Here is a 57,250-nt window from a genome sequence, read left to right on the forward strand (position 1 = left end):
TGCTGCGTTTGTATCTGTCCACTCCCCAGCCTGTACGGATGATATTACAGGCACTGCGAATGGTACCAAGGGAATAGGCTTAAGGACTGTATCATCTTTAGGGTTATCCCCTGTCCCATATAAAAGCCATTCAGGTGTAGTAGATAAAACAATAGCCAATTGGTGAAGATTCTCACCATCCGGTTTAGTTACACCAGTTTCCCATTTGGTAACGGAGACGCGACTAACCCCAAGCATTTTAGCTAACCCTGCTTGAGTCATGTCTAGCTGTAACCGCCGAGAACGAATTCTCTCATTCATTTCACTTTTCATGTAACCAATGTTACATGAGTTCGATGTGAAAAGTGTTTGCTCTTGCATGTACCTTTTGTTACCTTTGTTTTGTAACCAACTACAGGAGTGAGCATGAAAAAGATATTAGTTACTGATTATTTTGGAGGCGTAGCGAAAACAGCATCAGCTCTAAATATCAGCCATCCCGCAGTATGTCGCTGGGGTGAAATCATCCCTGAGAAACAGGCGCTAAAAGTGGAAAAGATAACTAAAGGTGATTTGAAATACGACCCTGCACTTTACAAAAAGACTACGGCACCTGCGGCCTAAGTTAAACCACCAAAGAGAGAGAAACATTGTGGATAACAAAGACTTTCCAACTCAGCCAGACATCAGCGATGCAATACATCAACTAATTACTCAAACGCCCGGTAAGTATGAAGCGATGGCAAAACAGCTATGTCCTTTGTCCGGTACAGAGAATGCGCTTCGTAACCGGGTGCGCCAGTTAGGTGGGCAGGTAGTGCCATTTGGCATGGCGGTAGAAATGGAGTCAATTTCAGGCCGTTCCGATATTACCGAAGCCATGTGTAAGCGTGCTGGTGGGGTGTTCGTGAAACTGCCGGAAGTGAATGACATTGGTAACGAAGAACTACTTATCAAGTTTAACGATCTGCTAATGGCGCTGGGTGATTTTGGTCGTGCACATAACGAATTTACGTCAGATGGCGTTTTAGACCGTGATGAAACGAAGAGGCTGAAAGCTAAGGGGTATAAAGCACAGTCGATTATTGCAGAGATTGTTGCTGTCACGGTGATGCTGTGGGGTGACGCCACAGATTCGCGGTCTGTGGCGTCGGGTGCATTAACTAAACGTGTGGAGTAATTAACGCATGAACATTGTAGCGGCTAAACGTTCTATTCCGCAACTGCGTTGCGTTGGTGTCAGTCCGTTCCGGTATGAACGAATGATAAAGGGCCGGTGGGTACCGTGCAACCACAGCCGGGCGCGGGGAATTGTGGGTGCGGTTTGCCGCAAGTGGGGCCGCGTATGATTAACCCCGGCTCAACCACAACCAACCCTGTCCAATTACTTGATCGGTACTACAACGATAAGCGCGGTATTCGCGTTCACGTTATTGGTTACGACAGCGCTACTGGTCAGGTGATTTTTCGCCGTGAGGATTATGAGCATGACTGCTCAGTCCCTATTCGGCGGTTCAGAAAAGAATATAAGGCGGTTGTATGAGCGTAAAGCTATCCAGTTATGTATGGGACGGCTGTGCGGCTGCGGGTATGAAAATATCGAAAGTGGCAATCATGGCTCGTCTTGCTGACTTTTCCAATGATGAGGGCGTTTGCTGGCCGTCAGTGACGACGATTTCCCGCCAGATTGGGGCAGGTGAAAGCACCGTCCGCACTGCACTGGCAGAGCTGGAAACAGACGGCTGGCTCAGTAAGAAACAGCGCCGCGCCGGTAACAGGAATGCCAGCAACGTATACCAGTTGAATGTTTCTAAACTTCGGGCTGTCGCTCATGCGTCAGAATCCGACACCTCAAATTCTGACGGGTCAAAATCTGACGCCTCAAAATTTGATGGGTCAGAATCTGGCAATAATGGCACTTTTGACCCGCCAGAATCTGGGGGCGATCCGTCAGTAAAATCAACACCTGATCCATCAAGTATAAAACCTACCTGTCAGCCGCCGATGGCGACCGACCCTGAAGTCGAAATTACTGATCAGGCCAAAGACATTTTAAAACACTTGAACCTGATTACCGGATCTCGGTACCAGACCAGCAAATCATCACTGGAGAACATCCGCGCCCGGCTGAAAGAGCAATTCACCGTTGAAGAGCTGAAACTCACGGTTGATTACCTCCACGCGAAGTGGGCTGCAGATCTGGATATGGCTGAGTATCTACGTCCGACAACACTTTTCCAGCCAACTAAATTCCCCGGCTACCTTGAAGGTGCCAGCCGCTGGCATGCACACGGACGCCCAGTCCGCAAGGATGGTAAATGGGTTAAGGCTAACGGGGAATTACTCACTGGCGATACTACTCTGCGCGATAAAGCCTATATGCGTTTCATTGGCTCAGGCTTACCTGTTCGTAACCCAACCCCACTTGAAACTATGGTCAGCAACGAAGCCAGTAAACTTGGTTTGCGCGGTATGGGTAATGGTTTTGGCGTCAATAAGTGGAATGCCCTATGGAAAGAATGCAGCCAGCGCATTGGTGGGGAGGTTGCAGTATGACTTATCAAATTATTTACGCTGATCCGCCGTGGTCCTATCGGGATAAAGCCCAGAGCGGAAACCGTGGCGTTGACTTTAAATATCAGACCATGAACCTTGCTGACATTTGCCGTTTGCCCGTGTGGGAGCTGGCTGGTGAATCCTGTTTACTGGCGATGTGGTGGGTACCAACTCAACCTATCGAAGCGTTAAAAGTTGTTGAGTCTTGGGGCTTTAGGTTGATGACCATGAAAGGGTTTACCTGGCACAAGACCAACAAGAGAAAGGGCAACAGTGCGATCGGTATGGGACACATGACCCGCGCCAACAGTGAAGATGTGTTGTTTGCTGTGAAAGGCCGGTTACCTGAACGCCTGAATGCCGCTATTTGCCAGCACCAGACAGCCCCACGGGGAGAGCATAGTGCGAAGCCTGATATTTTCCGTGATCTGTTGGTTCAGCTGCTGGGTGACATTCCCCGCATAGAACTGTTTGCCAGAACACAGGCCGATGGCTGGGATAGTTGGGGCAACGAGTGCATTAATAGTCTGGAATTAATCCCCGCCAATATCCGGTGTGCGCCACAAAACCTGCAACAAAATATTCCTGAAATTATTCCGGTACCGGAAACCGGCAACACCGTCTGGCCCGTCGAAGTAAATCTGTATTTCAGTAAGGTACCAGGTGCCATCGAATTACCAGCCGACCTGCAACATAAAATCTTAGGCAATATCAATCGCATGAAATTAGACGGTATTCCGTCCGATGCCATTATTGCCGCCGCCGCAACACTTACTGCCGCTATGGGAGCAACAGCATGAAAGAAATCATCGTAGATAATTTTGCGGGCGGCGGTGGTGCTTCCACTGGTATTGAAATGGCTATCGGTCGCAGTGTTGATATTGCAATTAACCATGACCCAAATGCCATTGCCATGCATACCACCAACCACCCCGATACGCTGCATTATTGCGAATCGGTATTCGATATTGACCCGGTAGCAGCGACAGCCGGCAGACCTGTTGGGCTTGCATGGTTTAGCCCAGATTGCCGCCATTTCAGTAAGGCCAAAGGCAGTAAGCCAGTTAAAAAAGAGATCCGTGGGCTGGCGTGGATTGTTATTCGTTGGGGTTTGGCGAAAAAGCCTCGAGTAGTCATGCTGGAAAATGTCGAAGAGTTTAAAACGTGGGGGCCGCTGATTACTGCGGAAGACGGTACAGAGCATCCTGATCCAACCCGCGCAGGTGAGACATTCGCGGCGTTCGTTGGCATGTTAACCACTGGCATTGATGCCGAACACCCAGCACTACAGGAATGCTGTGAAGTCTTGGGGCTTGATATCAATGGAGCTGACGCTAAACGTTTAGTTTCTGGCTTGGGTTATGTTGTGGAATTCAAAGAGCTAAGAGCTTGCGACTATGGTGCTCCTACGATAAGAAAGCGTTTCTTTATGGTCATGCGTTGTGACGGGAAACCTGTGGTATGGCCGGAAGCTACTCACGGCGATCCGAAATCACTAGATGTTCAAAGTGGACACCGTGAACCGTGGCGCACCGCAGCTGAATGTATTGATTGGTCAATTCCATGCCCGAGTATTTTCGAGCGCAAGAAACCGCTGGCAGAGAACACACTGAAACGTATTGCGCGCGGCATTCAGCGTTTTGTTATGGATAACCCCACGCCATTTATCGTGAAGTGTAACCACACCAGCACTAAAACGTCTTACGACTGTTTCCGAGGTCAGGCTCTGGATCAACCATTACAGACCATTACCAAAACTCACGGCTATGCAGTTGTTACCCCGCACATTACAAAATTTCGCTCTGGCGCCACAGGGCAGGAATGCGATGAACCATTACCGACAATCACCGCCGGTAGTTCTACTCGTCCGGGCGGTAATGGTCATGCGTTGGGAATGGTTGAAGCAACACTTACCCCGTTTATTGCCGGTGCAGGCGGTTCTGAATATCAGGGTAAGCCGCGCACAGTTGATTCTCCGCTTCATACAGTGATGAAAGAATCTCACTCTGCGTTAATTACCCCCCTTATTGCACGTATCGGTCAAACAGGTTTTGGTGGTGACCGTATGGCATATGAAGCTGGCAAGCCGCTGACCACAGTCACAAGCAAGGCTGAACACCTTCTTGTAGCCCCGATTATTGCCCGTGAGTTTGGCAATAGCGTGGGGCATGTGGTTGATGAGCCAAGCGGTACTATTACGGCGGGCGGCGGTGGCAAGTCTCGGCTTGTTTCTGCGTTCTTAGCTAAACACTTCGGTGGCAACTATACCGGCCCCGGTGCTGATTTGGGCCAGCCAGCACATACAGTAACTACCGTTGATCATCATGCACTGGTCACATCAAATCTTATTAAGATGCGCGGTACAAATACAGGGCAAAAAGTTACAGATCCGCTCCAAACCGTTACCGCAGGCGGGAATCATTTTGGAGAGGTCCGTGCTTTCCTGCTCAAGTATTACGGCAATGAGAAAGAGGGCGTTAGCCTGAATGATCCCCTGCACACCGTGACAACCAATGACCGGTTTGGGCTGGTTACGGTAGAGGGCATTGATTATCGAATCGTTGATATCGGCATGCGTATGCTGCAACCCCATGAGCTATACGCGGCTCAGGGGTTCCCGAGCTGGTACATCATTGATCGGGATTATACCGGTACTAAATACGCGAAAGATAAGCAGGTTGCCCGCTGTGGTAATGCAGTCCCCCCACCATTTGCTGAGGCTCTTGTCCGGGCCAATCTTCCTGAAATGTGTATTGAGCGTAAAGAGGTGGCGGCATGACCTTATCCCATTCTGTTGTAACCATGAGCAGCCGTGAGATAGCCATACTGGTAAACAGCAAACACGGTGATGTGAAGCGCTCTGCAGAACGCTTATGTGCTGGTGGTATTTTAACCGCGCCGTTGGCGCAGTTCGATTTTGAGCACAACGGTAACCAGTATTTTGAGTACCGCTTCAATAAGCGTGATTCTCTGGTATTGGTCGCTCGGCTCTCACCTGAATTTACCGCGGCAGTGGTTGACCGCTGGCAAGAGTTGGAACATAACCTGATCCCCCAATCACTTCCCGAAGCATTACGCCTTGCCGCTAATTTGGCTGAAGAAAAGCTGCAGCTTGAAACTCAGCTTTCTATTGCGGCACCAAAAGTTGAATTTGTCGATCGCTACGTTAAGGCTAATGGCTCCATGACTTTCCGTCAGGTTGCAAAGTTGCTGAATGCTAAAGAGCATGAATTTAACTGCTTCCTGCTGGATCAGCACATCATGTACCGCTTGAATGGCGCATTAACACCCCGCCAATATCACAGCGACTTAGGGCGATTTGAAGTTAAGACCGGTACTAATACCATTAATAATCACGCATTCGCCCAATCTCGTTTTACGCCTAAAGGAGTTAAATGGGTTGGTGGCTTATGGGCTGAGTATCTTGCAAAGAAAGGTGCTGCATGAGGGCACTGCTAACTCCATTCATCCAGCAAGAACTTGGCGTTGTGATCCTGAAGCCAGGTGCTGAACTGCTGCCATATTTATCCGGGCGCTTGCTGGTGGCAACTGAGCCGGAAGAATTTAAATCTCTACCCGCTGGTCTATTGCCGGTTACAGATCAGCTTTTAGCTAATGATCCGCGCCTGTTGCCATTCTTTGAACATGAGCGAGTTCTCAATGCTGCTGGTGGCCCGAGAGTGCTGGAGGCGTGGGTTAAGCAGTTGAAAGAATGCCAATGGCATGATCCGGACGATTCCCACGTTAGAAATCTCACAACATTACATTATGGCCAGCGCACTATTTGCCTGTGCTGGCATCACGACAATAAATTAAGAGAGCAAACAAATCCCCGCTTGCATCAGTTAGCAACCAACAACCTGATCGCATGGCTCATATCGACCGTGTGTGGTCATTTCCGTTTTCCAGAGGGCCACCAGCTAACCATGCCGGAATTATGTTGGTGGGCAGTTGTTAACGAGGTTTCCGATCTGCTGCCCGACTCAATTGCTCGGGCAAGTTTGCGCATGCTTCCCGGAGAGATTAAGCCCGGACCAACAAAGGAAAGTGATATCACTTGGGCGCCAGCCCCCACGCAAATCATAGAAACCAAAGTTGAGCTGGTTAAGAAGGTGCTGGCGCTAAAAATCGATGATGAGCCACCAGCCAGCTTTATGCGTATTCCGAAGCGGTACCGGTGGGAAAGCCGCAAGTGGCTGACATGGGTCAAATCGCAGGCATGCTCTGGTTGCGGTGGCTCAGCTGGCGACGCTCATCACATCATTGGTCACGGTCAGGGGGGCATGGGAACCAAGGCACATGACCTATTCACTATTCCTCTTTGTCGTGGCTGCCATGATGCGCTGCATGCTGATATGCATACGTGGGAAGCGGAGTACGGCAGTCAAATAGTGTTGTGGTTTCATTTTATGGACCGGTCTATCTCGATCGGGGCAATGGCCTGATGGCCTCAATGTGTGGAGTAAAAACTATGAATTCAGTAAACGGTACGCAGACCGATTACAGCAGTTTGGAGCCGTTAGCATGAGAGATATATCTATAGTATTAGAGCGTTGGGGCGGCTGGGCTGCCAGTGATAACAGTGGGGTAGATTACTCTCATATTGCTGCAGGTTTTAAAGGCTTATTACCATCAAAATCACCGAGTAGGCTTTCATGCTGTGATGATGATGGCATTATCATTGATAGCTGTGTTGCAAGGCTTAATAAATTCAAGCCAGACGAATATGAGTTGTTGGTTTTGCACTATCTGTACAACGTATCACTCAGGTCTATAGCACGTAAGCGTAGGTGTTCGGATGGAACTATCAGAAAAAAGATGCAATTAGCTGAAGGCTTTATTGGTGGATGCTTAGCAATATTGGATGTGGAACTTGAAATGCCATAAATGTATGCCCGGTGGTACCGGGCAATTATTCAGTATCTGCAGAGTTAACAGTAGCTGATGCAGAAGTAACTTGTACTGTTTTTCCGATATTAACCAATTGCCTGACGGTCGCTTCTCTATCTTGTAATAATGCTTGGCGAAACTCTTCTGACAGATGTTTACTCAACAATTGCTTGTCGATATTTTTTAAATCACGCATATACCGATTGCGCAGAGATGCTTCTGCAGGAGTTTCGAGCCCATGCCTATTTATGACCCAATTCAGGAAATAAGTTATACCTGCTGAAAGAATAGGGGCTAAGGCGTACAAAACTGGTCGCCATGGATCGTTTACATTTGGAAGTATCGCGGGGACTAGAGTTGTCAGGATTGCGCCAAATCCCCCGGCTGTAACCACATTTTTTGATGATGAAATAAATGATTTATTTTCTTCGCTCATGGTTTGGCCTTTGATTGTGCCAAGGCATCATCTAAGATGCGAACCATATTCCGCCCATCTTTCCGGTTGAGTTTTAAGAAAAAAGTTCGTTTGGTCTTTGTGTCTTCGTCTATTAAGGTTATTTCTAGCTTGCGTGTAGGAAAAAGTTTGCGCCAAAGCAGGCCGGATGCCGCATATGCAAAGCGATACAATGTAGGGAGACAAAGAATGACCCCTATCCACCCTATCAGTTGCAATATTTGCTCTGCTAACATACTTAACCTCTAAATTATTCTTCTACTAGCATCAGCTCGATGCCTGAGAACTTGTTTAATGACGTATTTTTCCGTCACATTTCTAGCTGAAAATGTCTTTGTTACTTCAAGAGTTACAGAAAAAAGATCATCACTTGAAATTGCGCCCGCCGCCTGCCGGACTTTCGCTAAAAATTCAAAATCGTTAAGAAGAACAGAATGCTCTTCATTGTTATACTCCATCCTCCATCCTTTCTCACTCTGAAAATTAACCTGAGTGAATTTAACGTTAACTTCACGAGTTTCTATTTCTTTTTGCAGTAATGTGCCTCGTGGCAATGGTTTCACTTCTTCTGTTTGCTTACCCTCTAAACGAATTATTTCTTCGTCATTTTCATTCAATATCTTGAAAACAGGCTCATTCTTACCCTCTAATGGTGTTTGAATTACAGAAATTAAAGCATCACGGATTGTAGGGTCAGTAACTAGCGCGGCGACCGGTGTTGGGCATTCAATTTCCTCACCTTCAAGTTCTAACACGGTAGTTTGTGTTCCAGCTTTACGCGTCATAGTAATTACTCGGGAGCTACCTAACTGCCTAATCAAAGATAACGCACTAGCTCCGCCGACAGCTCCAGCAATCCCAGTTATTCCAATAGTTTTCAAAACATCAATTGCATCTGGCAGTAACTGAATAATGGTGTATGCAATGCCAAGAGATCCTGCTTCTGCTGGGTTAGTAACTAAAACCTTAACTGATTTGTTACCTTCATTTAGCAGGTCATCAGCTTTGGTGATTAGTTTTGTCATTGATAAAATAGAATTACCAAGAACTTCTGCATCAATGGCATGTTTGGAAAGCTCATTATCGTCAGCGTCATAAAAAACCTTGAACGAAGTGGTTTGTTCCATTGCAATTCCTTGTCAAGACTAACTGATCAAATCCCTTTATAACAAAGAGATATTAAATAGGTTGGGTTTCTGATTTATTCTTGGCGTTTAAAATACATCCATTTTCCTTAAAAATCATTAACGCGTACGCAAAAATATTTGTACTGTGATAAGGATAGTTACTTTGTTACGCAGCTTACATTATTAAAAAGACCTCGCTTCTGCGGGGTTTTTGCATTTTAAAGATATACGGTCAGCACATTGGTAGGTGCTGATGCCGGAACCGTAACCGGCTTCAAAAATGACGAGCCCCGACATAAGTCAGGGCTTTTTTGTTTGTGAAATGGGCGACAAAGGTGTGCTGATAACACTGCCTTTGCCATTCACCCGTTAAACCATTCACGGGCGAACCAAGGCCCACCGCTTGTGTGCACAAAGCGATCTGAGCCTACCAAAAAACGGTAGACTGATCTATGAAAAACACTGTTTATTTAAACAGTAATAAATTTATTAATGCTGATTCCCTTAGTTATATCAAAACGCTGCCTGATGATTGCATCGACTTGATCGCGACAGACCCGCCTTATTACAGGGTTAAATCGTGTAAGTGGGACAACCAGTGGGAAAGTGAATCTGCGTATTTAGCCTGGCTTGATGAGTTACTAGCAGAGTTTTGGCGAGTCTTAAAACCAGCCGGTAGCCTTTATATGTTTTGTGGTAGCCGGTTGGCTGCTGATACTGAAATACTGGTTCGTGGTCGCTTCAATGTCCTTAACCACATAATCTGGGCCAAGCCATCGGGCCCGTGGCGGCGAATGCATAAAGAGGATTTACGCTCTTACTTCCCTGCCACAGAGAGAATTATCTTCGCAGATCATTACGCGGGACCATTAACGCCCAAAGGCAGCACGTACGCCGCTAAATGCTCAGCCTTAAAACAAAATGTATTTCGTCCTCTCATTGATTATTTTCGGTTAGCGCGGTCGTCGTTGGGCGTATCAGCAAAAGCAATCAATGAGGCTACCGGTCGGCAGATGTCCAATCATTGGTTTAGTGAAAGCCAGTGGCAGTTGCCGAACGCGGAACAATATTCAGTATTACAAAAACTCTTTGATCAGATTGCCGCTGAAAAGCATCTGCAGGGTTTGTTGGATAAACCTCATCATGAATTGGTAGAGGAATATCAGACATTGCATAGGCAGTATTCAGAATTGAGCCTCGAGTATGAATCGTTGCGGCGACCGTTTGCTGTTACTGCAGATGTACCTTATACCGATGTTTGGACCTATGCTTCCGTTCCTTACTACCCCGGCAAGCACCCCTGCGAGAAACCTGCAGAGCTAATGGCTCATATCATTAGGTCAAGCAGCCGTCCGGGTGATGTCGTAGCTGATTTCTTCTTGGGATCAGGTGCCACGCTAAAAGCAGCAATTCAGCTTGGCAGGGTAGGGATCGGGGTAGAACTCGAAGAAGATCGGTTTAATCAAACTGTAGAAGAAATAAGAACATTACTTACTTAGCCTCAACACGCATGTAGTTGGGGCTTTTCTGTTTTAGCCTGCCAGTCACCCAATCAACTCCACACACACTTTTAACAGATGAGTGGCTGCACTGGTGGGCTAAATTCCTTAACTACGCGCCCAACCCGCAGAACGGGAGGGGGAGATATGAAGATGCCAATTAAAGAACCGGAGACATACAGCATAATTGGTACTGTGCTGGTTTTGCTTATGACAACGCTTGGCACAATCGCTAATTACGCGTGGAGAGTCATTAACGGCGAGAAGTTTCGCTGGTCATTTTTCATCTTGAAATTTTTCATTTCTATATTCGCTGGGGCGTTAGTTCTATTGGCTGCCAGTTCATTAAATTGGACTGCTGAATTAGCTGGTGGTGTTGCTGGGTTGTCTGGTTGGTCTGGCGCATCGGCAATTAGGGCCATTGAAGGGCGCTTTCTCAAACGTATTGCCGGTACTGACGACACTAAACCTCAGGTATAAACCATGACCCCTTATCAATTCAGAATGGCGGCTAATATCAGCGTCGAGCTTGCTACGCGTTGGATTCAGCCTATTACCCAAGCAATGAAAGAGTTTGGTATTACCACACCAGTACAACAGGCCATGTTTATTGCCCAGGTGGGCCATGAGTCTGCCAGCTTCACACTGCTGGTGGAGTCGTTCAATTACAGCATTAACGGCTTACTGGCGACCTTCGGCAAAAGATTGTCTGCGGATCAGGCTTCGGCATTGGGTCGCCAGACAGGTGAAAAGTCGGTACCCGTAAATCGGCAACGAGCCATTGCAAATCTAGTCTATTCAGGGCGCATGGGTAATAAAGCTGTAGATGATGGTTGGAAATACCGTGGTCGTGGTTTGATTCAGATTACCGGCTTAGATAACTATCGGGCATGTGGTACCGCGATGAAACTGGATTTAATCAGCAACCCTGATCAGTTACAGAGTGATGTTAACGCTGCTCGTTCTGCTGCATGGTTCTGGCAATCCCGAAATTGCGGTCAATATGCTGATGATATTCAGCGTGTCACTCAGCTTATCAATGGTGGTAATAACGGGATTAATGATCGCAAGGCGCGGTTTGAATTAGCTAAGCGAGAGCTGCAGCTATGACTACTTGGCGCGCGGCACTGGTGGCGTTAATTGCTACGGCTTTTCTTTTTCTACTTCTGAATCGTAACCATCTAGCAAACAAGGTGGATAAGACGGAAGCGGAGTTGGTGACCGAACAGGCTACTAACGTTGCTCTGGGCAACATCATCGATGCATACCAGGCGAATGAAGCCGCCAACCGTACAGCTACAGCCCGCCAGCTTGAGAACGAAAGGAAACTACGCAATGAAAGTGAAGATCGGCTCAAGCGGTTTCTGGCGGCGTCGTCAGATGATAAGTGTGCTATTCAGCGCATGCCTGACGCTAGCATTAACATCCTGCGCGAATAAGGCGGCTTCACGTCCACCCGTTAGTTGTCCCGTATTGCTACCCCCTGAATCTGCATTAACTGAATGTGAGGTGCCGGAGTTCGTCGGTACCACCTGGGGCGATAGCGGCCTATATGCGCTGGCGTTAAAACGTGAGCTGCGGATCTGCAAGGGGCGGTTGGATGAGGTTATTAGCTGGCGGCAGATTGCGGGGCGGAAGATATGAATGAGCTGGTAAATGCTTTGTTCGCACTCCTCTCGTTATTGGCTCTCATTGTTATCTTTCCCATTATTGCCGCCGTTCTTGTTTGTTCTGGTCGGAATGGTTCAAACCGTAACGGGCCACCGCCAGCAAACTATAAGCGGCCTAAAGCGCCACCACCACCGCCACTTCGGTAGGTTTTTTGTATCCATCAAAAGGAAATCAGATGTTTAAGTATGAATTGACCCAACTGGTAAATATCGCCATTAGTGATGAGTTTGGCGAGGTGAAAGGCCGCGCAGAATACGCAACACATGAGAACTCTTATTTTGTGCATTACAAGGCTGGCGATGGTCGGGCCGTAAGCGCATGGTTCGATGAGAGTGACTTGACTGCTGTTGAAGATGAGCGTCACCCGGGCTGTGCTGTATACGCTGGCCGTGAATTGCCAGATGGTGCAGTAGTCGAAGAGTAACGACATTACAGATGGCATTCATTGAGTGCCATCGATAACGCACAACCTAAGCCACTGGACTAATAAGCCGGTGGTTTTTTATTTGGAGCAAACCATGACACAGGACCAGCAAACTCTATTGATGTTCAAAGGGTTGATTGCTTCACAGCCAGAGGAAGTTCAGGCCAAAGTGAATGAAGCTGCAAAGAAGCTGCGTGAGGTTCTAGCTGATTACCCTGAAGGTGAGGCAGCAGTCGCTTTCGGTCTGATATGTGCGGAGATGCAGATAGGTGAGGCCGGAATAATCACGAAGTGAAATCACCTTGTCTCAAATGATAATGAATCTCAAAAGGTACTCCCGGAGGGGGTCCCTACCACGGGGAGTGGGACTCGCGGAAAACGGCTAGTTTTTCAATTTTCATGGTGACAGCAGCAGGTGTCGCATCTTCTTGAAAATTAGAATAAAACTCAACTTTCAGGTGACAAAACTAAAGGCGCACTGTCATCTGACCAGATTGTAATTATTTGAATTTATTTAATAAATACCAGTTTCACCTGACAGGATGAGGTGTCAATGTCCAATATCAGCAATCTGGGGGACGCTTATAACTGGAGCGTAGCGAAGATTGCTGAGGCTTTTGGGCTAAATCGCGGAACGGTGAGAAAGCGCCTGCTCGATGCCAATACGCCAATCGCTGACACAGTGAGAGGCAACCCTGTTTATGCACTGAAAGATGTCGGCCCCATTTTGTTTGGGGAGATTGAGCCTGTCGATCCTGATGGTTTTCAAAATCCACAGAGAATGGGTCCTAAAGATCGTAAAGATTGGTATCAGTCTGAAAATGAGCGAGTGAAGTTGGAGGCCAGCTTGCGTCAACTTATCCCTGTTAGTGAAGTTCATACCGAGATGGCCTTGTTGGTGAAGTCGGTCGCTCAACTGTTGGATACTTGGCCGGATGTGCTTGAACGTAAAAAGAGTTGGTCGCCTGAACTGGTGAATGAGGCGCAATCGCTGGCTGATGAGTTGAGGGACTTAATGGCCTCATCGGTTTCACTGGCAGAAACTGAGGATGAGCATTAATGAGTTATGCATCAGCGGCAGCTATACGGCGTGATGTTTCAGCCCTGCTTAAAGCCCCTCGGCGCATTCCGATTGCTGAGGCAGTACAAAAGTATATGCGTGTTCCCAAAGGCGGGGGTAATTCAGTGCCGTGGGATGCTTCCATGACACCTTATATTATTGAGCCTATGAACTGCCTGGCTTCACGTGAGTATGACGCAGTTATTTTTGTCGGCCCCGCCCGAACGGGTAAAACTATTGGGCTAATTGATGGTTGGTGTGTCTATTCTATTGTCTGCGATCCCGCCGATTTTCTGTTGGTGCAAATGACAGAGGAAAAGGCGCGAGAGCACTCAAAGAAACGCCTCTCCAGAACCTTTAGGGTTAGCCCGGAAGTTGCGAAACGTCTCAGTAAAAACCCTAATGATAATAACGTCCACGATATTATTTTTCGTGCAGGTAATTATCTGAAGATAGGCTGGCCCTCAATCAATATCCTTTCATCGTCCGATTACCGATTTGTTGCGCTGACTGATTATGACCGCTGGGTAGAAGATATTGGCGGGGAAGGCGATGGTTTTACACTGGCCTCAAAGCGTACCACCACATTTATGAGTTCCGGTATGACGCTGGTGGAAAGCTCACCAGGCAGGGATGTTCGCGATACTAAATGGCGGCGAACATCTCCCCATGAAGCCCCCCCAGCCACTGGCATTCTTTCGTTGTATAACCGTGGAGACAGACGGCGCTGGTACTGGCCATGCCCGCATTGTGGCGAATATTTTCAGCCTTGCATGCAAGCGATGAGTGGATATCGTGATGTGCCAGACCCTATACAGGCCAGCCGAGATGCGCATTTGGTTTGCCCATCTTGTCAGGGTGTTATCACCTCAGACTTAAAAGATGAGCTAAATAAGAAGGGTATTTGGTTGCGCGAGGGGGAACACTCCGATTCTGACGGAGTGATTACCGGAACCCCACGACAATCGCGCATTGCTTCATTTTGGATGGAAGGCCCCGCTGCTGGTTATCAGACCTGGGCGCAAATGATATTCAGGCTTCTGACTGCTGAGCAAGAATTTGAAGCTACTGGCAGCGAAGAAACCTTGAAAGCCGTCACGAATACGGACTGTGGTATTCCCTACCTACCTCGCTCCAGCGTAGAGCAGCGACAATCTGAAACTCTGATGATTCGGGCAGAGGACGTGATTAAGCGTACCGTGCCGGACGGTGTGCATTTCCTCGTTGCCACTATTGATGTGCAGGGCGGTAAAAATCGGCGTTTTGTGGTTCAGGTGATTGGCTATGGCACCCACGGCGAACGCTGGATAGTTGACCGATACAACATTAAGCAATCAATGCGCGTCGGTCCGAACGGTGAAAGTCTGCCGATTGATCCCGCTGGTTATCTCGAGGATTGGGACCTGTTACGTTCCGACGTGTTGGATAAGGAATGGCCGCTGCATAGCAACCCTAGCGTCTCATTGCCTGTACTGGCAATGGCGGTTGACTCAGGCGGTGAAGATGGCGTCACCGGCAACGCTTACGAGTTTTGGCGGCAATGTCGTCGCGATGGTGTCCACAAACGCGTTTTTCTTTTCAAAGGGGACAGTACGACGCGAAGCAAACTGATCACCAAAACGCTCCCTGATAATACCGATCGCCCCAATCGGCGAGCTGAGGCGGGGGGAGTTGTGCCGCTTTATCTGTTGCAGACCAATCAATTAAAAGACCGGATCAGCAACGCGCTTCAGCGCGAAACACCGGGGGCTAACTACGTGCATTTTCCGGCGTGGCTGGGGGAGTGGTTCTATGACGAGTTGACTTACGAGGAACGCGGTAGTGACGGTAAATGGACGAAGCCGGGCAAGGGCGCAAATGAGGCATTTGACTTAATGGTCTATGCCCATGCGTTAGTGATATTGAAGGGGTACGAGAAAATTAACTGGGAAAAACCGCCGCCTTGGGCGCGGCCTATTGATACCCATTCCTCGTTATCGCCCGTTCAAAAACCGACCTCCACAACATCTCGAACTAAGACACCAAAACCTAAAAAATCACTTGCCCCGCAAGAGGAAAAAACCTCTGCATGGGTATCATCAACTTCAGGAGGCTGGGTGTGAATCAGGCAGAAATTGAAAACATGATCCAGCGTTATGTTGCCGCTGAAATAGCTGTGCTGGAAGGGAAGTCCATCACTTTTAACGGTCAGTCAATGTCGATGGAAAATCTGAGTGAGATACGAAAGGGGCTGGCGGCATACAGACGAGAACTCCGGCTGCTGATTGCGGCGCGGCGCGGACGTCCTATGTATAAAGTGGCGAGGTTTCCATAATGAGCATTATTGATGATGCGATTGGTTTGTTTTCCCCGAGCTGGAAAGCGGCCCGTTTAAAATCCCGGGTGGCGATCCGTGCTTATGAAGCGGTATTACCGACACGCACACATCGCGCCAGACGTGAAAATCGTAATGCTAACCAACTTAGTCAAGTGGCTGGCCGCTCTTTGAGGGAACAGGCCCGATATTTGGACAACAACCATGATCTTGTGATCGGGCTGCTGGATAAACTGGAGGAACGCATCATTGGGGCTAAGGGTATTATTGTCGATCCTCAGCCCATCCTCCTCACTGGGTTAATCGCGGATGATTTAGCGAAGCAAATCAGGTCCGCATGGGCCGAGTGGTCCGTTTCACCGGATGTGACCGGTCAATTTACTCGCCCCGTACTTGAACGCCTAATGGCTCGAACATGGTTACGTGACGGTGAAGTATTTGGACAGCTCGTAAGTGGAACGGCTCAAGGCTTGACCGCCACGGCCGGTATTCCTTTCTGGATTGAAGCGTTAGAGCCTGATTTTGTTCCGTTGGAATCCAATGCCCCCGAAAAAAATATTTGTCAGGGCATTTACCTCAATGGCTGGGGGCGACCCACAAAATATATCGTCTACAAATCCCTTTCCACGACAGGTATTGCACTGGGCAATACAAAAGAAATTCTGGCCGAGGACATGGTGCATCTGAAGTTTATGCGTCGTCTGCATCAGGTTCGGGGTAACAGCTTATTGTCCGGCATTCTGATCCGGTTGAGTGCGCTCAAAGAGTATGAAGATTCTGAACTCACCGCCGCCCGTATCGCAGCGGCATTAGGCATGTATATCAAGAAAGGGGATGGACAGAGTTTTGATGACGCGAATGCCGATGATAAGCGAGAGCTAGATATTGTGCCGGGCATGCTATTTGATGATCTTCAGCCCGGTGAAGAAATCGGAATGATTAAGTCAGACCGTCCGAATCCTAACCTTGAAAATTTCCGTAATGGGCAGTTAAGGGCGGTTGCGGCAGGGAGTCGTGGCAGCTATTCCAGTATTTCCCGTAATTATGATGGTACTTACAGCGCCCAACGACAGGAGCTGGTGGAGTCTTTTGAAGGTTATGGGATTTTGCAGGATGCTTTTATTGCTGCCGTCACTCGCCCGATGTATCGCCAATGGCTGAAACAGGCCATCGCGGCTGGCATTATCCGTGTCCCGCCCGATATTGATCCAAAAACCTTACTGAATGCGGTTTACAGCGGGCCAGTGATGCCGTGGATTGATCCGTTGAAAGAGGCTAATTCATGGCGAGTCCTGATTCGAGGCGGCGCAGCAACCGAAGCGGATTGGATCAGAGCGAGAGGCGCTAACCCAGGGGATGTAAAACGCCGTCGTAAGGCGGAAATTGACGAAAATACCGAGCTGGACCTGATTTTTGATACTGATCCGGCTAACGATAAAGGAGATGCCCGTGAGCAAGAACAGCAGAAAGAAACTGATTAAGGCACCGCAGGCGTCTGGCGGTGATAAAAGCTGGTTCCGTATGAAAGCCAGTGGGGAAAAAAGCGCGGATATTTATATCTACGAGGAGATCGGTTATTGGGGGGTTACTGCCCGCCAGTTTGCCAGCAGCCTGAAAGCATTGGGTGATATCGACCATATTAACCTGCGTATCCACTCTCCCGGTGGTGATGTGTTTGAGGGGATTGCCATTTACAACCTGCTGAACACTCATCCTGCCAGCAAAACGGTTTATATCGACGGTTTGGCCGCATCTATGGCCTCAGTGATCGCCATGGTCGGTAACCCCGTCATCATGCCGGAAAACGCGATGATGATGATCCATAAGCCTTGGGGCATTACTGGTGGTGATGCTAACGATATGCGCGACTATGCCGATCTGCTCGATAAGGTGGAAGGGGTTCTTATTCCTTCCTATGCCCAAAAGACCGGTAAAACCCCGGATGAACTGGCTGCTATGCTCGGTGAAGAAACCTGGCTGACGGCTCAGGAATGTGTCGAACACGGTTTTGCCGATCAACTACTCCCGTCGATGCAGGCGATGGCCCGCATCAATTCAAAACGTATTGAGGAATTCGAGTCTATGCCAGCTTCTCTGAAGAATATGATTATTAAACCCAAAGCGACCACGACACAACCAGTCGCCCCCACTAAACCGGTAGTCCCTACAGCGTCTTCGGATGATAACGCTATTCGTGCTCAGGAGCGTGAGGCCCAAAAACAGCGGATCAACGGTATTAAAGATTTATTTGCGATGTTCGGTGGACGCTATCAGGAATTACAATCTGCGTGTGTCGAAGATATTGATTGCACGTTGGAACAGTCCCGCGAAAAACTGCTGGCACTGATGGGTAAAGATGCCACACCATCGAATAAAACCCCGCCAGCAGGTCTGCATATCTATGCTGGTAATGGTAATTTCACCAGCGATGGTATTCGCCAGGCATTAATGTCACGCGCCGGTTTCGAAGATCGCCAAAATGACAACGTTTATAATGGCATGACACTGCGTGAATATGCTCGGATGTCACTGACTGAGCGGGGTATTGGTGTTGCGTCATACAATCCTATGCAGATGATTGGTATGTCATTCACTCATACGACATCTGATTTCGGTCATATTCTATTGGATGTGGCGAATAAGGCTCTTCTGCAGGGGTGGGATGAAGCTGAGGAAACCTTCGAGCAATGGACGAAAAAAGGGCAACTATCTGATTTTAAGACGGCTCATCGTGTTGGGATGGGGGGGTTCCCATCGCTGCGTAAGGTGCGGGAAGGCGCTGAGTATAAATATGTCACCACATCAGACCGTGGAGAACAGATTGCACTGGCAACCTATGGTGAAATTTTCTCTATTACTCGCCAAGCAATTATCAACGACGACTTGAATCAGTTAACTGATGTCCCTATGAAGATGGGCCGCGCCGCTAAAGCAACGATTGGCGATCTGGTTTATGAGATTCTGACGAGTAATGGAAAGCTTTCTGATGGAAAAACCTTATTCAGTAGCGATCACAAAAACCTCTCAACAGGTGCAATTGATGTCGCGAATCTGGATAAAGCTCGTCAACTTATGCGAACTCAGAAAGAGCCGACAACGGGGCGAACCCTTAATATTCGCCCAGCATTCCTGTTAGTTCCTACGGCATTAGAGACGATTGCCAACCAGACAATCAAGTCTGTCAGTGTGAAAGGTGCGGATGTTAATGCTGGCATCATTAACCCAATCCAAAACTTTGCCAGTATCGTAGGTGAGCCTCGTTTGGATGATGCCAGCCCTGTCCAGTGGTATCTGGCTTCAGCAAAAGGTACCGATACTATCGAAGTGGCATACCTTAATGGTGTTGAACAACCTTACATCGACCAGCAGGAAGGTTTTAGCACCGACGGTGTTGCAACAAAAGTGCGGATTGATGCCGGTGTTGCTCCTCTTGATTATCGTGGTCTTGTTAAATCCTCGGGCGCATAACCCCTTGTAATCGTGTTTCTCTGCAGCCCGTTAGGGCTTTTTTTATACCTAAAATTCAGCCCTTCGGGGCTGTATGGAGATTTTATGGCTACTAATTTTATTCAGGAAGGTAAGACCATCCCAATCACGAATTCGGGTGTAGAGATTATCTCAAGCGGCGATCCGGTAGTGATTGGCGATATTATTGCTGTGGCGCTGGTTGATATTAGCCCTACAGTCACCGGCGACGGCATGGCCGAAGGGGTTTTTCTATTGCCTAAGTTAGCTGCTGATGTCATTCCAGCCGGGAAAAAGGTTTTCCTGAAAGCGGGTAAGGTCCAACTTGCGTCTGCTGACGCAGTTGCGGCGGGTTGTGCCTGGGCTGCTGCTGCCGCTAGCGAGGCAGTGATTGCGGTAAAAATCAATGGCTAACGCCTTTGAACGGCTGGTAGTGAGAATGGATCAGGCGACAGTGGAACGGATGGGTAAACCGGTACTCATCAATGAAGTTGAGTATATTGCCGTTGAAAGTCATCTCATCCCCGAAATGGGACCGGTGACGGGGGACGGTATTTCACTGGTTATCTTCTCATCAGATTATTCCCCACGCCGCAATGATCAGGTGATTTGGGAAGGTCAATCCTACATCGTCACCCGCCATCAGTCTTTTAATGGAAAGCCCCAAATCTGGTTGGAGTAACGGGAGGTACCATGACCGTTCAAGGTTTAGATCAGCTCATCAGTAACCTTTCCGCGCTCAGTAAAACGGCGGTGCCTCGGGCCACCTCGCAAGCGGTGAACCGTGTCGCCGGTCGAGCCATTAGCCGCAGTGCGTCGCAAGTTTCAAAGAGTACACGTGTCCCGTTAAAGTTGGTCCGAGGGCGTACCCGACTGAAAAAAGCCAGTCCGAGTCGCCCCATTGCGACGATCCGTGTTAAGCGGGGAGATTTGCCTGTTATCAATCTTGGCCCTGTACGTCTGCAGATATCTCGTCGTAACGGTAAAGGTGGTGCAGACAGCGTATTAAAAGTGGGCCGATTCTCTTTTCCGGGGGGATTTGTGCAACAGCTCAGCAATGGGCGATGGCAAGTGATGCGTAGAACGTCAAAGGCGCGTTATCCGATTGAAGTCATCAAAATCCCAATGGCTGCACCACTCACTCAGGCATTTCACAACCAAACGAAATCCCTACTGATGAATGATATGCCAAAAGAGTTGGCTGCTGCGTTGAGTAATCAATTACGACTGGTGATCAAACGATGAACAGAAATACCGCAATACGTAAAGCCGTACTGGATGCACTGAAAGCATCGATTACCGCGCCAGATGTCACTTTTTTTGACGGCCGGCCGGTATTTCTTGATGTCACAGACCTACCGGCCGTCGCCGTTTATCTGACTGATTCAGAGTCAACGGGGGAGTATATCGACGGCGACCACTGGCGTTCAGTTTTGCATGTGGAGGTTTTTTTAAAAGCAAAAAGCCCCGATTCAGCACTGGATGAGTGGATGGAAAACAACATTTACCCCGTGATGGGGGATATCCCAGCGTTATACGAACAGATAGAAAGTCTTTCCCCGTTAGGCTACGACTATCAACGCGACGATGAAGCGATTACGTGGGGTTCGTCGGATATCACTTACACGCTGTCGTACTTCAAATAACGCCTTTTCTTATCGTACATACCCGCCGCCGCGCGGGTTTTTTTATGTCTGGAGCAAAATATGACCAGTATTTATGAAAAAACGCAGGGTACAGTATTCAGTGTTTCTGCTGAGGCAGCGACTGAAGCAAACCCAGTAGGTGCAACTTGGTTATCAGCATCGTGCTCAACAAAAGAACTCAGTTTCACCGGGGGGCAGAAAGATGATATTGAAGTTACAACACTTTGCTCGACCGAAAAAGAGATGACTAATGGGCTTTCATCTCCTGCAGAAATGAGCATTAACCGAAACTGGAGTGCTGGAGAATTGGCTCAGGAATCGTTGATGGAAGCCTATGAAACGAATGAGCGACGCGCTATCAAAGTTGTCTTCCCGTCAGGTAATGGATTCGCCTATCTTGCCGAGGTTCGTCAAAACAGTTGGAGTGCGGGGACTTCCGGTGTGGTTTCTTCTTCTTACACGCTACGTATCATCGGTAAGCCTGTTCGAATTATGGCCTCCGATATTGTTCCTGTCACCGGCTTAACGCTTACCCCAACCAGTGGCAGTGTGGTTGCCGGTGGAACAGCGACATTTAACGTCAATATTTCTCCATCAAATGCCACAAACAAGGGTTTCACTCTACTCTCATCCGTTCCGGCCCGAGCAACAGCTACGGCAACGGGTATGTCGGTAACGGTATCAGCACCCTCTGGAGCAACGGCGGGATCAGCCAATATTACGGTGACGACTTCCGATGGCGGCAAAACCGCCACTTACACAGCTAACGTCACCGTTTAATGAGAGGGTGCTAAAACATGTCAGCCAAAAAGAAATTTGATCTCAAATCACTGGTGTCTTCGGCACATGCTGGATTTCGCACTAAAAGTGTACCCGTCAGCGAGTGGGATGGAGCAAGCGTTGTGCTACGAGAACCCTCTTTAGAGGGCTGGGGGCGGTGGCGCGAGATTATGGCATCACCGGAAACAAAAGCAGGGGAAAATGAAGTTCAACTTTCCATCTCAGAGGAAACTCAGCGCAATATTCGTGCCGATGCGGTGATGTTCATTGATGTTCTATTAGACGAAGATCTGCAACCGGTTTTTGCAGTGAATGAATTGGAAAAAGTCATTTCATTTTATGGCCCGGTACATGCCCGTCTTCTTAGGATCGCAATGGGGCTGGCAACGTCTCCAGAGGATGCTGAAAAAAAGTTATAGAACCCGGTATCCAATTCATGATGAAACTCGCACTGCGTTTGGGCAGGACGCTGGGTGAACTCAAGCAAACAATTGGTATGAGCGAACTTCGCTTATGGGCTGCATATGACCGTATTAGCCCCATCGGTGATGAACGGGGCGACTTTCAAGCAGCACAAATCACGGCAGCGACCTATAACGCACAAGGGGGGAAGAACCCGCTCAGCATTAAAGATGTTTTGTTGGGCTGGGGTGGGTCGGAAAACGATGACGGATCAGAACTTGAAGCGTTTTTAGGTCAGTTGGCTGAGTAATTCACCCGCTTCGGCGGGTTTCTGGGAGGAACTATGACAGTTCTGGGTGATCTAATCGTCAACCTGTCGGCTAATTCAAGTTCATTTCAAACCGAGATTGCAAAAGCCTCTCGTTTGGGATCTGAATATTATAAGACGATAGAAGGAGGCTCGCGCAAGGCAGAAGCGGCGACACGCCAGAGCAAACGGGCATTAGCAGAACTTAATAACGAACTGGTCACAGTGAAAGAGTCTGCTAGTGGCATGGTGGGCATGTTTGCCGGGGCATTTGCAGTAGGTAGCCTTATCAGCACGGCAGACCAATACGGGCAAATATCATCCCGCATCAAAATGGCGACCGGTTCACAGGAGGAATACAACAGCGTTCAGCAACGCTTAATGGAGATTAGCGACCGAACTTATAAAAGTATCGAAGAGCAATCCGAGCTGTATATTCGCAGTGCCAACTCCATGAAAGAGCTGGGTTTCTCCACGGCCAGTACCATTGATTTTATTGATTCAATTTCCAGCGCCCTAACCATCAATGCCGCCAGTGCTGAAAAGGGCGAAAGCGCGATTAATGCCCTGTCTAAATCCATGGTAAATGGCAAGATGGCGGGTGACCAGTGGCATGCCGTCATGGAGATTATGCCGACCGTTATCGGTGATATTGCCCGTTATTTAGGTACCACCGAGCTTGAAGTGAAAAAACTTGGCGCGGCTGGAAAGTTATCAATGGATACCTTTTCCAAGGCGGTGATAGCGGCAAAAGACCGTAACGCCGAACTTGCTGAGGCTATGCCGACCACAGTCGGGGATGCCATCACCAAGCTGTCAAATCATTGGAAAGCCTATATCGGTGATGCCAATAGTGCAATGGGTGTGACAGCGGCAATTTCCGGTGTGATTGGCACAGCGGCAGATAATATTGATGTATTGGTTGCAGCCGGTACCGGCTTGGTGGGGCTTGGACTGGCGCGTTACTTTGGTGGTATGGCTGATAGCGTAAGGACAGCCGCTAAAGAAGTCATTAATACAACACGATCACAACTCGCTCTTGCAGCGGCGCAGGTTGAAGGTGTTCAGGCGTCATTGTTACAGATCCGGACGGAGCGAGAATCGGCGGTTGCCGCACAGCGTTCGCTGGTTGCTCAGTTACAGTTGGCGCAAACCGAAAAGGCCCGTACGGTTATTCGTGCACAACTGGCTGTTAACTCTGCTGCAGTAGCCGCTGCATCCCGCGCAGAAGCGGCAGCAACGGATGCACTCAGTGAGGCACAAAAGCGGTTGAATGTTGCCTCCGGACTGGCGAGTAAGGCGCTGGGCTTAATTGGTGGTCCCGTTGGGGCCGCTATGCTGGCTGCTGGCGCAGTTTATTATTTCTATGAAAAATCAGAACAAGCCAAACGTTCAGCGACAGAGCTAGCGGGTGGTGTCGGTGGACTGATTGATAAAATGCGGGAAATGGGGAATGTTCAGTTAGCGGCTGAGATCGGCAAGCTGAATAACTCATTACCGGCGCTCTCTTCTGTTGTTGCTGATGCGCAAAAGAATTATGACAAAGCGACAGAAGCCGTTGAGCGAAATCGCCGTCAAATTTATTTATGGGGAGAAGGTTCAACTATTGGGAAGCAAGCCAATGAAGAACTGAATATCTCTCTGAATAATCAGGCGATAGCGCTCAAAGAATTGACGGATGCGCAGGACAATAAAAGCCGCGCAGTCAATGGAGCGAATGTTTTAAGCGGTCAGTTAAATGGGACGCTTAAAGAAGGTGTTGGGATTTTCAAGCTGGAAAATGTCGAGGTGGGGATTGCGGCCGGAATGATGGCTAATTTTACCAGTTCTCTGAATATTGCTACCCAAGCCAAAACCGCTTTTAACTCAACTAGTCTGATTCTGCCCGTCAGCGAAGAGCTTAAAAACGCGCAAAAGGTGCAGGACGATAAGCTGGCAATATTAAAGCTGTCGGGCAGGGCGCAGGCGACAGAAATAGCCAGACAAGAAGCTGAACGGCTCAAAATTACTGATCCGAAAGAGGTATCGAAATTCGTCAGCGGCGAACTCAGAAACTACGATCAATCTGAGCAGAACAAAGCGAATGAGCAGGCGAAAAGCAAAGCCGCCAGTGCAACAAAAACGGCTGAAAGCGCAACAAAAGCCTATGAACAAGCCATTGCCAATCTGAATAAAGAGATTCAGGTTGAGTCAGTTCGACTCAAGCAAGGTGAAACGGCCGCGTCATTATTTGCAGCATCGATTGAAACTGGCGCGAAATACACTGATACACAACGTGTAGAACTGGAACGGCTGAATAAAACCCTCGCGGAGTCAAAACAGCGCTGGGAGGACCACAACGCCGCTATTGCGTCAGATCCTTACCGCAGCGCCGCAGAATCTCAGCGTCAGGCGCAAGAGCAGCTTCAACGGCAGGTTGCTAGCGGTGAAATACAAAGCGCCGAAGAGCTTTCTCGGCGTAAACAGCAGATCCACACGGACTATCTGGCGGCTTTGGCAGATGCTAACCAACGTTACGCTGTCAGCGCCAATGATGAGTTGGCCGGTAATGTCGATCCCGTTCAAAATCTCAGTAACCAACTGGCAAAGCGTCAGGCACTTATCGAGACTTATGCCGCGGCAGGTGTTATCACCGAACAGCGAAAAAACCAGCTTATTCTTGCTTCCGAGACGGAAACCCGTGAACAACAGTACCAAGCGTCTCTGCAATTATTTGCCTCGCAAGGCGATCTGCAACGCATGGCTGTTGATCTGTTTCAGGACTCACAAGACCGGCTCACTAATATGCTGACGGGGCTAGTAAATGGCACGCAGTCCACGAAAGAGGCAATGTCTAATTTATTTGCCTCACTGTCTCAATCGATTATCAAAAACCTTGTTGATATGGCCGCGCAAGCCCTGATCACCAGTACGATCATGCAGACGATTACGGGCGTGTCGGGTGGGCTTTTAGGTGGATTCATGGGCGGCGCAAGTGGCGCGGCGGGGTCTGCCAGTAATGCATTCTCGGGCGGCGCTTATAGCGGGTTGTCATTTAATGCCAAAGGCGGTGTTTATGATTCACCCAGCTTGAGCGCCTATAGCGGTCAGGTTGTTAGTTCACCGACCTTTTTTGCTTTTGCAAAAGGGGCTGGTGTGATGGGCGAGGCGGGGCCAGAGGCGATTATGCCACTCACCCGCTCCGCTGATGGTTCGCTCGGTGTAAGGGCGGTCAGTAGCAATATGCCGACTAGTTCTTCCGGTGGTTCAGCAGCGCCACAGGTTTATATCACCATCGATGGCAACGGCAATACCTCCACACAAAGCAGCCAAGGCATGGAGCAGTTGGGCAGCGATATTGGGCGATTTGTTGAAGTCAAATATCGTGAGTTGCTGGAGAAAGATCTGGGGCAGCGTGGTGCAATCACAAATGCCATTCAAGGAGGTAGATAGTGATTAAAACGTTCACTTTTTGCCCTCGCGTAGATGCTACAGCTCAAACTCAATTTCGAACTAGGGAAATACAGTTTGGCGATGGCTATATCCAGCGAGCCGGAGATGGAATAAACACCAAGTCAACGGAATGGACACTTCAGTTTATTGGGGATTGGGACTACATCAAGCCAATCCTCGATTTTCTGGATGAACATCAGGGACACACCGCTTTTGAATGGACTAACCCCATGGGCGAGCTTGGTCTTTATGTTTGCAAGGCATATGACCCGACAGCAAAAGGTAAAAACTCAGCCGGTAACCCGATGTTTCAGCTCAACATTCCCCTCGAAATTGCTTATCATCCGTAAGGTTTAATATGGGTATAAAACACGATTATCAAACGCTAGACCCCGGCAACGAGGTTTGGCTTTATGCGGTTGATTGCTCAGACTTTAATGGTCCTGAACTTTTTTTCCATAATCATAAAATACCGTACACCTCTCAAGAATTACGCGCGGCAGACGGGGATATAACCAAGCTTCCTGTTAAATCTATCTGGTGGCAAGGGGTTGAGTATCTACCTTGGCCGGTAGAGTTGACGGGAATAGAAATCGCTGGAGACGGAACGGCCCCCAGACCTTCACTCAAAGTAGGAAACATCGACGGCACAATTAGTGCGATGTGCCTCGCATATCAAGATCTGGCACAGGCCAAAATTAAGGTACACAAAACCTTTTCTCATTATCTTGATGCCCGAAATTTTTTAGAGGGCAACGCATCAGCTAGTCCCGATGATGAAACTCTTTATGTCTACTTCATCGACCGCAAATCTGGAGAGGGAACTGATGGTATCCAGTTCGATTTATCCGGTCCTTACAATTTACAAGGGATTAAAATTCCCCGAGAGCAAATTCAAGGAAGCGTTTGCCGTCATTGTATGCGCGGTTGGTATCGAACGGGGCGAGGCTGCGACTATGCTGGATCGCTGTATTTTGATGAAGATGATAATCCAACGGATGATCCGAGTCGTGACGAATGCAGTGGATCACTTCGGGCCTGCAAACTACGCCATGGCGCTGAACCTTTGCCTTATGGCGCTGAGCCAGGCTCATCACTCTTAAGGAGATAAGCATGCAGAAGAAAACCCATTCAGCGATTTTTGCGCATGCTGAAAAAGACTACCCCCGAGAGGCTTGTGGTTTAATTTGTCGCAATGGCCGAACGGAAAAATACTTTCCGTGCCGCAATCAGTCCACTGAGCCACGCGATAATTTCATTTTGCACCCGGAAGACTACGCCACCGCCGAAGATTGGGGGCGTGTCACCCATATTGTTCACAGCCACCCGGATGCAACGACTCAACCCAGCAACGTTGATCACGCGCAATGTGATATGTCTGAGCTACCCTGGGTTATTGTCAGTTGGCCGGAAGGTGACTTACGAATAGTTGAACCGGTTATAGGGCTGCGCCCACTCGAGGGGCGTCCGTTCGTGCATGGGGTGTGGGACTGCTTCAGTATTATTCGCGACTGGTTCAAGTTGGAGCGAGATATTAATATCCCCAACTTTGAGCGCTCACCTTGCTGGTGGGAATCCGGGACCGAAAATTTGTACATGGATAATTACTACAGTGCGGGTTTTGTGGAGGTTGGCGGCGAGTTATTACCTGGTGATGTCATTATTATGCAAGTAAGCGCACCAGTCCCGAACCATGCAGCAATCTATATCGGTGATGGGATGATGATTCATCATATGTATGGGCACATGAGTAAGCGGGTACCCTTTGGTGGGTATTATCAAGACAGGACAACAGTAAAGTTGCGGCATAATTTACTAATGTTATGATTGATATAAACTTATTCGGCAGGACACAACATGAAGAAGATATGTATCACTGCATTGCTCATGATAGCGTTCCCATCAGCATTATTGGCAGCAAAGAAAGCGGAGACAATAAAAGAGCCAATTATTGAGTCGCGAGTATTAACAAATGAAGAATCCAGCGTAATAGAGGCCTGGGTTAAAAGGGGCCTTAAAGACCCAGATAGCGCAAAACTGTTAATGAGTAATATCATAACTTCTCTCAATGGAGAGAGCAGGCAGTTATATTGTGGACTTGTTAAAGCTAAAAACTCATATGGTGGTTACTCCGACTGGGTTGTATTCCAAAGTTTTATTACAAAGAATAGTCAGGGTAAAACCATCGCCCCAACCAGTATAGGACAAATTACTGGTGCGGGTGCTTTAGGTCAGATAGGGCAGGGAAGCAAAGGCGTGAGTGATGATTCGGTCTTATTTAAAGTGTGCCAGAATGACGGTTACTTTAAAGAAGATATTTTATATAACGATTTAGTTAATTGAAATGACCCGCCTCGGCGGGTTTTCTGCTTTATGGGGGGGGCGAATGCGTAGAAAAATAGAGTTAGGTGGGATTTTAGGCAAAAAATTTGGCAGAGCGTATAACTGGGAAGTATCAAGCCCAGCAGAGGCAATACAAGCCTTAAGGTTACAAATTAAAGGTTTTAAGCAATTCCTATTAGACAGTGAATCAAGAGGGCTTACATTTGCTGTTTTTAATGGCAAACGCAATATTGATGAAAATGAATTATCCCTTGGTGGGAATGCCCCCATCCGTATAGTGCCTGTTTATATCGGTAGCAAGAAAGCTGGGCTGTTTCAAACGATATTGGGTGCAGTACTCATTGCTGCAACCTTTTGGAACCCAACGGCGGCTTTAATGTCTGCTGGATTTGCCAAAGGTATGTTAATGGCTGGTGCATCAATGGCGCTTGGCGGGGTTATGCAAATGTTATCACCGCAACAGGGCGGGCTGGCAACTCGGCAATCAGCAGAGAACACCCCAAGCTATGCATTTGGTGGGCCAGTGAACACAGTGGCGCAAGGAAACCCGATTCCGATTGGTTACGGCGAGCGAATTATCGGCGGTGCCATCATTTCAGCCGGTATCTATACCGAAGATCAAATGTAACTACTAACTTTAATATTGAACCGCCTCCGGGCGGTTTTTTTTCGCCTGGAGAAAAGTATGTCGGCAATTGTGGGTAAAAAGGCGGGTAGTTCAGACAGCCACACTCCGGTTGAATCACCAGATTCATTAATCGCTACTTCTTTTGCAAAAATGTTGCTGGTATTGGGCCATGGTGAGTGGGTTGGTGGGCTGGATAATACCCGAATTTTTCTTGATGGCACTCCCATTGGTAATGCTGATGGTAGCGTCAACTTCCCTGGTGTGCAGTGGGAGTTCCGCCCAGGGACTCAGCATCAAACTTATATTCAGGGAATGCCAGATGTTCAAAATGATATCGCTGTGGGTATTGAGCTGAAATATGAAACTCCTTGGGTGAAGGCAATCACCAATACTGACCTCTCTGCCGTGCGTGTTCGCCTATCATGGCCCGCATTGCAGCAACAATTGGATAATGGCGACATTGTTGGATACCGAGTTGAGTATGCGATTGATTTAGCAACTGGTGGTGGGGCTTACAATGAGGTTTTGCGGTCTGCTGTTGATGGTAAATCAACAACGGGGTACCCACGCTCTCACCGTATTGATTTACCTACTTCAACAGAGGGTTGGCAGCTCCGTGTTCGGAGGATAACCCCAAACACGACAAATACTGCTCGGGTTGCTGATCGGATGTTGGTTGATGCTGTCGTCGAAATTGTTGACGCCAAATTGCGCTACCCGAATCTGGCGTTGCTGTATATCCAGTTTGATGCAAAGCAGTTCCAGAACATCCCAACAATAACGTGCAAACCTAAAATGGACATAATTCGCGTCCCATCAAATTATGATCCTATTAACAGAACTTATTCCGGTGTTTGGGATGGCACATTTAAATGGGCATGGACCAATAACCCCGCCTGGATTTTCTATGACCTCTGCATCAATGAAGAATATGGGCTGGGGCAATGGATTAAGGCAAATAATCTCTCAACCTCAAAATGGGAATTGTACGAGATAGCTAAATATTGCGATCAGCTTGTGCCTGATGGCCGTGGTGGTACCGAGCCTCGCCACCTATGTGATGTTTATATCCAAGGGCAAGAGGATGCAATCAATGTCCTGAGCGATATCATTAGTATATTTTCTGGCATGTTCTATTGGGCTGGCGGCGAGATCAGAGCGCTGGCCGATATGAGCCGTCCAGTTGATATGGTTTACTCTCGCGCTAATGTGAAAGATGGTTTTCAGTATAGCTCTGCCAGTGAGCGAACCCATTACAGCCAGGCTATGGTGTCATATTCAAATCCTGACAATCGCTATCAGGATGATATTGAGCCGGTAGTGGTTAGGAGCCTTGTAAGGCGATACGGTACTTTAAACGCAGATATAACAGCCATAGGCTGCACACGCCGAAGCGAAGCCATTCGCCGAGGCAAGTGGGTTCTCTATACCAATGAAAAGGATAGGGCGGTTTCGTTCACAGTGGGGCTTGAGGGCCGCATTCCCTTGCCGGGTTGGGTTGTTGGGGTTGCCGATCAGCTATTGGCTGGGCGAGTGCTTGGAGGGCGCATAAGCAGCGCAGTCGGGCGCAATGTTACCCTTGATCGCAAGCCTGACGCAAAGCTAGGGGATCGCCTTATTGTTAACCTTCCGAGTGGGGTGGCGCAGGCAAGAACGGTGCAATCAGTGAATGATAAAGTGGTCACTGTTAGTGTTGCATACAGTGAATTACCTGCCGCTGAATGTGCCTGGAGTGTTGATGCCGATGAGCTGGCGGTACAGCTCTATCGCGTTGTTGGCATCAAGGACGCATCAACCGAGAAGGAAATAGCCTATGAAATTAATGCTATTGAGTACGATGAAAATAAATGGGCCAAGATAGAAAGCGGCGCAATTATTGAAGATCGCCCGATTAGCGTCATCCCACCTGGTGTTCAGCCGCCACCAAAAAACATTGAAATAACCAGTTTTTCTGCAATAGCCCAAGGGCTTGCTGTCACCACCTTGCATGTAGAATGGGATGCCGCTGAAAGTGAAATTGCTTACGAGGCCGAGTGGCGGCGCGATAATGGCAACTGGATCGCTGCCCCGCGCACGTCTACACGTAGCTTTGATGTTACGGGTATTTACGCCGGGCGCTATCAGTGCAGAGTCAGGGCTATCAATGCGGCTGAGATATCGAGTATCTGGGCCAACGCCACTGAAACAGCCTTAAACGGCAAAGAGGGGAATCCTCCCATGCCTGTTGGCTTTGCTGCAACCGGTATTCTCTTTGGTATTACTCTTAGCTGGGGTTATCCGGAAGGGGCTGAAGATGCGTTAAAAACCGAGATTGAATATAGCCTGTCTGCCGATGGCACTGACGCCATGCTGTTGAGTGATGTACCGCATCCGCAAAGAAACTACACCATGCAGGGATTAAGGGCGGGGCAAGTGTTTTGGTTCCGTGCACGGATCGTGGATAAATCCGGTAATCAGTCGCCGTGGATAGATTGGGTTCGTGGCATGTCGAGTACCGACACGAGCGCTATTCTCGAAGCTATTGGTGATGATTTCATCAGTAACACTGTGGCGGGACAGCAGTTATTTAATAATGATTTCATGAGCGCTGAGGCGATTCTGGAGAACGCTGTCGCGAATGATGCTGGCATCGTACAACAATGGGCGCAATACGGAGAGAATAGAGCAGGAGTTATCCACTTAACGACCACTGTTGCTGATGCTGAACGGGCATTCGCTGAGTTTGAAACATTGGTAACCGCGACTTTTGAAGATCAAACTGCTGCTATTGATGAAAAGTTAACAGCAGTGGTTGATAGTGACGGGGCAAGTGCGACTTACAGCCTACGGGCGGGAATTAACTATAACGGTAATTTAGTCAATGCTGGCATGGTAATTGGTGCGGAGTTTATTAATGGAGTAGCTAAATCATCAATTGGTTTTACTGCTGATCAATTTATATTGCTCTCGGGGCCAGCGGGTAATTTATTTTCGCCTTTTGCAGTGGTAAATGGTCAAGTTTTTATGAATGATGCATTTATTGCAAAGGCATCTATTGGTCGAGGGAAAATAACAGACACTTTGGATTCTGATAATTATGTCCAAGGTATATCCGGTTTGCATCTTGATTTTAAAAACGGCAATGCTGAATTTAATAATGTCAATCTCAGGGGTAATATAATCATGGATAATACAACGAATGGAATTCGTACTATATTAGATTATCGAGGCCAGAAAACATATCACGCTAATGGACAAATTGCTGTGCAAGTGGGTTATTTCTAATGGCTGAACCTATTCTATATGTTTCCCCTAGCGATGGGGGGAAGGGTGTCTATATGACATCTGGAACACGGTTACTTAGATTTCTTGGTAACTATGACACACTGGGAACAGGTAACCCCCCATCAATTGTATTGAATGGATATACGGGAGGGCAATTATATTTAGTCCCGACTTCTTTTGGTGGGGTGACTACCCCGGCAGGCACTGCCTCGGCATATGCCTGGTATGTTACCGGTTACTCTATGTCGGGTAACCGCATAACCTTTACGACTTCAAATAATAATATGGGATGGGCGACTTTTTCAGCTTTTGAAATCCCAACATCTCCAGCGTTTGGCTCTTATGGGTTATTCTTGCAAAATTCAACCAATTTTATGGCAATCACTGATGCTACTGCATTAGGTTTTTGCACATGGAGGGGGCAGGTAACCATATCGTCAGATTGGCAAGTCCCAGCGGGAATACCCAACCGTGAAAACGCTATTGTGTTTGCTAACTGGGCAGATCCTAATGTGTCGTTACTATACGATGCCCCCAATAAAAACATTCATTGCTTTGCTATCAATTCTACCGGTTCGACGAGTAACGGCTCTGTGGTTGCCAATGTTTGTGTTTTCACTACAGGCTTTTTCCCTGCACCGCCCAGCGCAGGCACCGCGGGGCTTGCCATTTTTAATACGTCAGGACAATGCACATACTCTTCTCGATACGCACCGTTAATTCTGGCAAACACGACACAGCTAAGTTCCACACCTAATACATGGGTAAATACTGGCATAACAAGGCCCATGATACCTCTTCCTAGCCTTGGAGGACTACCAGCAGGAAGTGAGCAGAGTGGAGGCTATCAAGGCTGGTACCGTACAGCTATGCGCATGTCTGGTTCCAGCATAACGGCGGGACAAGGCGCTTATGTAAATAGCGTCCCAATGAGTGACAATAGATACGGTAATAGCCCGTTAGCTTTACCCGTTTTAAATACCGATACTTACTTTTAAAATAAAATAGGAAAATAACTATGTCTTGGTATAAGGCAGGTAGCGTCACGTCCGTGGCTGGAACCAATATTATTACCGGCACCGGAACATTATGGAATAATCCCATATTTGGTATTGCTCCCGGACAGATGATTTTCGTTCCCGGCGCAGGTCAGGTTGTTATATATGAAATATTAGCTGTTGATAGTGATACGCAAATTAGAATAGCGAGCAGTTTAGATTTTTCTATTACTGATTCAGATTATGCCATTGTCACAACTGTATCTAACTCAATGTCTGATTTAGCTCGAAGGACGGCGGTTCAGTTGGCGTTATATCAAGGATTGTTACAGGATTGGCAGAATATAACTACCGGAATTGGTGATGTAACTATTATTGCACCTGATGGTTCTGAGGTGATAATTCCATCTCTTTCTCAAATGTCTCAGGATATCAGTAATAAGGTTAGCCAAGATGATTTAACGAATGGCTTATCTGGAAAGGCAGGAAATGGAGAAAACGCAGATATTACGGCGCTTAATGCGCTAACCAAGGCTATAGAAATCACACAAGGCGGGACTGGTAAGAATACATTAGCAGGTGCTCAATCAGCGCTGGGAATAGTTGCGGATGCTTTCGGTGCAAGTGGAATAGCCAATACGCCATGGTTAAGTTTAACGACTGCTGGCGGATGGTCAACCGCTGTAGGCTACTCGCTGATATATAGAAAAGTGCTTGGCATGCTGCAGTTGAAAGTCACGTTGTTTGCAACGTCTGTAGCTACAGGTTCCATAGTGGGGACCTTACCGGTGGGTTATAGGCCGACTCAAGTACATATCGTCACCCCATTTGGGCAGAGAGACACGTCTGCGGGTCTATACCCTATGAGGTTTATCGTTAATACGGATGGCAATATTTCCGTAACCCAATTCCAAGGTACAGGCGAAGTCTCCGGCACCTTTCTGATCCCATTGCAATAAAAGGCTGACCATGAAACTAAATCAACTAGACAAAGACGGTTTTTTTGAAGTGGACCATATAGAGGGGAAGCTACCGGACAACTGGACGTCTGACCTTGTTGGTAATGGCTATTACAACGCTCAATATCAAGGGGCGACAAGGAATAATGAAACGGGGGAGTGGTCAGGGGGTAAATGGGCGGAAACTGGAGGCCCTTCGGTTGAAGATATCGAGAGTATTAAACATATGCAGGTGGCTATTGCCAGCGCTGAAAAAGTCAGACTAATGTCTCACGCATCAGACATGATTGAAGCATTGTCTGATGAGATTGAGGGTCTGGATGAGAACGGTGATGATGTACCGGACAAACTCCGCACTGACTTAAAGGCGTGGAAACAATATCGGGTGAAGGTGAAAAACATCGATATTTCTCTCGCGCCTAATATCGAGTGGCCAGTATCACCAGAGGCTGATTTAACTGAAGCCTAAAATACAAAACCGGGCTTAATGTCCCGGTCTATTTTTTTTGTGCCAGCTAATTCATGGGGCAAAAATGGGGCAAAACATTTTCATATACGTGTAGATTTGTGCGTAGCTAAGCTTTTGAGGGTTGCGTTAAATGGCTGATATTTCGCGCTTGTGCAGGCAGGTGCAGAGTAGTGATACATAGACTCAACACTGAATAGACGTATTGAGCCACGTTGCCTCAGCCTCTCTAGATCAGTTTTTATAGGATGTACTGGTGCGGAGTGTAGCCCGTTTTACTATACCCGTCATCTTTCCCATCGCCGGAGTGTTGTCGGCGCTGGTGTACTCGAATTATTGACTGATTGTTGACTCTACATCAACCAGCTCGTCGCGATTAAGGCGCGGTGACTATCATTGCCACGCGGCGGTTTTCTGCTCGGCCTTTGGCTGTGCGATTATCGGCCACTGGCTCTAACTTACCCCGGCCGCGCACATCAATATTGGCTCGCGGGATACCAATGCCCGCCAAAGCATCAGCAACAGCGGCGGCTCGTTGGTAAGATAACTGTTGGTTATAACTGTCTTCCCCCGTCGCGTCGGTATGCCCATCGACTCGCAGGTGATTAATCCCCACATGGTGCAGGGAGCGGCCAATGTTTTGTACCGTCTCGACGCCAGAGGCATTTAATTTCCTGACATCACTGTCAAATAACACTTTATTAGCCAGCCCAAACTCCCATCCATTATCCGTTAATTTAAATCCTTGCTCCTGTAGCGCTGCAATTTGTTCTGGCGTCAGCCCTTGGTGCGGCTTGGCCTGACAGCCCACTAACACCAACAAACAAAGAGCGAAAAAGCTGATCCAAAGAGGATGTTTTTGGTGATTACTTTTTAAACCCAACATGTCATCTACCCTAAACTTTCTGTGTGTGTACTTTCTGGAATAAAGCCCGACTGATGAACAACTCCCCGCTCACAGAGCCGGAAACCTTTCTTTGCCTGATACATAGCTTCATCCGCGCGGTGCAATAAATCATCCGGCGTTTGGGCGTGATCAGGATAAATAGCAATACCAATACTGAGTGAAGTGACGATCTCCCGTCCATCAGGCAGCATGATAGGTTGCGTCATACTTCCGATAATATTGTCTGCGATAGTGAGCACATCATTAGTGTCATGAATCGGTGCCAGTAACACCGCAAACTCATCACCACCGAGGCGGGCGACTAAATCGGACTCACGCAATGAGGAGCGAACTCGGTCGGCAATAGTGGTGAGCACCACATCGCCTGCGGCATGGCCATAGCTGTCATTGATCTCTTTAAAACGGTCACCATCAAGGAATAAAACCGCAGCGTGTTCGTTAGATTGACAATCTTTAAGTGTGCGCGTTAACCGCCCTTCAAAGAAGGCGCGGTTTGCTAAACCGGTGAGGCTATCATGGGCTGCACGGTGTGCGAGTGAGTCATTTTCTCTCGTGAGATGTTCTTGCCATACTTCAAGCTCTTCCAGTAAGCCATTAAAATCGTGACTTAACTCATTTAGCTCTGCAATCTGTGCCGATGGAACACGCTGGCCAAAGCTGCGGTTGCGGCTGACATTATGAGCGACTTCAGTAATTCGATTCAGCGAACCAATAATGCCAAAGAGCATGCGGCGTGACAGGAATAACGCCACGGCGGTGCTGAGGAGCAGACACACCAAGAGGCCCGCTAATCCTTGCAGCAGAAACCGCAGCAGGCCGCCGCCATGGCCGACAACAACGACGCTGCCGATTTCATTCCCCGCATGAATGATAGGCAAGACCACGGGGTCGGGTAATGCCCAGCGAGCGAGGCTTTGCTCCACTTGGCGTATTGGGCCGTCGTCGGGTAGCGTCCATTGAGCGATGATCCGGCCATTAGCGTCCATAATCTTTGCTTCAGCGACTTCTTCATTAGCGGCAATCATTGAAAGCGCCTCACTCGCCACAACTGTATCCCCAAAAACAACAGCGGCTTCAGTGGTATAGCTGATTGAGCGGGCGATCAAATGCAGGTTATGGTCGGCATACACCCGCAGAGCAAATAGGGCGACTAAGGTCAGGAAAATACCGGCTGTTGCTACGGAGACCAGTGCCACAGTTAAATGTATTCTGCCCAATACGCGGCCGAGTGTGGGGAGTTTTGCCGCATTGGCTTGATTTTTGATCCGGCCAAGAGATTTATTTTTTATTGAACTCATAACGCGTCAGCCTTTTTACGGGCAAGTTGCAACACATTGGGATGAACTCGTACCCCGGCGCGTGCTAATGCATCCATATTGACTTTGAAAGAGGCTTGCTTGTCTTCCAGCAACAGACAAAACGCACTACCCAAGCTGCATTTGTCATAATTTTCGCTAATGGTGAGAACCGGGTATCCAGAGAGTTGAGCTGCCAGTTCTTGCCGTTGTTTGTCCTCTATGTTGCCCAGATAAACCACGTCACAGTTGCTTGCCAGCACAGCATTGGGCAGTGAATAACGCTGTACTTTAATCGGATGCGTGGTTTGCATTAATGCCGGATTAAAGAGTTCTTCAGCATAGTTCGTTGGGGTAATGACACATAAACGAATCACTGGCTGTGGGGCTGGCCAACGCGAATAACTGATAATTCCCAACACCATTTTTGTCGCAGCATCACTACGTTCATGAATAAGTTCTTCACTTAAATCATTTGCCGCCATTGAGGAGAATGATGCGAATAAAATTAAGAGCAACGATAATGTGAGGGAATAAGTCCGCCGCCAGAGACGCCGTGGCAAAGTGGGCTTAAGCAGAGAATGATATTTTTCATCGTTGGCGCCGTTGACTGCGCAAGTTGCAGTGTTCATTTTTGCGCTTCCTGATGGCGGCATCGCTCACATGTTAATGGCCGCAGTCGAATGGTAAATCGCCGCCAATCTATTATAAGAATTAATTGGCATAATAATAGTCGTGGTGTTGGTAATATGGGATTTATCTTAAATTCTCTTTGTAATAAATAAAAAAAGCCCGGCGAATGGCCGGGCTTGAGTTGTAGAGGCTGGGGATATCAGATGGAGTTTGATGTGCGGTTGAAGCGCCCAATAACCCATTTTTCCACTTCGACAATCAAGAAGATGGCGATAGAAACCAGCAGTGTTACGCCCCAGTAGTAAGCCGGTAATGGCTCGGTGCCGAAAGCGGTATTCATAAATGGCAGATAGATAATGGCTAACTGCAACAGAATTAGCACCCCAGAAACTAACCACAATCCCTTGTTCACAAAGACTTCTTTGTTCAGTGGGAATCTGTCCATAACCCGGCAGTTAAACATGTAAATCCATTGCGCGGTGACCAAAGTTTGCATCAGTACAGTACGGATAAATTCAGTGCTGTAGCCGCGTGGTTCCATATAGGCTTCCAGGGCAAAGGCGCTGCATGCAATCAAGGTACCGACGAATGCGATGCGCCAAATGGCATGGCCGTCTAACACATGTTTTGATGGGTCGCGCGGGTTGCGGCGCATGATGCCTCTTTCTGCCGGTTCAAATGCCAAACCGAAAGAAAGTGTGGTGGAGGTGGCCATGTTTATCCAGAGAATTTGCAGTGGCGTCAGGGGAATAACGGCTCCCACCAAGATAGCAAAGATGATTAACAGCCCTTGCGCCAAGTTGGTCGGCAACACAAACAAAATGGTTTTTTTCAGGTTGTCGTAGACACGGCGGCCTTCTTCAACCGCACTGGCAATTGTGGCGAAGTTGTCATCTGACAGCACCATATCGGCGGCTTCTTTGGTGACCTCAGTGCCCTTGATGCCCATGGCGATGCCGACATCGGCCTGTTTCAGTGCCGGTGCGTCGTTAACGCCATCGCCGGTCATCCCGACAATTTCACCTTTCTCTTGCAATGCTTTTACCAGACGCAGTTTATGTTCCGGGCTGGTACGGGCAAAAATATCATAACGAACAGCGGCTTCCGCCAGTTCTTTATCATCCATATGCTCCAACTGGCCACCGGTAATGGAGTCTTTCCCATTTCCTATCCCCAGCATCGCGCCAATGGCCATCGCGGTTTCTTGATGGTCGCCGGTTATCATCTTCACGCGGATTCCCGCCTGCTGGCAGGTGGCAATAGCGTCGATAGCTTCAGGGCGTGGTGGGTCCATCATGCCGGCGATGCCGACAAACACCATGCCTTGCTGGATATCACGGTGTTCTAACTCGCTAACCGCCTGTTCTGTTGGACGATAAGCTGCCGCCAGCATGCGCAGGCCCTGCTTGGTGTAGCGCGTCATCTCGGCATCCCAGTAATCACGGCGGAAAGGAATAACCCCTTTATCCGTCAGTTCTTGCTGGCAGAAAGTGAACAGCACATCTGGTGCGCCGGTCAGGAAAATACAGTTCTCGGCCCCAATCTGATGGCTGGTAGCCATATATTTGTAGGCTGAATCAAAAGGAATTTTACCGTGCTGAGTGACTTGGTCGAGCGCAATACCTGATTTGGCCGCCAGAACTTTTAAGGCCCCCTCGGTGGGGCCGCCCACGATAGTCCAATGACCTTGATCATTCTTTTGAATCTGGCTGTCATTACATAAATTCACCGCAGTGATAAATGTTTTTAACGGCCCGGCAAGAGAAGCTTGTTGGTCACTGCCCTCTGGGTAAATATTACCCACTGGCTCGTAGCTTTCACCGGTTACTCGGTAGCAATTATCAGCCAGAATCACCGCTTTGACGGTCATTTCGTTCATCGTCAAGGTGCCGGTTTTATCGGAACAGACGACGGTCATGGCCCCTAAGGTTTCGACTGTTGGCAGCTTGCGAATAATCGCGCGATTGCGCGCCATCGCCTGCACCCCGAGGGACAGAATAATCGAAATAATGGCCGGCAAACCCTCAGGAACAGAGGCGACCGCCAAACTTATCAAGGCTAGCAGCAGTTCATCGACCGGCAAGTCGCGCAAGATAAAGGCGAAGACGAACAAGAAGGCCATCATCACCAGAATTAGGATGAAAATCGCTTTGCCCAAGCGGTCCATCTGTTGCAGTAGCGGAGTACGTGTTGCTTCAACGGCCGACATCATTTGGTTGATATGGCCCAGTTCAGTATCACCGCCACTGGCAATCACCACGCCTTTCGCCGTGCCGGCACTGATCGTCGTCCCCGAGAACAACAGGTTTTTACGGTCACCAATCACTGATTCATTAGCAATAACTTCAATTTGCTTTTCAACAACAGTTGATTCGCCAGTCAGGATAGCTTCTTCAATCTGGAGGTTATGGGCTTCGAGTAACCGCAGGTCAGCGGGGATCTTATCCCCCGGCTTCAATGTGACGATATCACCCGGCACCAAATCCTGTGCGTCAATGGTTTTTGCGTTACCATCACGGATAACAACAGCTTTACTGGAAAGCATGTTTTGAATGCTTTTCAGCGATTTCTCAGCTTTATTTTCCTGAACATAACCAATTAATGCATTAATAACCGCCACACAAAGAATGATTATGGTGTCGACAGAATGGCCCATCAGGCCTTTGACCAGCGCTGCGGCTAATAAAATGTAAATCAGGACGTCATTAAAATGGGCGAGAAATTGCAGGAGTGGGTGCTTACTTTTTTTGGCAGGCAGCGCATTGGGGCCATATTGCTTAAGGCGCTCTTCGGCGTCTTGTTGGCTTAACCCTTCTTCGCGGCTATTGAGCTGCTGCAAAGATTCTTCCACAGTAAGTTGATACCAAGCTTTACCTTCTGGCGGCGAGGCAGTTTTATGGTTTGATGAGTTTTGCATTGAAAGAACCTTCTTAAAAATTAAAAATCTGAAGTCTATCTATCCGTTTTTTTATCTCATTACCGTTAAGGTTAACGGTGTAGGGTAGTGAATACTCTTCCGTGAAAATATTCAGTTCCTTAATTATTTGATTTTTATTGGAAGACAAAAAAATGATTCTGAATGATATATTTACAACAACAAAGTTATATTAAGCAAGGATAGTAGATTTTTATCAAAATAGTGTCTTGATCTGAGATAATAAAGTCAAAATATTTGGTCGCAAATAGTTGTTAACTCAGTGAATACTAAGCCATTACCTAGTGAATTATTCTGTTGTTCGCCATCTCCAGCCCCGAGAATGCCATCCAGCGTTTAAACTATCACCCAGAAATATTAATTTTCCATGACTATTCGTGCGTGTAATCGCTGGCTATCAGATGAAACTCTTAGTTAGTATGTCCTGCTGCCGGAACTAATGATGACTAAGCTAATCAGAAGTTGCGGTAAGCAAAATGCAGTAGCCAACAACCGGTGAGGAAACAGTGAGTATGGACAAGTGGCGATATCTGGCGATTGGCGTGTGTCTGGTGACGACTTCAGGAGTGGCATTTGCTGACTCCATTGATGCCCAACGGCAACGCTATCAGCAAGTTAAACTGGCTTGGGACAACAATCAGATGGATACCGTGGCACAATTGCTGCCAACGTTGCGCGATTATCCGCTGTATCCGTATCTGGAATACCGCCAGTTAACTCAAGATTTAAGCCAAGTGAGTGCGGCACAAGTGACCGATTTCCTGAGTCGCAACCCGACGTTGCCGCCAGCAAGTTCATTGTCATCGCGTTTTGTTAATGAATTGGCGCGCCGCGAGGATTGGCGTGGGTTATTGGCGTTCAGCCCGCAAGCCCCTAAACCGGCGGCGGCCCGCTGTAATTATTACTATGCCAAGTGGGCGACTGGCGAGCAGCAAGTGGCTTGGGATGGTGCCAGTGAAATTTGGCTCAACGGCCAGGCGCTACCGGGCAGCTGTGATAAATTATTCAGTGTCTGGCAGCAGGCCGGACATCAAACGCCACTGGCAACATTGGCCCGCATGAAGCTGGCGCTAAAAGAGGGAAATGCCAGTTTAGTCAGTTATTTACTCAAACAACTGCCGGCAGATTATCAGACTATGGGGACGGCACTGGCAAAATTGCAAAGTGACCCCGCCAGTGTCGAAAGCTTTGCCCGCACTGTCGGGCCGACCGACTTTACCCGCTCAGCCACCATCATTGCATTTACGCGATTGGCACGTCAGGACGTGGAAAATGCGCGCGCGATGATCCCAACCTTAGTGCGGCTGCAAAAAATGAGTGACAGCGAGAAGCTGGAATTGGAAGAGGCGGTTGCTTGGCGTTTGATGGGCAATGACGCGACTTACGACCAAGCCAAATGGCGAGATCAAGTCGCCTTACGTAGCCATTCCACGCCACTGCTGGAGCGCCGTATCCGCATGTCCTTGGGCAGTGGTGACCGTCAAGGATTGGCCGCATGGATGGCGCGTTTACCGGCGGAGGCGCAAAATAAAGATGAGTGGCGCTACTGGCGTGCTTCGCTGCTGTTAGAGCAAGGCAAGAAAGCCGAGGGCGAAGCCATCTTGCGCAGCTTGATGCAGGAGCGAGGTTTCTATCCCATGGTCGCCGCACAAAAACTAGGGGTTCCTTACCCGATTAATGTTGAAGTTGCGACCAAACCGGATGCATCACTGGCTCAGCGGCCGGAAATCGCCCGGGTGCGCGAGTTGATGTATTGGAATATGGATAATCTGGCGCGCAATGAGTGGAGTTATCTGGTGGCGAGCCGCAGCAAACCTGAGCAGGAAGCTCTGGCGCGTTATGCATTTAATCAGAAATGGGCCGACCTGAGTGTTCAGGCGACCATTGTTGCCAAGCTATGGGACCATCTGGAAGAGCGCTTCCCACTGGCTTGGCCGAAAGAGTTCCGTCAGGCGACGGAAGGCAAGGGCATCACACCAAGTTATGCTATGGCGATTGCCCGTCAGGAAAGTGCCTGGAACCCGAAAGCACAATCGCCTGTTGGTGCCACCGGCCTGATGCAAGTGATGCCACGGACTGCGGAGCACACGGTCAAACTGAATAATATCCCCGGCTACGTCAATAGCAGCCAGTTGCTCGACCCTGTCACCAACATTGAGATAGGCACCAGCTATCTGGAAGAGGTCTATCAGCAATTTGGCCGCAACCGCATTTTATCCAGCGCGGCTTATAACGCAGGCCCATCGCGGGTAAATACTTGGTTGGGTAACAGTGGTGGGCAAGTGGATGCCGTAGCCTTCATCGAAAGTATTCCATTCTCAGAAACACGCGGTTATGTAAAGAATGTCTTGGCGTATGATGCATTTTATCGGCATTTTATGAATCGCCCCGCTAAAGTGTTGAGTGATGCGGAGTGGCAAAGGCGGTATTAACCCTCTTCGTCCTTGAGGCTATCGGGGGGAGCTGCGCGCACTGACCTGTGGCTGCCAGCACTTTGGCGAAAGGTGAGGTTATGGTATGCTTCTGTACTAGTTAAATAGTATGGTTGCATATCATGACAAAACTACGATTGACCGACCCAAATCTGTCGACTGAGGATAATCAGCACTGGCTGACTTTTGTTGCGCTGTTGCAGGACGCGATTGCGCAAGACCTCCATCTTCCTCTTTTGCAGTTGATGCTGACACCTGATGAGCGCACGGCGTTGGGAACAAGGGTGCGTATCATTGAGGAGTTAATGCGCGGGGAACTAAGCCAGCGTGAACTGAAAAATGAATTGGGAGCCGGTATTGCAACCATCACCCGTGGCTCCAATAGCCTCAAAGCTGCCCCTCCACAGTTGAAAAGTTGGCTCGAAGCGCAGCTATTGACGGATAAAAACTAATTACGATGTCGGGCGCTGGTAAATTTCATTGTGAAACGGCACCAGTGCCAGCAACAGGGCCTGATGATAGACACTGGTGCGGCTCAATTTTCCATCGGTAAAAATGCCGATGGCTCCGCCCTGGTGTTTTACGTTCGATATTCCCGTTAAATCTGCCATTTCGTCGCCCAGCTCACGGCCTTGGCGAATCCCTTGCAATATAATATCGGGTAGCATCAAACTGGCAGAGCGGGATTCCCCCCGCAACTGTAAGTGCTCAATTACCATCCATGCAAAGGTCATGTTATCTTCAATACCTGCTTCAACTCCGACCCAAAAATCAGCTTCAGGGCGTATCTGACGTGCATTGCTCACGCGCTGTCTGGCACCGGTGCGTGTCTCAGTGCTGCCGATCGGCTGCAGGGGAACACCGCTATCGACATTCACACCTTCAATACGATATTGACCGGTACCATAAACGTCATCAAAAGCGAGGCTGATAGCCTTAATCTTTGCAGGGTTGGTAGTGGCGGCAACAACATGGTACATAATGAGTTCAATATCCTTAAAAATCGATGAGATAGGCAAATGTTTATTTCACGCAGTATAACGGAAAAATGACATGCTACAGGTATTTCTCGTGCGTCACGGCGAAACCGTATGGAACGCATCGCGCCAGATTCAGGGCCAATCGGACAGCCCACTGACCGAGGTGGGTGAACGTCAGGCGCACTTGGTTGCGCAACGGGTTAGCAATCAAGGAATCACACATATCATTACCAGTGACCTTGGGCGTACACAGCAGACAGCCAAGATTATCGCCGATGCTTGTGGCCTAAAAATGGTAACTGACCCACGCCTGCGTGAACTGAATATGGGGGTACTGGAAACGCGTCCGATTGAAAGCTTAACGCCGGAAGAAGAACAGTGGCGCAAGCAGATGGTCAATGGTACCCAAGGCGGCCGAATTCCTGGTGGCGAGTCGATGGCAGAGCTTGGATGGCGGATGCGCGCGGCGTTGGATAGTTGTCTTGAGCTCCCTGCTGGCAGTAAGCCGTTGCTGGTGAGCCATGGTATGGCGCTGGGGTGTTTGTTAAGTACATTGCTGGGGTTGCCCCCTCATGCCGAACGGCGCTTGCGGTTGCGCAACTGTTCACTATCTCGCGTGGATTATCAGGAAAGCCCGTGGCTGGCTTCTGGCTGGGTGATTGAAAGTGCTGGCGATACCGCTCATTTGGATATGCCAGCACTGGATGAGCTACAACGTTAACGCCGGATGGGAATGAGATACTCACACTTTAGCGAAGCCGGAGGCCCGTCTTTCGGCCTGCCATGGGGGAAGAAGCGCTCGATATCGTATCCACACCTGCGGGTTAGCTCTAACTGCGGCAAACAGGTGCCATACAGTGTCAGGATGAAGTCCTGCAACCCTTCTGGCGGCCCATCATAGCTAAACTGGACATACTCACCACCTTGTAAGATAACCGGTTGCCCTTCCTGCACATTACCCGGCACATGTTGGGGTTCAATGGCGGTGGTGTAGAAAATCTCTTGCTCGTCGTCTTTCTCCTGATTGGGGCGGGAGTGGTGCAAGCCATAAAGTACCGGGGGCAAATGGTCGGCGTCCCCCAAATACTGCTGCCAAAAATGCGCCCGCAACTCAGTACGATGAGTCGATATTTGCTCAAGCGTACAAGAGTAACTTTGTGTCAGCCCGACCAAATGTTGCTCAGGTAAAGAAATAAATTCAGGCTGAGGCAGAGTATATGACCCGAGTCGAATCGGCGGACATATCCCTGCTGAATGCCAATCTTCTGCTCGGCGGTACAATGCCGGTGTTTGCGCAAACTGTTTCTTAAAGGCTCGGGTGAAAGTTTGCTGCGAATCAAATCGATATTGCAGGGCAATATCCAGAATAGGGCGGCTAGTTAATCGTAATGCAACAGCGGCTTTTGACAGCCTTCTGGCGCGGATATACGCACCGATAGCATTCCCGGTGACATCCTTGAACATTCGCTGTAAATGCCATTTGGAATAGCCAGCTTTGGCAGCGACATTGTCCAACGCTAAAGGCTGGTCTAAATGACTTTCTAGCCAGCTAAGCAAATCACGAATGATACTGGCTTGATCCATAGATCTTCCTCGTAAAACGGCCTAAATTTAGGGTATTAGTCGTCATGAAAAGTATAGCTCTGGCGCATAGTAGCAACTTTTTATGCTCCCGACTGCTTAAGAATTTAGTGGTGTTGTGTGTTAAAAATGCATCTAAGATTTATAAAATGACTTTTTAACGAATGTTTTATTATTAGCGAAATTTTTTAACGTTGGATAACGTTATTCAGCGGCATGGAGTAAGTGTATGAAAAAAAATTGGATATTCCTTGGTTGCATGCTTTCTTTGGCGGCAATAACTGCCCATGCCGAGGAAATTGGCTCCGTTGATACGGTATTTAAATTGCTCGGGCCTGACCATAAAATTGTGGTTGAGGCCTTTGATGACCCTGATGTTAAAAATGTAACTTGTTATATCAGCCGGGCAAAAACCGGCGGTATCAAAGGTGGGTTAGGGTTGGCGGAAGATACTTCTGATGCTGCGATTTCCTGCCAGCAAGTCGGGCCAATTGAGTTAAGTGACAAAATTAAGAATAGAAAATCCGAGGGTTCGGTGGTTTTTCAGAAGCGAACTTCATTGGTGTTTAAAAAGCTACAAGTGGTGCGTTTCTATGACCCGAAACGTAATGCTTTAATCTACCTGACTTACTCCGATAGAATCGTCGACGGCTCACCGAAAAACGCAATCAGCGCGGTGCCCATTATGCCGTGGCGTGAACAGTAGAAAAGTAAAAAGCCAGCATTTTCAGCTGGCTTTTTTGTAGACATCAAGCAGAGGGTTACTCTTCCAAGTCACCACAGAAACGATAACCTTCGCCGTGGATAGTGGCGATGATTTCTGGGGTGTCTGGCGTCGATTCAAAATGCTTACGAATACGACGGATGGTGACGTCAACAGTACGATCATGCGGTTTCAGCTCGCGACCGGTCATTTTCTTTAGTAATTCGCCACGGGATTGAATTTTCCCTGGGTTTTCACAGAAGTGCAGCATGGCGCGGAACTCACTGCGCGGCAGCTTATAATGCTCGCCAGCAGGGCTTATCAATGAGCGACTATTGATATCCAGCTCCCAGCCATTGAATTTATAGCTTTCAACCAAGCGGCGCTCTTCGCCGACGCTACCCAAATTCATGGTGCGTGACAGCAAGTTACGAGCCCGAATGGTCAATTCGCGCGGATTAAACGGTTTGGTAATGTAATCATCGGCGCCAATTTCTAGCCCAAGGATCTTATCTACTTCGTTATCACGGCCTGTCAGGAACATTAGGGCAACACTTGCTTGTTCACGAAGTTCTCGTGCCAGCAACAGGCCATTTTTGCCCGGCAGATTGATGTCCATGATAACTAAGTTGATATCATTCTCAGACAAAATGTGGTGCATTTCTGCGCCATCATTGGCCTCATGAACAACATAGCCTTCCGCCTCGAAAATGCTCTTCAGGGTGTTACGAGTAACTATCTCGTCTTCTACGATCAGAATGTGCGGGGTCTGCATGTTTGCTACCTAAAATTGCCAACAAAATAGAAATAGGAAGTACAGAAGTCTTTGTTATATTAGGATTTTTATTGACTAGTTACTCGTCATCCCGTTCATCACATGACTAAAGTACGTAAACGCGTTCTTGATGCACTTTCCATCAACGTCAACAACATCACTAGCTTGGTCGGGGTGTGACTCCCTACAGCCCCAAAGGTGACAAAAGCGGCGCATATCCTAACCCTATTAACAGCAATATAACAGTGTGAGCCGAATCTACCACCCAACAAAACTACGCTTTGTTGACATATATCAAATTCAATTGTAGCACGTTAACACTTTTGTGAAAAAGACTTACAAGAATACCAGCTTAAGCGATAGTTGGTTAAATTTTGTGATCGATTCAGTGTTATTAATATTAAAAATTGTGCATCAGAGGTAACAAAAAAATGATTTTTCTAATTGGTTGATTTTTATTGTTTAAAATCAATATTGTCTGGGCATCATGCCGATAAGTCGACTTTCCCTATTAGAGGCCTATTTCGCCTGAAAGCATTAGAAGAATTATCATTAATGTTAGTTAAATGTAAACTTAAGTGGCAAAGTTTTCAATTTTGTTGCTTTTAACCTCATTTTAGCCAATGACGGGCTGGAATAGGGCGAATTTGTTTCTGATTGGATGTGTTTCTATCATGGCGCTCCTCTCGGGTTTAATCAGCGGATTAATTTCCAGTGTTCGTATTTCCTCTTAATTGAGTAAAAAAACCATAAAATACATTATGCTGATTAACTGTGTTTTTATGGTTTTAATATCTGAATTTTTTGCTCTGATTTTGTTTTTATCGTCTGATTATCCCCATCTGATGAGATAATAACTCACCCGGGAGTGGTTAGTTTCTTTGGCTCGGCGATGGAAAAAATTTGACTTGAAGGGCCGATTGCTTTAACCAATAGAGGTAGAAACATATTATTTATGAGACAGACAGACGAATGCGATACATCAGCCTGAACACAACAATTATTACCACCACCGAAACCACAGGTTACGGGGCGGGCTGACGCGTACAGGAAACAACAGAAAAAAGCCCGCACCTAGACAGTGCGGGTTTTTTTTTCACTCAAATCTTTGCAAAAAAGTTTGCGATAAAAAAGCGCGAAAGCGGGAGAGAACCAGAAATGCGAGTGCTGAAATTTGGCGGGACATCAGTAGCAAATGCAGAGCGCTTTATGCGTGTTGCGGATATCATTGAAAATAATGCGCGTCAGGGGCAAGTGGCTACGGTGTTGTCCGCTCCCGCCAAAATTACCAATCATCTGGTCGCGATGATCGACAAAATGGTTGCCGGGCAAGATATCTCGCCGAATATCAGTGATGCTGAGCGGATTTTTTCCGAGTTGCTGCGTGGATTGGCAGATGCTCAACCGGGCTTTGATTATGAGCGCTTAAAAGCGCTGGTTGCTCATGAGTTTGCGCAACTCAAGCATGTTTTGCACGGGATATCATTGCTTGGCCAATGCCCGGATAGCATCAATGCCGCCATTATCTGCCGTGGTGAAAAGCTGTCCATTGCTATCATGGAGGCGTTATTCCAAGCTAAAGGTTATCAGGTCAGCGTTATCAATCCGGTTGAAAAATTGCTGGCGCAGGGCCATTACCTTGAGTCTACCGTCGATATCACGGAGTCCACCCGCCGCATTGGTGCCAGCAGTATCCCAACTGACCATATCATTCTGATGGCGGGTTTCACTGCCGGGAATGACAAAGGCGAGTTAGTGGTGCTGGGGCGCAATGGTTCTGACTATTCTGCTGCGGTGCTGGCCGCCTGTTTGCGCGCTGATTGTTGTGAAATTTGGACTGATGTTGATGGCGTTTATACTTGCGACCCACGGGTAGTCCCCGATGCTCGATTACTGAAATCGATGTCCTATCAAGAGGCGATGGAGCTTTCTTACTTTGGCGCTTCAGTCCTTCACCCCCGCACTATCGCCCCCATCGCCCAGTTCCAAATTCCTTGCCTGATTAAAAATACCTCGAACCCACAAGCCCCTGGCACCCTGATTGGCGGGGAAAGCAGTGATGATGGTTTCCCGGTGAAAGGCATCACCAACCTGAATAATATGGCCATGATTAACGTGTCTGGCCCCGGCATGAAGGGCATGGTCGGCATGGCAGCCCGCGTTTTTGCCGTGATGTCTCGCAGCGGCATTTCAGTGGTGCTGATAACTCAATCTTCTTCTGAGTACAGCATCAGTTTTTGTGTGCCTCAAAGTGAGTTAACCCGCGCCCGCAGAGCATTAGTAGACGAATTTTATCTGGAATTGAAAGATGGCTTATTAGAGCCATTGGATGTGATGGAACACTTGGCGATAATTTCGGTGGTTGGCGACGGCATGCGCACTCTGCGTGGCATTTCAGCCCGCTTCTTCTCCGCATTAGCCCGCGCCAATATTAATATTATTGCGATTGCACAAGGTTCGTCCGAGCGCTCCATTTCGGTGGTGGTCAGTAATGATGCGGTCACTACCGGGGTGCGTGTTTGTCACCAGATGCTGTTCAATACCGACCAAGTGATTGAAGTGTTTGTCATTGGTGTGGGTGGCGTCGGTGGAGCATTAATCGAGCAAATCTATCGCCAGCAGCCTTGGCTGAAACAGCGCCATATCGACTTGCGCGTGTGTGGGATTGCCAACTCCAAAGCGATGCTGACCAATGTGCACGGCATTGCGCTGGATAATTGGCGTCAGGAACTGGCTGAAGTCAAAGAGCCGTTTAACCTAAGCCGCCTGATTCGCTTGGTCAAAGAGTACCACTTGCTCAATCCGGTGATTGTCGACTGTACTTCCAGCCAGGCGGTTGCTGACCAATATGCTGATTTCCTGGCAGATGGTTTCCACGTGGTGACGCCAAATAAGAAAGCCAATACCTCATCAATGAATTACTACCGCCAGATGCGCGCCGCGGCGGCAAAATCTTGTCGTAAATTCTTGTATGACACTAACGTCGGTGCGGGTTTGCCGGTTATCGAAAACTTACAGAATTTGCTTAATGCCGGTGACGAACTGATGCGTTTTTCTGGCATTCTATCAGGCTCACTGTCCTTTATCTTCGGCAAGCTGGATGAGGGGATGACCTTGTCTGAGGCCACATTGCAGGCCAAAGCTCTGGGTTATACTGAGCCTGACCCGCGTGATGATTTGTCTGGAATGGATGTTGCGCGTAAGTTATTGATTTTGGCCCGTGAAGCAGGGTACAAACTTGAGCTGGCTGATATCGAGGTTGAATCAGTTCTACCCGCCAGTTTTGATGCTTCTGGTGATGTCGACAGCTTCCTCGCTCGCCTGCCGTCACTGGATGCCGAGTTTACTCGCCTAGTGGCTAATGCTGCTGAGCAAGGCAAAGTATTGCGTTATGTCGGCGTTATCGAAGAGGGGCGTTGTATTGTTCGGATGGATGCCGTCGATGGTAACGATCCACTGTATAAAGTGAAGAATGGTGAGAATGCGTTGGCGTTCTATACCCACTATTATCAGCCGATTCCGTTGGTGCTGCGCGGCTATGGCGCGGGCAATGATGTGACTGCTGCTGGGGTATTTGCTGATCTTTTACGCACATTATCATGGAAGTTGGGAGTTTAAATATGGTTAAGGTCTATGCTCCGGCATCGATTGGCAATGTCAGCGTTGGGTTTGATGTGCTGGGGGCGGCGGTTTCACCGCTCGACGGCACCCTGCTTGGCGATTGTGTCAGTGTGACAGCGGCAGATAGCTTCAGTTTGCGTAATGAGGGGCGCTTTGTCAGCAAGTTACCCGATGACCCAAAAGAGAATATTGTTTATCAGTGTTGGGCACGTTTTTGCCAAGAAATGGGCAAAGAGATCCCCGTCGCCATGGTGCTGGAAAAAAATATGCCGATTGGCTCTGGGTTAGGTTCCAGCGCCTGTTCCGTGGTGGCCGGTTTGATGGCGATGAATGAGTTTTGTGGCAAGCCGCTGGATAAAGTGACACTGTTGGGCATGATGGGCGAGCTGGAAGGGCGGGTATCTGGTAGTGTACATTTTGATAATGTTGCGCCGTGTTATCTGGGCGGGATGCAACTGATTCTCGAGCAGCCCGGTTATATCAGCCAGAATGTCCCCGGTTTTGACGATTGGTTATGGGTGATGGCGTATCCGGGGATTAAAGTCTCTACCGCTGAAGCTCGCGCTATTTTACCGGCGCAGTATCGCCGTCAGGATTGCATCGCGCATGGGCGTAATGTCGCCGGATTCATTCACGCCTGCCACACTCAGCAGCCGGATTTGGCCGCTAAAATGATGAAAGATGTTATCGCCGAGCCATACCGCACCCAATTACTGCCGGGCTTTGCGGCAGCGCGACAAGCAGCGCTGGATATCGGCGCACTGGCTTGCGGTATTTCCGGTTCCGGCCCAACGCTGTTTGCCGTGTGTAACGAGATAGAAACCGCGCAGCGTATGGCGAACTGGCTACAAAATCACTACCTGCAAAACGACGAAGGTTTTGTTCATATTTGCCGTCTGGATACCGCAGGCGCACGACTACTGGGATAACGCATGAAACTGTATAACCTTAAAGATCACAATGAGCAGGTTAACTTCGCGCAAGCTATCAAGCAGGGCCTGGGCAAGCAGCAGGGGCTTTTCTTCCCGCTGGAGTTGCCGGAGTTTGAACTTAGCGAAATTGATAAACTGCTGGATTTGGATTTTGTCACCCGCAGTAGCCGTATTTTGTCGGCGTTTATTGGCAATGAAATTGCGCCGGAAGTATTAACCAAACGCGTTCGGACGGCATTTGAGTTCCCGGCACCGGTTGCTCAGGTCGAGAATGACATTGCCGCGCTGGAACTGTTCCATGGCCCGACATTGGCCTTTAAAGATTTCGGCGCCCGCTTTATGGCGCAGATGCTGGCCGAGGTCGCAGGAGATCAGCCGGTGACCATCTTAACGGCAACCTCTGGCGATACCGGAGCGGCGGTAGCGCATGCATTTTATGGTCTGAAAAATGTGCGCGTGGTTATCCTCTATCCGCGCGGCAAAATCAGCCCGCTGCAAGAGAAATTGTTCTGTACCCTGGGGGGGAATATCCACACCGTGGCGATTGAGGGCGATTTTGATGCTTGTCAGGCGCTGGTGAAGCAAGCTTTTGATGATGAAGAGCTAAAACAGGCTTTGAGTCTTAACTCCGCTAACTCTATTAATATCAGTCGCTTGTTGGCACAGATTTGCTATTACTTTGAAGCAGTTGCCCAGTTGCCACAAGAGGCGCGCAACCAATTGGTTATCTCGGTACCCAGTGGCAACTTTGGCGATTTGACCGCCGGTCTGCTGGCTAAATCCCTCGGTTTACCGGTAAAACGCTTCATCGCGGCCACCAATGCTAATGATACCGTGCCGCGCTTCTTGGTTAATGGCCAGTGGCAGCCGAAGCCGACGGTGGCGACATTATCGAATGCGATGGATGTCAGCCAACCGAACAATTGGCCGCGTGTTGAAGAGCTTTATCGTCGTAAAATCTGGCAATTGAAAGACTTAGCTCACGGTGCCGTCAGTGATGAGGTCACCAAAGACACCATGCGGGAACTGGCAGATTTGGGGTATATCTCTGAGCCACATGCCGCCATTGCTTACCGCGTGTTACGCGATCAATTACAAGATGGCGAGTTCGGGTTGTTCATTGGCACAGCTCATCCGGCGAAATTTAAAGAGAGTGTTGAAGAGATTCTGGGGCAGGAATTACCGCTGCCAAAACCTTTGGCTGTGCGGGCGCAATTACCTCTGCTATCTCATGATTTGCCAGCAGATTTCGCGCAATTACGCACTTTCTTGATGGCATTGCCGAAGTAAGTAACCGCACAAGGGGCCATTGGCTTGGCTCCCAAGTTTGGCGGGGTGACGGCAACAATGGCCGCTCCGCCAGTTCTATTTTAAGCAAACAGGGCCCAACCGGCCCACTTCCCGGTTTATCAGCTAGTTGAGTGGCCGCATGGCTATTTTTAGCGCTGTTCCGCTCGCTTAAACACCAACTCGTTTTTGGCCGATAGCCCGGCATCAAATTCATAACCTTCCAGATTAAAATCAACCAGTTGTTCTGGCTTGGTTAGCTTATTTTGAATAATAAAACGGCTCATTAGCCCACGGGCTTTTTTGGCATAAAAACTGATAATTTTGTACTTACCGTTTTTCTCATCCAAGAAGACCGGTTTAATCAACGAGCCGGCTAACTTGGCGGGCTTCACCGCTTTAAAATATTCATCAGAAGCTAGATTAATCAGCACGTTATCACCCTGCTGCTCCAGAGCCTGATTCAGTTTTTCGGTTATCCGATCGCCCCAGAATGAATAGAGGTCTTTACCGCGCGGGTTAGCCAGTTTAATGCCCATTTCTAGACGATAAGGTTGCATTAAATCTAGTGGGCGCAGCACCCCATAAAGCCCTGAAAGCATACGCAAATGTTGTTGGGCAAAAGCGAAGTCGGCGGCGCTGAAATCCTGCGCCTGCATCCCGGTATAAACATCACCTTTAAAAGCCAGGATTGCCTGGCGCGCATTGTCCGGTGTGAAATCTGGCTGCCATTCGCTAAAGCGGGCGGCATTTAAACCCGCCAGTTTGTCGCTAATTCCCATCAGACTGCTGATTTGGGCGGGAGTCAGCTCACGGCAGATCTCGATAAGCTGTTGTGACTTATCCAACATTTCTGGCTGAGTAAACTGCTTGGTTGCTAACGGACTTTGATAATCAAGGGTTTTAGCCGGGGAAATTACAATAAGCATAACGACATCCTATTTATCCATATATCACACTGTAACAAAAAGTGCGCGTCAGCAAAAAGAAGATTGGACGATTACTAAGATAGGTTGGTAGATAAGCCGCGAGAGAATATAGTTTAGCTAAATCGTCTCAGCACGATGAGAATGGATGATATTGCTATTAACCTGCCGGTTTCTGGCTGTTTTAAAAGGCGAAAACGGTTGCGAACCAATGACTGCTCGCTTGCGCTTTTTTTAATCAGTTTAACTGCCTTGCACCGAAGCTTACGCATGTTATTATCAAGACAAGGCAGAGTGTCGAAATCGCTAATATTGCGAAATGGCTAACATTTCGAATGAGATGAAAGACCATTTTGACAGAGATAAAAGTGGCGACATGCCAAAAGTTCATGCACAAACGATGAGAAACGACAACATGACCGATAAACTTACTTCCCTACGTCAAATCACTACTGTAGTCGCAGATACTGGGGATATCGCGGCAATGAAACTGTATCAGCCGCAAGATGCAACTACCAACCCATCACTGATTCTGAATGCTGCCCAAATTCCCGAATACCGCAAGCTGATTGATGAAGCCATTGCTTGGGCTCGCGAACAAAGCAGTGATCACGCGCAGCAGATTGTTGATGCGACTGACAAACTGGCCGTTAATATCGGTTTGGAAATTCTGAAACTGATCCCTGGCCGTATTTCTACTGAAGTTGATGCTCGCCTGTCCTATGACACCGCGGCTAGCGTGGCAAAAGCCAAACGTCTGATTAAATTATATAACGAAGCCGGTATCAGCAATGACCGTATTCTTATCAAACTGGCTTCTACCTGGCAGGGTATCCGCGCTGCGGAACAGCTGGAAAAAGAAGGCATTAACTGCAACCTGACACTCTTGTTCTCCTTTGCTCAGGCGCGCGCTTGTGCTGAAGCCGGTGTGTTCCTGATTTCACCATTTGTTGGCCGTATTCTTGACTGGTACAAAGCCAATGGCGATAAAAAAGAGTTCGCGCCACACGAAGACCCGGGTGTTGTTTCCGTCACCGAGATTTACCAGTACTACAAAAAGCATGGTTATAAAACGGTAGTAATGGGTGCCAGCTTCCGTAATCTGGGTGAAATCATTGAGTTGGCTGGGTGTGACCGCCTGACTATCGCCCCATCTCTGTTGAAAGAACTGGCAGAAAGCACAGGCCCAGTAGAACGTAAACTGGCTTATACCGGTGAAATTCAAGCTAAACCTACGCCACTGACTGAAGCTGAGTTCTACTGGCAGCACAATCAGGACCCAATGGCGATTGATAAACTGGCTGATGGCATCCGTAAATTTGCTATCGACCAAGGCAAACTTGAGAAAATGATCTCAGACTTGCTGTAATGTGACTGGCGGTGATTGATTACCCGCGGTTATTTGGCAAAAAGGTGGCGCAAGCCGCCTTTTTTATTGCCGGTAATCTGAGACTAACTGCAGTTCCAACAACATGGGGTATGCTATCATTCGCCACAGATAAAGGGTTTTTCGTCGAGGTAGTCCCATGAATACATTACGTATAGGTTTAGTCTCCGTCTCAGATCGCGCGTCGAGTGGGGTATATCAGGATAAAGGTATCCCAGCACTGGAAGAGTGGCTGGCGAGTGCATTAACCACCCCCTTTGTAGTGGAAACTCGCCTCATCCCCGATGAACAAACTCTGATAGAGCAAACCTTGTGTGAGTTAGTCGATGAAATGGGCTGCCATTTGGTGTTGACCACCGGGGGAACCGGGCCGGCAAGACGTGATGTTACGCCCGATGCCACTTTGGCCATTGCTGATCGACAAATGCCGGGTTTTGGCGAACAAATGCGCCAAATCAGCCTTCATTTTGTCCCTACCGCGATATTATCCCGCCAGGTTGGAGTTATCCGTAAACAGGCATTGATTATCAACTTGCCGGGGCAGCCCAAATCTATCAAAGAAACTCTTGAGGGGGTAAAAGATGCTCACTCGACCGTGGTGGTCGCGGGTATTTTTGCCAGTGTACCCTATTGTATTCAACTGCTGGACGGGCCTTATATAGAGACCAATGCTGAAGTGGTAGCGGCTTTTAGGCCAAAGAATGCCATTATCGATATAAGAAACTAAATTAAAACTTTATACAGCATAAGATGCTATTTGTAAGGGTGTGGGGAATTTTGTACGGTATAGTCATGTTTACTTTACAAAATGTTGGAAATATTTTTCCCCCTACTCTGGTTTACTACGGTGTCATATGCATCAAGAACACAACTCAACTCAAAATGACGTGTCCCAGCCCCATGTTGACCAACAACATCATCATAATCGTCGGCTGAATAAGCAAGATTATAAAACGCTGACTTTGGCCGCATTAGGCGGGGCATTAGAATTCTATGATTTCATCATCTTCGTTTTTTTTGCTGCGGTGATTGGTGATCTCTTCTTCCCAACGGATATGCCCGAGTGGCTACGCCAAGTTCAGACATTCGGTATTTTTGCCGCCGGTTATCTGGCACGTCCGCTGGGCGGCATTATCATGGCGCATTTTGGCGACTTGGTTGGCCGTAAGAAGATGTTTACCCTGAGTATTTTATTAATGGCATTGCCAACTTTGGCGATTGGTATGTTGCCAACATATGCTTCTATCGGTATTGCCGCTCCGCTGTTGCTGCTGTTAATGCGCGTATTACAAGGTGCGGCAATTGGTGGCGAAGTCCCTGGAGCATGGGTATTTGTTGCTGAGCACGTACCACGCCGGCGTATTGGTATTGCCTGCGGTACTTTAACGGCAGGTTTAACCGCAGGGATATTGTTGGGATCATTGGTGGCTACTGCGATGAACACGGCCTTAAGTCCTCAGGCCATTTTAGAGGGGGGCTGGCGTGTGCCCTTCTTCCTTGGTGGAGTTTTTGGCTTATTTGCCATGTACTTACGCCGTTGGTTGCAGGAAACGCCCATCTTCAAAGAGATGCAGGCCCGTAAAACCTTGGCTGATGAATTGCCACTGAAATCTGTTGTGGTCAATCACAAGAAAGAAGTGTTTGTTTCCATGCTGCTGACCTGGTTACTGTCTGCCGGCATTGTGGTTGTCATCCTGATGACACCGACTTATTTGCAAAAACAGTTTGGTGTTCTGCCCGCATTAGCATTGCAGGCTAATAGCTTGGCGATTGTCGCGCTGGTCTTGGGGTGTGTGGTTGCCGGTCTGGCGATTGACCGGTTTGGCTCCAGCAAAACCTTCATGGTTGGCAGCTTGATGTTGGCGGTATCAACATGGTCGTTTTACCATACTAATTTGACTGATCCGAGCCAATTATTTACTCATTATATGCTGGCCGGATTCTGTGTTGGTATTGTCGGCGCAGTGCCTTATGTCATGGTGCGTGCATTCCCGGCAGAGGTTCGCTTTACGGGAATTTCGTTCTCCTACAATGTGGCGTACGCCATTTTTGGTGGATTGACGCCTATTATGGTGACGTTATTGATGAAAGTGACTCCTATGGCCCCGGCGTATTATATGTTGCTGTTATCACTGGTGGGGTTCCTGTTAGGAATCTATCTACGTCAGGATATTAATAGTGATGTAAAAGCA

The 57,250-nt window shown here is 48.3% G+C and carries 60 protein-coding genes, 2 pseudogenes and 1 other annotated feature (2 of these 63 cut by a window edge); of the genes and pseudogenes, 50 read left to right on the forward strand and 12 right to left on the reverse strand.

The window, feature by feature from the left end:
- A protein-coding gene (locus tag D5F51_RS03315; protein ID WP_206197192.1) for a LexA family protein crosses the window boundary here: on the reverse strand, window positions 1-312 show its 5' end (the start). It extends 348 nt beyond the left edge of the window; only the first 312 of its 660 coding nucleotides appear in the window; it begins with the start codon at window positions 310-312; the stop codon falls past the left edge of the window.
- 93 nt (window positions 313-405) lie between these two features.
- Between D5F51_RS03315 and D5F51_RS03320 the strand changes: the two genes are divergently transcribed.
- The 9 genes and pseudogenes from D5F51_RS03320 to D5F51_RS03360 all read left to right on the forward strand — a co-directional run bounded on the left by D5F51_RS03320 (window position 406) and on the right by D5F51_RS03360 (window position 7,422).
- Window positions 406-603: a Cro/CI family transcriptional regulator gene (locus D5F51_RS03320; protein WP_019209652.1), complete on the forward strand. Its 198-nt coding sequence runs from the start codon at window positions 406-408 to the stop codon at window positions 601-603.
- Between the two features lie 28 nt (window positions 604-631).
- On the forward strand, window positions 632-1,159 hold the full coding sequence (locus tag D5F51_RS03325; protein ID WP_129195596.1) for a YmfL family putative regulatory protein: 528 nt from the start codon (window positions 632-634) through the stop codon (window positions 1,157-1,159).
- Between the two features lie 105 nt (window positions 1,160-1,264).
- A complete protein-coding gene (locus D5F51_RS03330; RefSeq protein ID WP_245994872.1) occupies window positions 1,265-1,522 on the forward strand; it encodes a DUF4222 domain-containing protein in 258 nt (85 codons plus the stop codon).
- Window positions 1,519-2,535: a conserved phage C-terminal domain-containing protein gene (locus D5F51_RS03335; RefSeq protein WP_129195597.1), complete on the forward strand. Its 1,017-nt coding sequence runs from the start codon at window positions 1,519-1,521 to the stop codon at window positions 2,533-2,535. The genes D5F51_RS03330 and D5F51_RS03335 overlap by 4 nt, the downstream gene beginning before the upstream one ends.
- Window positions 2,532-3,077: pseudogene (locus tag D5F51_RS03340) on the forward strand (MT-A70 family methyltransferase); the annotation flags it as partial. The gene D5F51_RS03335 and the pseudogene D5F51_RS03340, both read left to right, overlap by 4 nt.
- Before the next feature lie 254 nt (window positions 3,078-3,331).
- Window positions 3,332-5,314 (forward strand): DNA cytosine methyltransferase, encoded by a 1,983-nt coding sequence (locus D5F51_RS03345; protein WP_129195599.1) that lies wholly within the window; start codon window positions 3,332-3,334, stop codon window positions 5,312-5,314.
- Entirely contained in the window at window positions 5,311-5,982 is a 672-nt protein-coding gene (locus D5F51_RS03350; protein ID WP_245994875.1) for a phage antirepressor KilAC domain-containing protein, read from the forward strand. The genes D5F51_RS03345 and D5F51_RS03350 overlap by 4 nt, the downstream gene beginning before the upstream one ends.
- Window positions 5,979-6,980 (forward strand): DUF968 domain-containing protein, encoded by a 1,002-nt coding sequence (locus D5F51_RS03355; protein WP_129195600.1) that lies wholly within the window; start codon window positions 5,979-5,981, stop codon window positions 6,978-6,980. The genes D5F51_RS03350 and D5F51_RS03355 overlap by 4 nt, the downstream gene beginning before the upstream one ends.
- A gap of 79 nt (window positions 6,981-7,059) precedes the next feature.
- The gene (locus tag D5F51_RS03360) at window positions 7,060-7,422 is read left to right on the forward strand and encodes an antiterminator Q family protein (protein WP_129195601.1); all 363 of its coding nucleotides are present in this window, start codon (window positions 7,060-7,062) and stop codon (window positions 7,420-7,422) included.
- Window positions 7,423-7,447: 25 nt separating this feature from the next.
- Here D5F51_RS03360 and D5F51_RS03365 read toward each other — a convergent pair whose 3' ends face one another.
- Genes D5F51_RS03365 through D5F51_RS03375 form a run of 3 tightly spaced genes read right to left on the reverse strand, consistent with a single transcriptional unit; the run spans window position 7,448 to window position 9,006 of the window.
- Complete coding sequence (locus D5F51_RS03365) at window positions 7,448-7,861, reverse strand: hypothetical protein (protein ID WP_129195602.1); 414 nt, start codon at window positions 7,859-7,861, stop codon at window positions 7,448-7,450.
- The gene (locus tag D5F51_RS03370; RefSeq protein WP_129195603.1) at window positions 7,858-8,115 is read right to left on the reverse strand and encodes a hypothetical protein; all 258 of its coding nucleotides are present in this window, start codon (window positions 8,113-8,115) and stop codon (window positions 7,858-7,860) included. Before D5F51_RS03370 ends, D5F51_RS03365 begins: the two co-directional genes overlap by 4 nt.
- Before the next feature lie 9 nt (window positions 8,116-8,124).
- Complete coding sequence (locus tag D5F51_RS03375) at window positions 8,125-9,006, reverse strand: LAPAL motif-containing putative phage structural protein (protein WP_129195604.1); 882 nt, start codon at window positions 9,004-9,006, stop codon at window positions 8,125-8,127.
- Window positions 9,007-9,458: 452 nt separating this feature from the next.
- On the opposite strand from D5F51_RS03375, the gene D5F51_RS03380 reads away from it, so the two are divergent.
- The 29 genes from D5F51_RS03380 (at window position 9,459) to D5F51_RS03515 (ending at window position 34,667) form a co-directional block, all read left to right on the forward strand.
- Entirely contained in the window at window positions 9,459-10,505 is a 1,047-nt protein-coding gene (locus D5F51_RS03380) for a DNA-methyltransferase (protein WP_129195605.1), read from the forward strand.
- A 147-nt stretch (window positions 10,506-10,652) separates the two neighbouring features.
- Complete coding sequence (locus D5F51_RS03385; RefSeq protein WP_038892675.1) at window positions 10,653-10,985, forward strand: phage holin family protein; 333 nt, start codon at window positions 10,653-10,655, stop codon at window positions 10,983-10,985.
- A gap of 3 nt (window positions 10,986-10,988) precedes the next feature.
- Window positions 10,989-11,615: a glycoside hydrolase family 19 protein gene (locus D5F51_RS03390; RefSeq protein WP_129195606.1), complete on the forward strand. Its 627-nt coding sequence runs from the start codon at window positions 10,989-10,991 to the stop codon at window positions 11,613-11,615.
- Window positions 11,612-11,944: a DUF2570 domain-containing protein gene (locus D5F51_RS03395; RefSeq protein ID WP_129195607.1), complete on the forward strand. Its 333-nt coding sequence runs from the start codon at window positions 11,612-11,614 to the stop codon at window positions 11,942-11,944. The genes D5F51_RS03390 and D5F51_RS03395 overlap by 4 nt, the downstream gene beginning before the upstream one ends.
- On the forward strand, window positions 11,886-12,149 hold the full coding sequence (gene lysC / locus D5F51_RS22960; protein WP_425471849.1) for an Rz1-like lysis system protein LysC: 264 nt from the start codon (window positions 11,886-11,888) through the stop codon (window positions 12,147-12,149). The genes D5F51_RS03395 and lysC overlap by 59 nt, the downstream gene beginning before the upstream one ends.
- A 202-nt stretch (window positions 12,150-12,351) precedes the next feature.
- On the forward strand, window positions 12,352-12,600 hold the full coding sequence (locus D5F51_RS03400; RefSeq protein ID WP_129195608.1) for a hypothetical protein: 249 nt from the start codon (window positions 12,352-12,354) through the stop codon (window positions 12,598-12,600).
- 94 nt (window positions 12,601-12,694) lie between these two features.
- Window positions 12,695-12,895, forward strand: a complete 201-nt coding sequence (locus D5F51_RS03405; RefSeq protein WP_129195609.1) for a hypothetical protein — start codon at window positions 12,695-12,697, stop codon at window positions 12,893-12,895.
- A 258-nt stretch (window positions 12,896-13,153) separates the two neighbouring features.
- Window positions 13,154-13,660, forward strand: a complete 507-nt coding sequence (locus D5F51_RS03410; protein WP_050146805.1) for a DUF1441 family protein — start codon at window positions 13,154-13,156, stop codon at window positions 13,658-13,660.
- Window positions 13,660-15,762, forward strand: coding sequence for a phage terminase large subunit family protein (locus D5F51_RS03415; protein ID WP_129195610.1), 2,103 nt, complete (start codon window positions 13,660-13,662; stop codon window positions 15,760-15,762). The genes D5F51_RS03410 and D5F51_RS03415 overlap by 1 nt, the downstream gene beginning before the upstream one ends.
- Window positions 15,759-15,974 carry a hypothetical protein gene (locus tag D5F51_RS03420; protein WP_050146809.1) on the forward strand — a complete coding sequence of 72 codons (216 nt, stop codon included), beginning with the start codon at window positions 15,759-15,761 and terminating at the stop codon, window positions 15,972-15,974. The genes D5F51_RS03415 and D5F51_RS03420 overlap by 4 nt, the downstream gene beginning before the upstream one ends.
- The gene (locus tag D5F51_RS03425; RefSeq protein WP_129195611.1) at window positions 15,974-17,455 is read left to right on the forward strand and encodes a phage portal protein; all 1,482 of its coding nucleotides are present in this window, start codon (window positions 15,974-15,976) and stop codon (window positions 17,453-17,455) included. The genes D5F51_RS03420 and D5F51_RS03425 overlap by 1 nt, the downstream gene beginning before the upstream one ends.
- Window positions 17,418-19,442 carry a ClpP-like prohead protease/major capsid protein fusion protein gene (locus tag D5F51_RS03430; protein WP_167480519.1) on the forward strand — a complete coding sequence of 675 codons (2,025 nt, stop codon included), beginning with the start codon at window positions 17,418-17,420 and terminating at the stop codon, window positions 19,440-19,442. The genes D5F51_RS03425 and D5F51_RS03430 overlap by 38 nt, the downstream gene beginning before the upstream one ends.
- An 84-nt stretch (window positions 19,443-19,526) precedes the next feature.
- Window positions 19,527-19,853, forward strand: a complete 327-nt coding sequence (locus tag D5F51_RS03435) for a DUF2190 family protein (RefSeq protein WP_129195612.1) — start codon at window positions 19,527-19,529, stop codon at window positions 19,851-19,853.
- Window positions 19,846-20,121 (forward strand): DNA breaking-rejoining protein, encoded by a 276-nt coding sequence (locus D5F51_RS03440; protein WP_129195613.1) that lies wholly within the window; start codon window positions 19,846-19,848, stop codon window positions 20,119-20,121. Before D5F51_RS03435 ends, D5F51_RS03440 begins: the two co-directional genes overlap by 8 nt.
- 11 nt (window positions 20,122-20,132) lie before the next feature.
- Window positions 20,133-20,684 carry a phage tail protein gene (locus tag D5F51_RS03445; protein WP_129195614.1) on the forward strand — a complete coding sequence of 184 codons (552 nt, stop codon included), beginning with the start codon at window positions 20,133-20,135 and terminating at the stop codon, window positions 20,682-20,684.
- On the forward strand, window positions 20,681-21,085 hold the full coding sequence (gene gpU, locus D5F51_RS03450; protein ID WP_129195615.1) for a phage tail terminator protein: 405 nt from the start codon (window positions 20,681-20,683) through the stop codon (window positions 21,083-21,085). Before D5F51_RS03445 ends, gpU begins: the two co-directional genes overlap by 4 nt.
- A gap of 60 nt (window positions 21,086-21,145) precedes the next feature.
- Window positions 21,146-21,865, forward strand: a complete 720-nt coding sequence (locus tag D5F51_RS22965) for a phage tail tube protein (protein WP_129195616.1) — start codon at window positions 21,146-21,148, stop codon at window positions 21,863-21,865.
- A gap of 17 nt (window positions 21,866-21,882) precedes the next feature.
- Entirely contained in the window at window positions 21,883-22,284 is a 402-nt protein-coding gene (locus D5F51_RS03460) for a phage tail assembly chaperone (RefSeq protein ID WP_129195617.1), read from the forward strand.
- A 20-nt stretch (window positions 22,285-22,304) separates the two neighbouring features.
- Complete coding sequence (locus D5F51_RS03465) at window positions 22,305-22,577, forward strand: phage tail assembly protein T (RefSeq protein WP_167480533.1); 273 nt, start codon at window positions 22,305-22,307, stop codon at window positions 22,575-22,577.
- Between the two features lie 33 nt (window positions 22,578-22,610).
- Window positions 22,611-26,006 carry a tape measure protein gene (locus D5F51_RS03470; RefSeq protein ID WP_129195618.1) on the forward strand — a complete coding sequence of 1,132 codons (3,396 nt, stop codon included), beginning with the start codon at window positions 22,611-22,613 and terminating at the stop codon, window positions 26,004-26,006.
- Entirely contained in the window at window positions 26,006-26,356 is a 351-nt protein-coding gene (locus D5F51_RS03475) for a phage tail protein (RefSeq protein ID WP_425471850.1), read from the forward strand. The genes D5F51_RS03470 and D5F51_RS03475 overlap by 1 nt, the downstream gene beginning before the upstream one ends.
- A gap of 8 nt (window positions 26,357-26,364) precedes the next feature.
- Entirely contained in the window at window positions 26,365-27,117 is a 753-nt protein-coding gene (locus tag D5F51_RS03480) for a phage minor tail protein L (protein WP_129195620.1), read from the forward strand.
- A gap of 2 nt (window positions 27,118-27,119) precedes the next feature.
- Window positions 27,120-27,833 carry a C40 family peptidase gene (locus D5F51_RS03485; RefSeq protein WP_129195621.1) on the forward strand — a complete coding sequence of 238 codons (714 nt, stop codon included), beginning with the start codon at window positions 27,120-27,122 and terminating at the stop codon, window positions 27,831-27,833.
- Window positions 27,834-27,863: 30 nt separating this feature from the next.
- A complete protein-coding gene (locus tag D5F51_RS03490; RefSeq protein WP_129195622.1) occupies window positions 27,864-28,349 on the forward strand; it encodes a hypothetical protein in 486 nt (161 codons plus the stop codon).
- A gap of 43 nt (window positions 28,350-28,392) precedes the next feature.
- Complete coding sequence (locus D5F51_RS03495) at window positions 28,393-28,977, forward strand: tail assembly protein (protein ID WP_245994877.1); 585 nt, start codon at window positions 28,393-28,395, stop codon at window positions 28,975-28,977.
- 57 nt (window positions 28,978-29,034) lie between these two features.
- Window positions 29,035-32,241, forward strand: coding sequence for a TipJ family phage tail tip protein (locus tag D5F51_RS03500; RefSeq protein WP_129195624.1), 3,207 nt, complete (start codon window positions 29,035-29,037; stop codon window positions 32,239-32,241).
- On the forward strand, window positions 32,241-33,239 hold the full coding sequence (locus D5F51_RS22570; RefSeq protein ID WP_129195625.1) for a DUF6453 family protein: 999 nt from the start codon (window positions 32,241-32,243) through the stop codon (window positions 33,237-33,239). The genes D5F51_RS03500 and D5F51_RS22570 overlap by 1 nt, the downstream gene beginning before the upstream one ends.
- Before the next feature lie 20 nt (window positions 33,240-33,259).
- Window positions 33,260-34,198: a hypothetical protein gene (locus D5F51_RS22695; RefSeq protein ID WP_245994879.1), complete on the forward strand. Its 939-nt coding sequence runs from the start codon at window positions 33,260-33,262 to the stop codon at window positions 34,196-34,198.
- 10 nt (window positions 34,199-34,208) lie between these two features.
- Window positions 34,209-34,667, forward strand: a complete 459-nt coding sequence (locus D5F51_RS03515) for a tail fiber assembly protein (protein WP_129195626.1) — start codon at window positions 34,209-34,211, stop codon at window positions 34,665-34,667.
- Window positions 34,668-35,040: 373 nt separating this feature from the next.
- On the opposite strand, the gene yfiB is transcribed toward D5F51_RS03515, so the two are convergent.
- The 4 genes from yfiB to D5F51_RS03535 all read right to left on the reverse strand — a co-directional run bounded on the left by yfiB (window position 35,041) and on the right by D5F51_RS03535 (window position 40,416).
- Window positions 35,041-35,550: an outer membrane lipoprotein YfiB gene (gene yfiB, locus D5F51_RS03520; RefSeq protein ID WP_025379580.1), complete on the reverse strand. Its 510-nt coding sequence runs from the start codon at window positions 35,548-35,550 to the stop codon at window positions 35,041-35,043.
- A gap of 5 nt (window positions 35,551-35,555) precedes the next feature.
- The gene (gene dgcN / locus D5F51_RS03525) at window positions 35,556-36,869 is read right to left on the reverse strand and encodes a diguanylate cyclase DgcN/YfiN (RefSeq protein WP_162301678.1); all 1,314 of its coding nucleotides are present in this window, start codon (window positions 36,867-36,869) and stop codon (window positions 35,556-35,558) included.
- Window positions 36,866-37,498: a regulatory sequestration protein YfiR gene (yfiR, locus tag D5F51_RS03530; protein ID WP_129195627.1), complete on the reverse strand. Its 633-nt coding sequence runs from the start codon at window positions 37,496-37,498 to the stop codon at window positions 36,866-36,868. Before yfiR ends, dgcN begins: the two co-directional genes overlap by 4 nt.
- 200 nt (window positions 37,499-37,698) lie before the next feature.
- Entirely contained in the window at window positions 37,699-40,416 is a 2,718-nt protein-coding gene (locus D5F51_RS03535; protein ID WP_025379577.1) for a cation-transporting P-type ATPase, read from the reverse strand.
- Between the two features lie 530 nt (window positions 40,417-40,946).
- On the opposite strand from D5F51_RS03535, the gene sltY reads away from it, so the two are divergent.
- Together sltY and trpR are read left to right on the forward strand one after the other, a co-directional pair.
- Window positions 40,947-42,866: a murein transglycosylase gene (gene sltY / locus D5F51_RS03540; RefSeq protein ID WP_025379576.1), complete on the forward strand. Its 1,920-nt coding sequence runs from the start codon at window positions 40,947-40,949 to the stop codon at window positions 42,864-42,866.
- 122 nt (window positions 42,867-42,988) lie between these two features.
- Window positions 42,989-43,318: a trp operon repressor gene (gene trpR / locus D5F51_RS03545; protein ID WP_025379575.1), complete on the forward strand. Its 330-nt coding sequence runs from the start codon at window positions 42,989-42,991 to the stop codon at window positions 43,316-43,318.
- Here the strand turns inward: trpR and yjjX are convergent, their stop codons facing one another.
- Window positions 43,319-43,846 carry an inosine/xanthosine triphosphatase gene (yjjX, locus tag D5F51_RS03550; RefSeq protein ID WP_025379574.1) on the reverse strand — a complete coding sequence of 176 codons (528 nt, stop codon included), beginning with the start codon at window positions 43,844-43,846 and terminating at the stop codon, window positions 43,319-43,321.
- Window positions 43,847-43,919: 73 nt separating this feature from the next.
- Here yjjX and gpmB point away from each other — a divergent pair, with 73 nt between their 5' ends.
- On the forward strand, window positions 43,920-44,567 hold the full coding sequence (gene gpmB / locus D5F51_RS03555) for a 2,3-diphosphoglycerate-dependent phosphoglycerate mutase GpmB (protein WP_025379573.1): 648 nt from the start codon (window positions 43,920-43,922) through the stop codon (window positions 44,565-44,567).
- Here gpmB and robA read toward each other — a convergent pair.
- On the reverse strand, window positions 44,564-45,430 hold the full coding sequence (robA, locus tag D5F51_RS03560) for an MDR efflux pump AcrAB transcriptional activator RobA (protein WP_129195628.1): 867 nt from the start codon (window positions 45,428-45,430) through the stop codon (window positions 44,564-44,566). The genes gpmB and robA overlap by 4 nt on opposite strands.
- Window positions 45,431-45,656: 226 nt before the next feature.
- Here robA and creA point away from each other — a divergent pair, with 226 nt between their 5' ends.
- Window positions 45,657-46,133 carry a protein CreA gene (gene creA / locus D5F51_RS03565; protein WP_025379571.1) on the forward strand — a complete coding sequence of 159 codons (477 nt, stop codon included), beginning with the start codon at window positions 45,657-45,659 and terminating at the stop codon, window positions 46,131-46,133.
- A 55-nt stretch (window positions 46,134-46,188) separates the two neighbouring features.
- Here the strand turns inward: creA and arcA are convergent, their stop codons facing one another.
- Window positions 46,189-46,905 (reverse strand): two-component system response regulator ArcA, encoded by a 717-nt coding sequence (gene arcA, locus D5F51_RS03570; protein WP_004706052.1) that lies wholly within the window; start codon window positions 46,903-46,905, stop codon window positions 46,189-46,191.
- Between the two features lie 102 nt (window positions 46,906-47,007).
- Here arcA and yjjY point away from each other — a divergent pair.
- The 5 genes and pseudogenes from yjjY to thrC form a co-directional block, all read left to right on the forward strand.
- A pseudogene (yjjY, locus tag D5F51_RS22700) lies at window positions 47,008-47,082 on the forward strand (protein YjjY); the annotation flags it as partial.
- A gap of 795 nt (window positions 47,083-47,877) precedes the next feature.
- A complete protein-coding gene (gene thrL / locus D5F51_RS03575) occupies window positions 47,878-47,946 on the forward strand; it encodes a thr operon leader peptide (protein ID WP_002231504.1) in 69 nt (22 codons plus the stop codon).
- Window positions 47,885-48,003, forward strand: a sequence feature (Thr leader region). Its footprint overlaps the gene before it by 62 nt.
- A gap of 60 nt (window positions 48,004-48,063) precedes the next feature.
- Window positions 48,064-50,523: a bifunctional aspartate kinase/homoserine dehydrogenase I gene (gene thrA, locus D5F51_RS03580; RefSeq protein ID WP_129195629.1), complete on the forward strand. Its 2,460-nt coding sequence runs from the start codon at window positions 48,064-48,066 to the stop codon at window positions 50,521-50,523.
- A 2-nt stretch (window positions 50,524-50,525) separates the two neighbouring features.
- Window positions 50,526-51,455, forward strand: coding sequence for a homoserine kinase (thrB, locus tag D5F51_RS03585; RefSeq protein WP_025379569.1), 930 nt, complete (start codon window positions 50,526-50,528; stop codon window positions 51,453-51,455).
- Window positions 51,456-51,458: 3 nt separating this feature from the next.
- The gene (gene thrC / locus D5F51_RS03590; protein ID WP_129195630.1) at window positions 51,459-52,748 is read left to right on the forward strand and encodes a threonine synthase; all 1,290 of its coding nucleotides are present in this window, start codon (window positions 51,459-51,461) and stop codon (window positions 52,746-52,748) included.
- Window positions 52,749-52,897: 149 nt separating this feature from the next.
- Here the strand turns inward: thrC and yaaA are convergent, their stop codons facing one another.
- Window positions 52,898-53,674 carry a peroxide stress protein YaaA gene (gene yaaA, locus D5F51_RS03595; protein ID WP_129195631.1) on the reverse strand — a complete coding sequence of 259 codons (777 nt, stop codon included), beginning with the start codon at window positions 53,672-53,674 and terminating at the stop codon, window positions 52,898-52,900.
- Window positions 53,675-54,086: 412 nt separating this feature from the next.
- Here yaaA and tal point away from each other — a divergent pair, with 412 nt between their 5' ends.
- The 3 genes from tal to D5F51_RS03615 all read left to right on the forward strand — a co-directional run.
- Window positions 54,087-55,040 carry a transaldolase gene (tal, locus tag D5F51_RS03605; RefSeq protein WP_129195633.1) on the forward strand — a complete coding sequence of 318 codons (954 nt, stop codon included), beginning with the start codon at window positions 54,087-54,089 and terminating at the stop codon, window positions 55,038-55,040.
- Between the two features lie 157 nt (window positions 55,041-55,197).
- Window positions 55,198-55,785 (forward strand): molybdopterin adenylyltransferase, encoded by a 588-nt coding sequence (mog, locus tag D5F51_RS03610; protein WP_129195634.1) that lies wholly within the window; start codon window positions 55,198-55,200, stop codon window positions 55,783-55,785.
- Between the two features lie 127 nt (window positions 55,786-55,912).
- Window positions 55,913-57,250: the 5' portion of an MFS transporter gene (locus D5F51_RS03615; protein ID WP_129195635.1), read on the forward strand. Its footprint extends 30 nt past the window's final position; only the first 1,338 of its 1,368 coding nucleotides appear in the window; it begins with the start codon at window positions 55,913-55,915; its stop codon lies beyond the right edge, outside the window.

Origin of the sequence: Yersinia hibernica, from assembly GCF_004124235.1 — a bacterium.
GTDB lineage: Bacteria > Pseudomonadota > Gammaproteobacteria > Enterobacterales > Enterobacteriaceae > Yersinia > Yersinia hibernica.

Coding starts and splice junctions, on each gene's coding strand:
- D5F51_RS03320 (WP_019209652.1), top strand. CDS start 406: ATGAAAAAGATATTAGTTACTGATTATTTTGGAGGCGTAGCGAAAACA.
- D5F51_RS03335 (WP_129195597.1), top strand. CDS start 1,519: ATGAGCGTAAAGCTATCCAGTTATGTATGGGACGGCTGTGCGGCTGCG.
- D5F51_RS03345 (WP_129195599.1), top strand. CDS start 3,332: ATGAAAGAAATCATCGTAGATAATTTTGCGGGCGGCGGTGGTGCTTCC.
- D5F51_RS03350 (WP_245994875.1), top strand. CDS start 5,311: ATGACCTTATCCCATTCTGTTGTAACCATGAGCAGCCGTGAGATAGCC.
- D5F51_RS03355 (WP_129195600.1), top strand. CDS start 5,979: ATGAGGGCACTGCTAACTCCATTCATCCAGCAAGAACTTGGCGTTGTG.
- D5F51_RS03360 (WP_129195601.1), top strand. CDS start 7,060: ATGAGAGATATATCTATAGTATTAGAGCGTTGGGGCGGCTGGGCTGCC.
- D5F51_RS03365 (WP_129195602.1), bottom strand. CDS start 7,861: ATGAGCGAAGAAAATAAATCATTTATTTCATCATCAAAAAATGTGGTT.
- D5F51_RS03370 (WP_129195603.1), bottom strand. CDS start 8,115: ATGTTAGCAGAGCAAATATTGCAACTGATAGGGTGGATAGGGGTCATT.
- D5F51_RS03375 (WP_129195604.1), bottom strand. CDS start 9,006: ATGGAACAAACCACTTCGTTCAAGGTTTTTTATGACGCTGACGATAAT.
- D5F51_RS03380 (WP_129195605.1), top strand. CDS start 9,459: ATGAAAAACACTGTTTATTTAAACAGTAATAAATTTATTAATGCTGAT.
- D5F51_RS03385 (WP_038892675.1), top strand. CDS start 10,653: ATGAAGATGCCAATTAAAGAACCGGAGACATACAGCATAATTGGTACT.
- D5F51_RS03390 (WP_129195606.1), top strand. CDS start 10,989: ATGACCCCTTATCAATTCAGAATGGCGGCTAATATCAGCGTCGAGCTT.
- D5F51_RS03395 (WP_129195607.1), top strand. CDS start 11,612: ATGACTACTTGGCGCGCGGCACTGGTGGCGTTAATTGCTACGGCTTTT.
- lysC (WP_425471849.1), top strand. CDS start 11,886: ATGATAAGTGTGCTATTCAGCGCATGCCTGACGCTAGCATTAACATCC.
- D5F51_RS03400 (WP_129195608.1), top strand. CDS start 12,352: ATGTTTAAGTATGAATTGACCCAACTGGTAAATATCGCCATTAGTGAT.
- D5F51_RS03405 (WP_129195609.1), top strand. CDS start 12,695: ATGACACAGGACCAGCAAACTCTATTGATGTTCAAAGGGTTGATTGCT.
- D5F51_RS03410 (WP_050146805.1), top strand. CDS start 13,154: ATGTCCAATATCAGCAATCTGGGGGACGCTTATAACTGGAGCGTAGCG.
- D5F51_RS03415 (WP_129195610.1), top strand. CDS start 13,660: ATGAGTTATGCATCAGCGGCAGCTATACGGCGTGATGTTTCAGCCCTG.
- D5F51_RS03425 (WP_129195611.1), top strand. CDS start 15,974: ATGAGCATTATTGATGATGCGATTGGTTTGTTTTCCCCGAGCTGGAAA.
- D5F51_RS03430 (WP_167480519.1), top strand. CDS start 17,418: ATGCCCGTGAGCAAGAACAGCAGAAAGAAACTGATTAAGGCACCGCAG.
- D5F51_RS03435 (WP_129195612.1), top strand. CDS start 19,527: ATGGCTACTAATTTTATTCAGGAAGGTAAGACCATCCCAATCACGAAT.
- D5F51_RS03440 (WP_129195613.1), top strand. CDS start 19,846: ATGGCTAACGCCTTTGAACGGCTGGTAGTGAGAATGGATCAGGCGACA.
- D5F51_RS03445 (WP_129195614.1), top strand. CDS start 20,133: ATGACCGTTCAAGGTTTAGATCAGCTCATCAGTAACCTTTCCGCGCTC.
- gpU (WP_129195615.1), top strand. CDS start 20,681: ATGAACAGAAATACCGCAATACGTAAAGCCGTACTGGATGCACTGAAA.
- D5F51_RS22965 (WP_129195616.1), top strand. CDS start 21,146: ATGACCAGTATTTATGAAAAAACGCAGGGTACAGTATTCAGTGTTTCT.
- D5F51_RS03460 (WP_129195617.1), top strand. CDS start 21,883: ATGTCAGCCAAAAAGAAATTTGATCTCAAATCACTGGTGTCTTCGGCA.
- D5F51_RS03465 (WP_167480533.1), top strand. CDS start 22,305: ATGAAACTCGCACTGCGTTTGGGCAGGACGCTGGGTGAACTCAAGCAA.
- D5F51_RS03470 (WP_129195618.1), top strand. CDS start 22,611: ATGACAGTTCTGGGTGATCTAATCGTCAACCTGTCGGCTAATTCAAGT.
- D5F51_RS03480 (WP_129195620.1), top strand. CDS start 26,365: ATGGGTATAAAACACGATTATCAAACGCTAGACCCCGGCAACGAGGTT.
- D5F51_RS03485 (WP_129195621.1), top strand. CDS start 27,120: ATGCAGAAGAAAACCCATTCAGCGATTTTTGCGCATGCTGAAAAAGAC.
- D5F51_RS03490 (WP_129195622.1), top strand. CDS start 27,864: ATGAAGAAGATATGTATCACTGCATTGCTCATGATAGCGTTCCCATCA.
- D5F51_RS03495 (WP_245994877.1), top strand. CDS start 28,393: ATGCGTAGAAAAATAGAGTTAGGTGGGATTTTAGGCAAAAAATTTGGC.
- D5F51_RS03500 (WP_129195624.1), top strand. CDS start 29,035: ATGTCGGCAATTGTGGGTAAAAAGGCGGGTAGTTCAGACAGCCACACT.
- D5F51_RS22570 (WP_129195625.1), top strand. CDS start 32,241: ATGGCTGAACCTATTCTATATGTTTCCCCTAGCGATGGGGGGAAGGGT.
- D5F51_RS22695 (WP_245994879.1), top strand. CDS start 33,260: ATGTCTTGGTATAAGGCAGGTAGCGTCACGTCCGTGGCTGGAACCAAT.
- D5F51_RS03515 (WP_129195626.1), top strand. CDS start 34,209: ATGAAACTAAATCAACTAGACAAAGACGGTTTTTTTGAAGTGGACCAT.
- yfiB (WP_025379580.1), bottom strand. CDS start 35,550: ATGTTGGGTTTAAAAAGTAATCACCAAAAACATCCTCTTTGGATCAGC.
- dgcN (WP_162301678.1), bottom strand. CDS start 36,869: ATGAGTTCAATAAAAAATAAATCTCTTGGCCGGATCAAAAATCAAGCC.
- yfiR (WP_129195627.1), bottom strand. CDS start 37,498: ATGAACACTGCAACTTGCGCAGTCAACGGCGCCAACGATGAAAAATAT.
- D5F51_RS03535 (WP_025379577.1), bottom strand. CDS start 40,416: ATGCAAAACTCATCAAACCATAAAACTGCCTCGCCGCCAGAAGGTAAA.
- sltY (WP_025379576.1), top strand. CDS start 40,947: ATGGACAAGTGGCGATATCTGGCGATTGGCGTGTGTCTGGTGACGACT.
- trpR (WP_025379575.1), top strand. CDS start 42,989: ATGACAAAACTACGATTGACCGACCCAAATCTGTCGACTGAGGATAAT.
- yjjX (WP_025379574.1), bottom strand. CDS start 43,846: ATGTACCATGTTGTTGCCGCCACTACCAACCCTGCAAAGATTAAGGCT.
- gpmB (WP_025379573.1), top strand. CDS start 43,920: ATGCTACAGGTATTTCTCGTGCGTCACGGCGAAACCGTATGGAACGCA.
- robA (WP_129195628.1), bottom strand. CDS start 45,430: ATGGATCAAGCCAGTATCATTCGTGATTTGCTTAGCTGGCTAGAAAGT.
- creA (WP_025379571.1), top strand. CDS start 45,657: ATGAAAAAAAATTGGATATTCCTTGGTTGCATGCTTTCTTTGGCGGCA.
- arcA (WP_004706052.1), bottom strand. CDS start 46,905: ATGCAGACCCCGCACATTCTGATCGTAGAAGACGAGATAGTTACTCGT.
- thrA (WP_129195629.1), top strand. CDS start 48,064: ATGCGAGTGCTGAAATTTGGCGGGACATCAGTAGCAAATGCAGAGCGC.
- thrB (WP_025379569.1), top strand. CDS start 50,526: ATGGTTAAGGTCTATGCTCCGGCATCGATTGGCAATGTCAGCGTTGGG.
- thrC (WP_129195630.1), top strand. CDS start 51,459: ATGAAACTGTATAACCTTAAAGATCACAATGAGCAGGTTAACTTCGCG.
- yaaA (WP_129195631.1), bottom strand. CDS start 53,674: ATGCTTATTGTAATTTCCCCGGCTAAAACCCTTGATTATCAAAGTCCG.
- tal (WP_129195633.1), top strand. CDS start 54,087: ATGACCGATAAACTTACTTCCCTACGTCAAATCACTACTGTAGTCGCA.
- mog (WP_129195634.1), top strand. CDS start 55,198: ATGAATACATTACGTATAGGTTTAGTCTCCGTCTCAGATCGCGCGTCG.